Source organism: Myxococcales bacterium, assembly GCA_012517325.1.
Lineage (GTDB): Bacteria > Lernaellota > Lernaellaia > Lernaellales > Lernaellaceae > JAAYVF01.
Genome location: JAAYVF010000041.1, coordinates 1 through 57,671 on the forward strand (window position 1 = coordinate 1; position 57,671 = coordinate 57,671).

The following is a 57,671-nucleotide window of genomic DNA, read 5'->3' on the forward strand; positions in this document are numbered from 1 at the left end:
AAAGCCCGATGCAAAACGGAAAATCGAAAGGGAACAACCAACTGGACGTGGGTCTATCAGGCCTCGGCTCCGAACTCTACGTAACCAAGGGGACATTTTTGCTGCACAGTTAAGGGGACATATTGCCTAAGTATAAACAGGAAATCGCCGCCTGCTTGTTCGGTCGTCGGCCATGAAGTAAAGTGCTTGATCACCATGCTTGGAGGGAGTCTTTTGAATGAGCGATGACTGGAAAATCATCTATGCCGGCGTGGATATCGGCTCCTTGTCCACCGAAACCGTTTTACTGGACGGAGAGGGTCGGGTCTTGGCACGAACCATCCAGTTGACGGGCGCCAGCAGCGCCAAGGCGGCCAAGGCCAGTTTCGACGGCGCGATCGCGCAAATCGGCGCTTCGGCGGCGGACGTCGCGTTTTGCATTGCGACCGGTTACGGGCGTAACAAGGCGGAATTCGCCCACGCCAAGGTGACGGAAATCACCTGCCACGCCAAAGGCGCCGCCGTTCTGGTGGCCGGCGCCCGCACGGTGATCGACATCGGCGGGCAGGATTCGAAGGTCATCCGGATCAACGACGAGGGTGTCGTGTCGGATTTCGTCATGAACGACAAATGCGCCGCCGGCACCGGCCGTTTTCTGGAAGTCATGGCGCGGACCCTGGAAGTCGATCTGGAGGATCTGGGGCCGCTGGCCCTGCGATCCGACGCGGATCTGAAGGTCTCTTCCATGTGCACGGTCTTCGCGGAAAGCGAGGTCGTCAGCCTGATCGGCGAAGGCGTGGCGGCCGCGCGCATCGCCTGGGGTGTCTGCCGGTCGGTGGCCGACCGCACCGCCAGTCTGGCCGAACGGGTCGGCGCGACCGAGCCGATCGTCATGACCGGCGGCGTCGCGAAGAACGTCGGGGTGGTCAAGGCGTTGGAAACCCGGCTCAACCGCAAGCTGATCATTTCCGAGGAGCCGCAAATCGTCGGCGCGTTGGGCGCGGCCCATCTGGCGCTGGCGCGGGGGCGTCGCGGCGAGGCATGAATTCATCCTACGAACAGGCCGTGCAACGGCTGTTTGACCTGCAACGCTTCGGCATCAAGCTGGGGCTGGAAAACATCGGCCGGCTCTTATCCCGCCTCGGCGACCCGCGCCCCGGGCGGCAGACGGTCATTATCGGCGGCACGAACGGCAAGGGATCGGTCAGCGCCATGCTGGCGTCGATCGGCCGGGCAGCCGGCCTTCGCACCGGTTTATTCACCAGCCCGCACCTCACCAGCTTTACCGAACGGATCCAGATCGACGGCCGGCGCATCACCCGGCAAGAAGTGACCGCGGCGGCGGCGCGGCTGTGGGAGGCGTTGGAACCCTTCCGGCGCTCCGGCGAGCCCGAGCCGATCACATTTTTCGAAATGCTCACCGCGATGGCCGCCGACTATTTTCACCGCAATGGGGTCGAGTTGGCAGTGATGGAAGTTGGCCTGGGCGGCCGGCTGGATGCGACCAACGCCCTGCCGCGCGACCTGGTGATCCTGACCGATATTTCCATCGACCACGTGGAATACCTGGGCCATACCGTCGCACGAATCGTCGACGAGAAGGCCGCGCTATTTCGACCCGGAGTGCCGGCGATCGCCGCGGGTGGGCTGGAAAACGCGGGGGAGTTGATCGTCGCGCAGGCGGCGAAAGCCGGCTGTCCCCTGACTTTACTGGGGCGTGATTTCACCTATCGCGTCGCAGACGGCCGTTTGTCGCTTCGCTGCGGCGGAGAGGAAATCGCCGATCTGGTCGTACCGTTGAAGGGCTCGCATCAATACCGCAACGCCGCGATCGCGGTGTGCGCCGCGCGACAACTCGGCATCACCGACCCGGCGACGATCCGCGCCGGTCTGGCGGCGACGGTCTGGCCGGGCCGTCTGGAAGCTTTTCCCGGGCGGCCGTCCTGGCTGTTGGATGCCGCGCACAATCCCGGCGGCGCGGCGGTGTTGGCGAGCGCCCTGGTGGGCGAACCGCGCCCCGATGTCTGGCTGATGACCTGCCTGGGAGACAAGGACATCGCGGGAGTGGTCGAACGCATCGCGCCATTGGTCGGCAAAGTCATCTGCACGACCCTGCCGATGGATCGCGCTATCTCCCCCGAAAAACTGGCGGCGATCGTCCGGCCGTTCAATTCCGAGGTTCATCTGGCGGCGGATCCGGACGAAGGCATGGCTCTGGCGCAACGCCTGGCCGGTCCCGATGGCCGGATTCTGGTCGCCGGCAGCATTTATCTGCTCGGCCATGTGCGCGGTAAACTGACAGGCGAAACCGGCCCATGAAGCATTGTCGGTGGTTGGTCATTTTGCTGCTTTTGCTCCCTTGCGTTGCCTGGGCGCAAGCGGGGGACGATCCTCGCGGCGGCTCCGACGAAACGAAAAAACACACCGACGACGAACCGGTCGCCGACGATCCGAACGCCCGCTCGATCACACCGTTTCTGCAAAACGTGCTCAAATCGGACGAGCCGATCACCCTGGAAGCCGATCGGGTCGAATACGACGCCTTCCAGTCGATTTATCGCGCTTCCGGCAACGCGGTTCTGAAACAGGGCGACAATACGCTGCAAGCCGCGAACGTGGTGCTCGACCTGACGGCGAAGCTCCTGCATGCCGACGGCGGCATCTCGCTGTCGGCGCCCGACGGCGGCTTCCAAGCCGACGCGCTCGATCTGGCGCTGGAAAGCGAAACGGCGGTGATCGCGCGCGCGTCCTTCGTCATCATTCGCAATGACGTCAACTACTATCTGCACGGCCGGCGTATCGAAAAGGTCGGCCCCGACCGCTACCTCATTTACGAAGGCAACTACACGACGTGCGACTGCGGGCCGGACGAGGCCGATTGGCTGGTGACCGCCGATTTCATCGACGTCACCTTCGACGGCTACGCGATCGTCGAGCGGGGCCGCGTTTACCTGCAAGGGCTGCCGGTGGCGTATCTGCCGTACGGCATCTTTCCCGCCAAGGTCCGCCGCTCGACCGGCTTTCTCTGGCCGGCGACGGGTTGGGCGAGCGACGACGGCTACCGCATCGGGCTGCCGTTCTATTGGAACATCGCCGATCACGCCGACGCGACCCTCAACACCGACTGGTATGAGAATCGCGGCACCAAACTGGGACTCGATTACCGCTACCTGATGAACAAGCGCTGGTATGGCGAGGCGAACGTCGATTATATCCAGGATCACCTGGAAAACGATGAAAGCCGCTGGTCCATCGGTTACGAGCAGCGGTTCAACCCGGCCAAACAACTCTACTTGCGCAATCAGATCAGCTTGATTTCCGACAACGATTACGTCAACGATTTCCCGCACGACGTGTCGGCGCGCTACGACCGTTTCATCCGCAGCGACGTGATCGTGAACAACCTCTGGCAGAATTACGACCTCAACGTCGCGGCGCAATACTGGAAAACTCTGACCAGTGAGGACAACAGCTACACCTGGCAGCATTATCCGCAGGCGAGTTTCGACGCGGTTTCCCAGCAGATCGGGCCGATCCCACTCTATTGGCGTTCGCAAGCCATCGCCACCAACTTCTATCGCCCGAAAATTTCCCCGACCGAGAAAGACCTCGACGAGTTGACCGGCAATTCGCATTCCTACTATTTCCTGACCGACGGGCGGCGCTTCACCGTGCTGCCGGAACTGCATTCGCCACTGAATTTCAACCAGGTGCTCACGTTGACGCCCTATGCCCTGGGCGAGGGCACTTTTTACCAGTTGAACGATCGCCTTGCGGATCGCACGGTCAGCCGGGCGACCGGCGAGGTCGGGGCGCGGCTCTACACGCGGTTTGAACGGCCCTATACCGTCAGTTTGCCGGTCATGCGCGGCCTAAAACACCAGATCGAGCCGGCGGTCGAATACAAATACCGGGACGAACCGGACCAGGACAAACTGCCCGTTTTCGACGGCGAGGACCGCCTGCCGCGCCTGTCCGCAATAGCCTACGGCTTGACCAATCGCCTGTGGATGCGATTGTTTTCCGCCCGCGACAAGAGCTTTCACACGTTCAAGCTCACCGATTTCCGCGTCTTGCACGGCTACGATTTCGCCGAAGCGGAACGGGCGCTCGATCCGACCGTCGAGAACGACGAGCGCCGCCCATGGCAGCCCTGGCGCCTGGAATTGGAAACTTTGGGATCGGCCGGCAGCTATCTCAGCCAGATTCTGGTGCGCGGCGACCTGGAATACGACACCTACCAGGACGACGTGACCCGCTTCGATATCATGGGGCTGCTCGGCAACTCGCGCGACGACGCGATCGGGGCCGAATACCGCTATCACGTCGACGAAGCGGGCGAGGTGGATATCCAGTATCTCTCCGGCCTGGCGCGTTACAATCTGCTGGACGTGTTGTCCTTCGACTATCTCACCCGGTACAGTTTCATCGACAGCTACTTCATCGAGACCCGCTACGGCATCGAGGTGCACAGCCTGGAAAAATGCTGGTCGGTGCGCTTGAACATCGAACAACGGGAAATCCCGGAAAAGGAAACGGTCTTCATCGTGATGACGGATTTGACGGGATTGGTCCAGGCGGGAACGGCGTTTTAATTCACCGCAGTTATTGCGCCGCGATGTCCAGGTTCATCAGGGTCGCGGAAGCCTCGCCGAAATTGACGAACTGCAGATAGTAGCGGTTGCCCGCCGTGAGACCCTCGGCCCGCCACGTGTTCTCGGTTTTCCGGTCCCGTTTTTCGGCCTCGGCGGCGACGGCCTGATCGTAAGTCACCTGGAAGGTCCCATCGGTCTGTTCGACGTAGCGGATCGGTTCGACCCGGCGCAGATAAAGCCGCAGATCCCAATCCGTTGGGTCCGGGTACATCGGCGCATCCGGCGCGGACAGTAGCGTCGCGGTGATGACCAGGGTGGAGGCGCCGGACGGTAAATCCACGATACCCTGAACGTATGCCGGCGCGGCGGCGAGAACCGCGTCCTCGATCCGCAGGTCCATCGAAACGTTCCACGGCGCGTCATAGGTGCCGCCGACAATGAGCAGCTGATGGTCGGCCTCCCGGTAATCGGTTATCTCCTTGGCGCGGACCGTTTCATAAAGACCGCGCGCGGTGAAGATCTCGCGAATCGCGGGCGCGGCCTCGCTCAACCCTTCGCTTTCCAGTATCGCCAGAAACGTGTCGGCATATTTGGCGAAGGAATCGGGTTCCTCGCTTTGCGGCAATTCCAGCAAGGTTAGCAAAATGAGGCGGGTAAAAACTTCCGGCGACAATCCCGGTTCGGCGGCGAGTTGCTGATAAACCGCGAAATTCGCCCCGGCGATGATGCCGCCATCCGTGGGATCGAAACCCCGCAGATCGCGCGGAAAGGCCAGATCGTTGTCGACGTCGCGGGAAAAGCCGGGGCCAGCCGTTTGTTCGAGGTAGGCGAACAGTGCGGTCGGGTTTCCGGAAACCAGCCAGGAAAATGTGTCCGCCAGCCCTTCGTTCAAGGCGTTGGTCAGGTTGCACAGGCCGTATTCATCCGCGTAAATATTGTATTCCAATCCAGCGGTCGCGTAATTGATCAAATGGCCGAATTCGTGGTAGATCGTCTCGCCGTCATAGGCAAAGTCCGCGTGCGATCCTTGCCCGAACACCAGGAAATCGCCCTCGTAACCGAGCAGGCCGTTCACTTCCGCCATGCCCTGTTGCATGTATTCGTGCGGCGAGTAGAACGCCGTGGATATCGGCTCCAGGTTGCCCGTCGTCGTGGGCAGGCGGTAATTCGCCACCAGATTGATCGGCGTCGCCTCGCCATTGACCTTGTGGCGGCCGGGCAGATGCGTAAAGACGCCCACGTTTTCGCCGGTGATGAACCGGTAGATTTTTTGCGCGTGATAATAGAGTTCCACCTCGGCGTGAACGTCGTTCGGATCGTAAACCCCGGCCACGGCTGTCGGCCAATCCGGATAAACAAAATCGCCGTTTTCGTTCTTATTCGCCAATGGGCGAAGAGTGCAGATCCGTTGGGTTCCGAGGCCGGGGAGGTCGATGGTTTCCTCTTCGTCGGAACAGGTCAGGACGCGCAATTTGCGGATGCCCTCGTCATCGATCCGGCTGATCAACGCACCGCCGGCATCATCCGCGACATCCTCCAGGGTCGTCTTCATGATTTGATCGGTGAGCACCGGATTGATTTCGAAGACCTTGGCTTTGTCGGTGCCGGGGGCGTCGTCGTTGTCATCGTCGTCATCGGCCGGAGTATAACTGTCGTCGTCGGTTGAATCCTCGCCGTCCCGGCCGTTGTCGGCTTCGTCGGCGCAGCCCGGACAAAACAAAAGACAAAGCAATAGCGACAGGAAGAAAAATTTCATCGTAGTGACTCGCGTTCGGAAGCGGGAATCCGTCGGCGTTTCAAAATAGCATGATAAAGCAGGATTTCAAAGCGGCCGGCTCATTAAAGAAAGACGAGGGACGAGATTAAATGCAAACGCCCCGGTGCGCCGTGCGGACACACCTGGGGCGTCGCCGAAAATCAGCACGGCTTGGCAGTCTGGCGCGGCATCATCAAGACGGTTTGACGACTTTGCCGGCGCGGATGCACCGGGTGCAGACGTGCTTCCGTTTGGAATTGCCTTTTTCGTCCAGGGTGCGAATCAATTGCAAGTTGGGCTGCCAGACCTTGCGGGTCCGATTGTTCGCGTGGCTGACGTTGTGTCCCAGTTGGCGGCCTTTGCCGCAAATTTCACATACTCTCGACATTTATCGTATCTCCCTTGATGCCATTTCACCAAAAGTGGGCGCCAAATATGTCAAAAATGAAGAAGAAATGCAAGAGGCTATTTTCTTTTTTCGTTTCTGACCTTTTCGCTATTTGGCCAGCGCCTTGGCCAGCAGATTCGTCACCATGACCGCGCTGATTCCTTCGCCTTCCATGCCCATGCCGGGGAGGGTGGCTTTCCCGGCATAATAAACGTCCTTGTGCGGCGTGCGGTTCGGCAAACAGGCGATCCCGTATTTGTCTTCCAGGCTGATCGGCGGCGTGGCCGGAGTGCGGCGCGAGGCCTGGTAGAGCGCAAAGCTTTCTTCAAAAGCGACAAAATCGGTGAATTCATCGAGAAACGGAATGAGTTCGCGTAATTGGGCCACCATCCGGTCGGAGAGGGATCGCGTCTCGATGGCGTTCAGTTCGCCGCTTTCGGGCAAGACCAGAGTGGAAATCGCGATGAGCCGTTTTCCCGGCGGCGCGTAATCCGGCGAATCCAGCGGACTGAGGCTGGCGAAGGCCAGGTTGTCGGGCTCGGTCGCGGGCTTTTGCGTATCGGTCAGCAAAATGACGTTTTCGTTCATGCCAACCGGAATGACCTCGTCCTTTACGCCGACGTACAAAGTGAACAAGTGGCGCCGGTGCGGCGGTTCTTCGAATCGTTCTTTGTAGGAACCGCGCAACGTTTTCGGCGAATGACGGCTGAAAAACTCCTCGATGTTGTTGCAGACCAGGATTTTCTTGCAGCGGACCGGCTCCTTGATGCCCGCCAGTTTGATTTCGTTGACGCGAGCGAAATCGATCTCCTCGATTTCGCCGGCGCGCTGCAACTGGCCGCGGTAGCTGCTGATCCGTTCCTTGCAGATATCTTCGAGAATCCGGAGTCCGCCTTCGACGGAATAGATTCCTTTGTTCAGCGCCGAAAGCACGAGCGAGGCGAAGAACAGCGACGGATCGTCCGGATAGGTCGGGGCCAGGAAGTAGAACTGCGCCTCGATGAAAGCGCGCGCCTCGGCCGAAAGGCCGAAACTGTCCATGAATTCGTCGAAGGAGGTCCGGGATCGCTCCTTGAAGTCGGCCCCCATGTTGCCGCTGGTGCGGTTGAGGCGGTAGCGCTCCATGAAGGAATACGCGGGATAGACCACTTCCTTGGTCAGCAGGCTGCGGACCTGGCTGCTGTAGCGATCGGCCTCGTTGAGCAGATTGGTCAAGGCCCCGGCGTCGGCGCCGAAGGTCAGATTCAGCAGGTGGGTCCATTCCTCGCGGCCCTGTAAAATGTCGATGCGGGCCTCGGGCAGGGCGATTTGATACGCCGGTTGGGCCAGTTGAAAGCGCTTCTTTTCCAGGAAGGGGATGCCCAATTCGACGAAGATATCGTTGAATACCTGGTTCTGGCCGAAGCCGAAGAACAGGCCCGGGAACGGTTTGAGGGTATAGCCTTGCCGTTTGACCTGCTGGCGTTCGTTTTCCACGTCGATCACCGCGACCTGGAATCCGCGTTTGACCAGCAGGGCGCCCGCGACCAAACCGGCAAGTTCGGTCCCGATTACGGCAACGTCGAAAAGTTTACCCAGCATGGATTATTCGAATTCGATTTCGTGCGGGTCATCGCCCTTGCGTTCGGTGATTTCGCCGATAATCCAGGCGTTTTCACCCATGGCGTTGAGCCGGTGAACGACGGTTTCGGCGTCGGCCGCCGCGCAAACCATCGTCAGGCCGATGCCGCAGTTGAACGTTCGCAACATTTCGTGCTGATCGATTTCGCCTTCCCGCTGCAGGAAATGGAAAATGGGTGGAATCGTCCAGGAGCCGGAGCGGATCAAGGCTTTACACCGATCGGGAAGAATTCGGGGAATGTTGTCGATGAAACCGCCGCCGGTGATGTGAGCCATTCCCTTGACGGTCAGATCGCGAATGACGGCATGGACCTGCCGTACGTAGATTTTCGTGGGGGTCAGCAAGACCTCGCCGATGGTCTTGTTGTCCAGCTCGGGAACGATGTCGTTGACCTTCAAACCAAGTTGGTCGAAGACGATTTTCCGTACCAGGGAAAAACCGTTGGAATGCACGCCGGAACTGCCGACGCCGATGATCAGGTCGCCCACGGTGATCGAGGAACCGTCGATCAGCTTGTCGTTTTCCACCGCCCCGACCGTGAACCCCGCCAGATCGTATTCGCCTTCCGAGTACATGTCGGGCATCTCGGCGGTTTCGCCGCCCACCAGGCTGCATTCCGCTTCCTTGCAGCCGGCCACGATTCCCTCGATGACCTTGACGGTGGTGTCCACCGACAGTTTGCCGGTGGCGAAATAGTCGAGGAAGAAAAGGGGCCGGGCGCCCATGACGGCGATATCGTTGACGCACATGGCGACCAGATCGATGCCGATCGTGTCGTGAATGCCGGTGGCAAAAGCGATTTTCAGCTTGGTCCCCACGCCGTCCGTGGAGCTGACCAACAGCATTTCCTTGTCTTTGAAGTAGGTGGAGCTGAGCGAAAACGCCGCGCCGAACCCGCCGATCTCAGTATGAACGCCGGGACGGAACGTGGATTGGACGAGCGGCTTGATCCGCCGGACGAACTCGTTGCCGGCATCGATGTCCACACCGGCATCCCGATAGGTGCTGTATTTTTTCAAGTCGTAGACTCCAAGGGAATGTTTTCAGAAAAGCCAGATTCATTTAACGAACCCGCCAGGAAAAGTCAAAGGCCAAATTTTCCCTTTCCAATTTTCCATGGGTTTGCGATATAATGAAAATTCCATTATGGTTAGGCGTTTTGTGAAAACAGACAATATCCGGATGCGGCAAAATGTACGATTACCGAATCAGTTACCTGGGTGATATCGCGCAGTTCCATGTTCGCGAGCTGCTTCTCTCGCTCGCCGCCCAGCGCGAAACCGGAGCCTTGCTGATCCGCCAGGAACGAATTGTAAAAAAGATTTTTTTCCGGCAGGGCCGAATCGCCGGAATCGAGTCCAATCTGGCCCGCGATTCGTTCTGGCGCTTTCTCCATGACCGGAAGCTGGCCACGCTCGCGCAATTGCGGGCCGGCGTCGACCATCTGGACGACGACAAAGGGGCACGCAACCTGATCGAGCGAGCTGTGAATTGGTGCGGATTGAGCGGCGACGAAGCGGCTTCCTTTTTCCGGCAATGGATCACGACCTGCCTGACCGACTTGGTTCGTTGGCAAGTCGGCTCTTACGTTTTCCTGTTCGACGAGGAAATGCCCGGCTATCTTCACGGCTGCGGCGAACTGCCGGATATCGGCCTGATCCTGGTGGAGATTTTACGCCAGGCGATGCCGCTCTCCTACCTGCGCAATCAATACCGCACGCGCCTGGAAGAAGTGCCGCGGGTCGGCAATCAGGCCGACAGTCTGGTCGCCGATCTTTCGTTCGACGCCACGGAAAAGGAAGTCCTGCAGGCGGTTGCGCAAGGCCGAACCGTTCGCCAGATTCTGCTGGGCAGTGGTAAGACCACCGCGCGCGGGCTGAAGGCGTTGTTGGTCCTGGAAACGGTCGGGGCGATCTATTTCCCGCCGCACACCAATGCCAAACCAGGGCGCCAACCGGACCGGGCCGTCGAACTGGGCGTGGATGGCATGGCCTTGATTCAGCGACTGCGCGAGAAGGGCGCCACGGTCCTGAAACAACCGCCGTTCGAGATGCTGGGCATCAGCCGCCTGTTCGACGAGGAAGAATTGCGAAGAGGTTATTACATCATCGCTCAAAACTTCCATAACAAAGCTTACGAAAATCTGTTGCCGCCCGAATTGCGGGAGTTGTCGCGGCAGATCTTCGACAAATCCAGCCAAATCTTCGAAGCGCTCGTTGTCTGGGAAAAACGGCGCCGCGCCGACGGTTTTGCGTCGTTCCGCCAACTGGAAACGGAATTCTTCCACTACGATCACGCCGCGGACATTAAGGCAGAGATCCTCTACCTGGAAGGACGCCGGACGCTCGCCGACGAACCGTCCACGGCCGCCAAGGAATTGCTGCAGGAAGCGGTTTCGTTGGCCAAGCACCAATCCGAATACCGTTTCTGGTTTGCCTGGCTGACGCAGCGGCAGAATCCGCAGCCGGATCAAGTGCGATTTCAGATGGCTGAAATGCGCAAAATTCTCGAGGACGACCCCACCAACCTCGAAGCGAAGCGGGAATACCTGGCGGTCCTCGAGGCGCAAGGCAAAACCGACGACGCCTTCACCCTGGTGGGTCAATTGCTGGCCTGGTTGCCGGACGATGTCGAATTGCGCTCTGCCAGGCGCCGGCTCTATCCCTCGCTGACCGCCGACAAACTCGCGGCGGTCGAGACGGATAAACAGCAGGTTTTAGAGGAAGGCGACCGCCTCAAGAAAACCCTCGAGGAAATGGAGAAAAGCACCTACTTCGAGATGCTCGGCGTCTCCAAACAAGCGACTGGAGAAACGATCCGCCGGCGCTATTTTGAACTGGCCAAGCAATACCATCCGGATTTGTACAAAAACACCCACCTATTGGATACGGCCGAGAAAATCTTCGTACTGATCAACGAGGCGTACGAAACACTGTCTTCCGAGCAAAAACGCGCCAACTACGAAAACAATCTCAAGCTCCTGGAAAACCAGAAGCAGCAGATCGAGTTGGAGCGCAAGGTCGCCGAAGAGCGGATGGTGCAAAAAGCCAAGTCCTTTTTGCAGGCCGGCAACTGGAATTCCGCCGGCGAGTTGCTCGAGGAAATGATCCGCGACGGAAAGGACAACAACCCGATCATCTTGCCCTACTACGCCTGGGCGCTTTTCAACCGCGATTACCGCGATAATCCCGGCATTCTGGCCAAGGTCGAGAAGTTGTTGCAAACCGCCGTCGAGCGCGATGCCCGGTTGGCGGAAAGCTACCTCGTCTGGGGCCGGATCAATCGCCGGATGAATAAGCTGGCGCGCGCGAAGGCTTACTATGATAAGGCCCTGGAACTGGAACCGGATCACATCGAGGCATTGCGTGAAATCCGCCTGCTGACACAGCGTTACAATGAGGATAGTTCGTCCAGCGGCGTCGGCGAGACATCAACCGGCGAAGAAAAGAGCAAAAAGGGGATCCTCGGTTCGCTGTTTGGCCGGCGAAAATAGTTAAGGACACAAGGGGATAAACCTAGTCATGATGCCGAAACGTATCCTGGTGGTCGACCCGACCTCCGACACCCGCAAGTCGATCGAGGAAATTTTTGACCTACACGGCGACCAAGTCATTTTCGCCAAGGACGAACCGGAAGCGTTGTCCATCGTTCAGAACATCCAGTTCGACCTGATCCTGATCGAAGTGCTGCTGCCGCGCGGCAATGGCTACAGCCTGTGCAATCAAATCCGGCAATTGGAGAGAACCACCGGGGCCCATACGCCGATTTTGATCATGGGCGGCGTCCTCCGGAATTTCAATCTGGCCCACGAGGCGCGCATCAAACACGGCGCCGACGACGTTTTGGTCAAGCCCTTCGACGGCAAGGATCTCCTGCGCAAACTCAGCATTTTCCTGGACGGCTTCGATCCGGAAATCGTCGGCGATCTGGACCCCGATGCCGAGGCGGGGTCGGAAGATGCGCCGTTTATCCGGCTGTACGTCGATCCGTTGCGTACCGCGGGCAGCTTGAGCCGCGTGCCGTTCGCCCGCGTGCTCGGCGGTTTCTGGCAAATCGGCGAAACCGGCATTTTGCATGTCCAATCGGGCAAGGTGCGCAAGGATCTCTACTGGCAGAACGGCAATCTGGTTTTCGTCAACGGCGGCAATCGGCGGGAGTGTCTGGGCTGGATTCTGGAACGGGAAAAGCTGCTGACGCACGACGAATTGAAAAAATACTGGCAGGCGATGAACCAGACCGGGAAAAAGCTCGGCGAGGTGCTGCTCGAAGAACAACGGATCGGCCCGCACGATCTGTTTCAGATGATGCAGAAAGAGTTCGAGGAAAAGGTGTTTCATCTCTTCCGGTGGCAGGAAGGCAATTATTGGTTCGACCCGCTGCCCACCGTGGTCACCCCGGAAATCGTTCCGTTGTCGATTGACGTCCGTTCGCTTTTGCGCCGCGGCGTCGAGGACATTCATTCGATCGCGACTCTGCAGCGCGAGTTTGAATATTGGCTGACCGCGGTCGTGCAAATCGCCGCCGAAGGCCCGAAACGTTTGTCGAAATTGGCCCCGACGCACGGCGAACGGAAGCTATGGGAACTCATCGACGGTCAACTGACCCTGGCGGAAATCCTGGCGAAGACCGAACTGGAAAATACGGCGGCGATGCGGTTTATCTACCTGCTCCTCTGCGTCGACGCGATCTCCATGAATCTGGAACGGCGGACGGCGCTTTGTCCGCAAAGCCTTCTTCTGCCGTTGGGCGACGGGCAATACCGGAAGGAAATCGAAACGCGGTTCACCCGCACCTATTCGTATTCGCCCGCCGAATTGCTCGGCACTTCCCCGGCCGACCCGATCAGCGACCCGTCCCCGATTTATCGCGAGGCGTGCCATCGGCTTTTGTCGCGGCGACTGTTTTTCCAAAGCGATCTCTTGACCCAGGTCAAAGCGGAAACGATTTTTGACCGCCTGACGGACGCGTACCGGATTTTCGTGGGGGTCGGCGACGAACGACCCGCGGCCGGCCAGGACGGCCGGGAAATCAGCCCGGCCGGCAAAGCGAAAATTCTGGAAGCCGAAATGCTGTTCCAGGAAGGCATGGCCGCGCTGGCCACCGAAAACTACCTGCAGGCGATTGATCGTTTCCAAGCCGCCGTGGATCTGGACGAAAACACCGCCGACTACCATGCCTACCTGGGTTATGCCCATTACAAGCAACGGTCCGGGCACGATCAAACCGAACCGACGCAAGCGCTGCGGTACCTGAACAAAGCCCTGGAACTCGATTTTCATCTGCCCGACGCGTTTTTGTTCTTCGGTCAAATTTATTCCGATCTCGGTCAGGACAAGCGGGCCGAGACCTACTACGAAGGCGTGTTGGCCAACGATCCGAACAATCTGGAGGCGTTGAAACAACTCCGGATGATCTATGCCAACCGCAAAGCGCAAGTGCTGCAGGACGAAGAAGTGGAAGCGGGCGAGGCCGCGCCCGACGACGAACTGAAAGAGTACCAGAAACGCATCAAGACCTTCTTCCTGCAGATTCAGGGGCTCAACTATTATCAGGTATTGGGAGTGAAACCGGACATCGGCGCTAAGGAACTGCAAAAAGTGTATTTCGAGCTGGCCGCGCGTTTTCGCTCGGCACAGCATTATCAAAAGGCGAACCCGGTCGCCCGGGAGCAGGCGGACGAGATTTTCACCCGCCTGACGGTCGCCTACACGATTCTCTCCAGCGACGACAGCCGGCAATGTTACGACGAGGAGATGAAGCGCCATCAGAACGTCAATCCGCGGCAACCGGTCTCGCCCGGAATGCGCCAACAAGCCGCCGAGCATTTCCAACGCGGCATGCGCTATCTGAACAACCGTGATTTTAAAAATGCGGTGGAGCAATTCGGCGAAGCGCAACAAGCGGTGCCGTCCCAGGTCTCGTACCTGGCCTGGTTGGGTTATGCGTTGTATTTGCAGGCATCGCAATTAAGCGACGAGGAAAAAATCATGGGCGCCATTGCCCGCGAGTATTTGCGGTTGGCGCTGCTCCAGGATCCCGGCAACGCCGATGCCGCGTTTTTGCACGGCCAAATCTACCTGATGGAAGGCCGCCGGAATCTGGCCGAAGAGCAATACAACAATGCCCTGCTTTCGGATCCGGACCGGCTGGAAGCGCTCAAGGCTTATCGGCAGATTCATTACCAGGGCAAAGGCTATGCGCCCATCAAACTGAGCCAGAACATCGCCCTGGAACAGGATCATCGCTATCTGGAATTGCTGGAAACCCTGGATCTGCTCTATGCGACGGATTTCTTCGCGATTCTGGAAATCTCGCCGGACGCTTCGCCGGTCGACGTCAAAACGGCCTACGACCGCTATCTGGCCGGGTTGCTCGCCAATTTCGACCAGCACCATTCCCTGCCGGAAATTCGCTATCTGCTGGGCTTGATCCGCACCCGTCTGGATCGGGCGTATCGCATTCTGGCCGACAACCAAACGCGCGCGGCCTATCTGGCCGCCCTGGAGGATCGGGAAGAGGGCGCAACCGCGCCGGCGGCGAGCGCTTTTACGGCAGCGGCCGTCGCGGCGCCTCCTGCGGACGCGCCATCGCCCGCCGGTGACGAGCCCACGTCAGAACCTTTCTGGAAAGGCTTGAAAGGCAAGTTCCGGAAAAAATAAGGCCGGGGATTACTGTTGATGCCGATCGGCGAAACTTTTCGCCCGCCGGATGCGTACCCAGATAAATACCACCACGAAACACAAGCCGAGGGGAAACATCATCCGCAGCATCGCAACCAAAATCGGCGAAGCGATGCCGAAGTTGTCGCTGAAGAACGCGGCAGCACCGCCCAGCATGCCGATCGTCGCCAAAAAGAGAATCAGCGCCTCCAGGGACCCGAGCTTGGTTTCGATTTTTTCTTCCTTCGGCGCCAGGAATAAAATGCGCAGAATGTTCTGCTGGTATTTGCGGGCGACGCGCCGCTGTTCGATGGAGTAACGGTCCTTGGCGTCGATCACCGAGCCGTAACGCCGGGAAGCCTGAAGCAGAAGATTGTTTTTCAACGCCAGTCCGAGGTATTCCTTGTGCGGTTCTTCCTTGCCGAGGTCGGCGGTGACTTTCGCCCACAATTCCTCTTCGCGCTCCAGTAAGGCGGGGTCGGGCGCGGGCGGCGCCGGAGGCGCCAGTTTTTTTCGCAGTTGCTCCTCGTCCATCGCTCAGCGGGCTCTTTCTTTTTCCAGGGCCAGTTTTCGGGCTTGAATTGCCAAAATGCCCGGCACCTGTTTGCTTTTCGCAATCGACTGCAGATCGCGCATGTTCAGGCGCTGCAGGTACTTCATCGAAGTGATCAACGGGGTTTTCGGATTCCAACAAAGCTGATGAACGACGGTGTAACTTTTCGTCCATTCCTTGTTGAGGGTGATGACCCGGATCAAATCCTCGCGCATGGTCTTGTCCTTGGCCATCTTGATGACTTCTTCGATGGTAATGCCCGGATTGCGCAATACGCACTCCTGAACCATCTTGTTCGCGCTCTTGATCAGGATCTGCCGCGCCTCGATGTTGCCTTTCATGCCCAGTTTCATTTTTTCGAGCACGGTCATCTTGCGGATGCGGTTGGTCATCGTCTGCCGCTGTTCGGCCGACAATTCCTGCTCGGGCTCGACTAAAAAGTCCGCCGCGAAATCCTCGCTCGAGGCGAATACTTCTTTTTCCAACTGGTCGAGATCGAAATCCGGCGGCAGCTCGTCTTCGACCATGTCGCCCAGGTCGGGGCTGTCGATATCGGTCTTTTCGCCACCGGCCTCCGGCGCCGCGGGTACTTCCGACGTCGTTTCGGTCGTCTCTTCGTCGAACAAGGCCGCGGCATTCGCGGCGGCTTCTTCCGTGACCGCGCTCTCGGCGGCCGCCTCCGGTTCCGTTTCGCGCAGGAGTTCCTCGATCGGCTGGCCGGTGGTCATCTCCACGAAGCTGCGGACACGTTCGGAGATGTCGACGGGCGTGGCATCGTTATTCAAGAGGGCGCGCAGGATGTCCGGCGAGCGCAGCAAGCGCGCTTGGTTGTTCGAAATGATGTTGAGCAAGGATTCTTCGGAGCGGGTGGCCGCCAGATAGGCGATGGTTTCATCGGCGGTTTCCCGGTTCAGGGTGATCGTTTCGTACAATTTAGCGTCGGGCAGGGAACGCAGGGCGAACCAGTGCAGGATTTTCGGCGACAATTTTTCGGCCAGCACCGGCGCGAGCAGTTCGCGCGGCAAATCCACCAGGCTTTTACGCGCGGCGGCCCGGATGCGTTTGTCCTCATCGGCCGAAAGAAAATACAGCGCGCCGACCAGATCGCGCGTCACCATGGGCATCAACGACCGGGCGACCATCAGCTTGACGGTGGGCGACGCATCCTGCGGCAGGTTCCGCTTGGCGAGATCCGAAAGCTCGTCCCAGCTTAACGGCTCAAAAGGGCGCATGATTCAACCTCATTTATTTGGGAACCCGAGCAGTGTAATAAAAAGCCGGCACGGGATCAATCACCCATGCCGGCTCCGGGATCGCGGGAAATTGGGATTTATTCTTCTTCCTCGGTTTCCTTCTGCGCGCTGTCGATCACCTTCTGGGCGATGTCGCCGGGGACTTCCTCGTAATGTGAGAATTCGATGGTGAAGCTACCCTGGCCGCTGGTCATGGAGCGCAAATCCGGCTCGTAACGCAGCACTTCGGCCAATGGCACCTGCGCCTTGATGATGGTGTTTTTTCCCTTCGAACTCATGCCGGAAGGACGGCCCCGCCGGCTGGAGAGGTCGCCCATGATGTCGCCGGTGTTGGTTTCGGGCGCGATGACTTCCAGGTTCATGATCGGCTCGAGCAGGATCGGTTTGGCCGCGGCGATCGCCGCCTTCATGCACATCCGCCCCGCCATTTTGAAGGCTTGTTCCGAACTATCCACCGGGTGGAATTTGCCGTCGACCACCGCGACCTCGACGTCGACGATCGGGTTACCGGCCAGGACGCCGCGCGGCAGCCGTTCCTGGATGCCTTTGTCGACCGCCGGGATGAATTGGCGCGGAATCACGCCGCCGACGATCTTGTCGACAAACTGATAACCCGAACCGCGGGGCAGGGGTTTAACGACCAATTCGCATTCGCCGAACTGACCGCGGCCGCCGGTTTGCTTCTTGTGGCGATAACGCGCGCGGGCCTCGATTTTGATCGTTTCCTTGTAAGGAACCTTCGGCGTCGCCATGGTCACTTCCACGCCGTATTTCCGCTTCAGTTTTTCGACGGTGATTTCCAATTGCCCCTGGCCGACGCCCGCGAGGATGAATTCCTGCGTCTGCTCGTCGCGGCGGATGCGCACGGTGGGGTCTTCCTCGCAGAGGCGCGCGAAACCGTTTTGGATTTTATCCTCGTCACCCTTGTTTTTCGGCTGAATCGCAAAATTGATCGACGGCTCCGGGAAGTGCAGCAGGTCGAGCACGACGCCGACTTTTTCGTCGCAGAGCGTGTCACCCGTCGCCGTATCCTTCAGCTTGGCCACCGCGACGATGTCGCCGCAGACCGCCTGATCGATGGTGTCGCGATCCTTGCCCATGACCTTAAAGACCTGCCCCCACCGTTCCTTGCCCTTGCGGGAGGAATTGTTGGCGGTGGAGTCGGAAGCGGTCGCGCCGGAGATAACCCGGAAAATCGACAACTTGCCGGCGTGGCGGTCGATGATCGATTTGAGCACGATCGCGGCAAACGGTTCATCCTCGTGGCCTTTGCGCTCGATGATTTCATCTTTTTTGTCGGGATTGTGGCCGACCCAAGGCTTCACCCGATCCAGCGGGCTGGGGCCCGCGTCGGCGATCAGGTCCATCAACGGTTGAACGCCGATGTTTTTCGTCGCGCTGCCGCAGAGCAGAGGAACCAGGGATCCGTTTTTCAATCCGGCCCGGAGCGCGTTGGCGATGGCTTCGGGGGCGAGAGTTTCGCCTTCGAGATAAGCCATCATCAGGGTTTCGTCGTTTTCGGCGATGGCTTCGATGGCCTTGGTGCGGTATTCCTCGACTTCGGCTTTCAGGTCGGCGGGGATTTCCGCTTCTTTCATCGCGCCGGAGCCGTCGCGTTCCCAGACGAAAGCCTTGTTATTGAGCAAATCGACGACGCCCTGGAAGGATTCTTCCTGGCCGATCGGGATCTGCAGCGGGGTCAGGGTGACTTTGAACGAATCCTGAATGTCCTTGACGGTTTCCTTGAAATTGGCGCGTTCACGATCCATCCGGTTGATGAAGATCAGTTTGGATACACCGAGCTCGGTCGCCAGTTCCCAGAACTTGGTCGTCTGGACCTGCACACCGCTCGCGGCGCAGACCGTAATGACCGCCAGGTCGGAAATCGCCAGCATGTTGCGGCTTTCGGAGGTGAAATTCGCGCCACCCGGCGTATCGAGAATATTGAGGCGCACTTTATCCCAATCGACACTGGCCAGACCGGTGCTGATGGACGCGGTTTTCGCGATTTCCTCCGGCTCCCAGTCCATGATCGTGTTGCCGTCCTCGACCTTGCCCAGGCGGGTCGTGGCCTTGCCGTCGAACAACATCGCTTCGGCCAGGCTGGTTTTCCCGCTGCCGCCATGACCGAATAATCCCACATTACGGATTTTGCCGGATTCGATAACCTTCATGAACGACTCCTGATGGATCCAGAATTTGACAACATATTGATTATATGGCTTTTTTCCGCATCTCGCCCGAATTGCCGAGGGAAACGGAAGAGGAAAAGTAGTCTAGGTAAATGGAAAAATCAAGTCCCACCGCTACGCCGGACGATTCAATCGATACAACAGGCGCAAGCCTTCCAGCGTCAGGTCCGGATCGACCTTTTCGATCGTCGTGGAATAGGGGGAAATCAGTTCCGCCAGGCCGCCGGTCGCCATGGTGTAAACCTTGCCGCCCAGTTCGTCCCAAATGCGATGCACCATGCCGTCGACCAGGCCGACGTACCCGTAAACGATGCCGCTTTGCATCGATTCGATGGTGTTTTTGCCGATCACTTGCCGAGGCGCGGCCAACTCGATGCGCGGCAGTTTGCTGGCGCGGAAAAACAAGGCGTCCATGCTGATAACCATGCCCGGAGAAATCACGCCGCCCAGGTATTCTCCCTTGGCGCTGACGACGTCGAAGGTCGTCGCCGTGCCGAAATCGATGACGATCAGGGCGCCTTTCACTTGATGGTAGGCGGCCACCGCGTTGACGATGCGGTCCGCGCCGACTTCTTTCGGGTTGTCGTAGAGGATGGGCATCGCGGTTTTGATCCCGGGGCTGACGACGACCGCCTTGCAATTGAAGAGCTTTTGCATCACCAGTTCGAAACAGCGCGAGAGCGGCGGCACGACGCAGGAGATGATCGCGCCGTTGATTTGCTGAGGATTGAGCTTTTCCGCCGCCAACAGGCTGCGGATCAAAATCGCGTATTCGTCCGCGGTTTTTTGTTTCTTGGTTTCGACGCGCCAGCAAGCGCGAACCGTTTCGTCGGCGAAAATGCCGAAAACGATATTGGTGTTGCCGATATCCACCGCGAAAAGCATGGTTCAATCTCCCTGCAAAAAAACGTCCCCGCAAGTGACCAATCGCCGCTGTCCGCCGGTTTCGACGATCAGGTTGCCGAAATCGTCGAGGGCGATCGCGACGGCGGTGAAGGTTTGCTCATCATCCTTAACCGTAATCGTTTGGCCTTTCAAGTTGGCTTGCCGCTCCCAATCGGCGAATAACCGACGACGGTCCGTCCGCCATTGGGCATAGCGCTTTTCGCACGCCGGCAGGAAGTGCCGCAGAACGTCAGGGCGCGGAATCGCGGCATTCGCGAAGTCCGCCAGGGAAATCGCCAGCGATCGCAACTCGGCCGGTCGCTCGTCCGCCCGGGAATTGACGTTGATGCCGACTCCGACCACGACGAAAGGATTTTCAGCCAAACTGCTCTGGCAAAGAATGCCGCAAATTTTCCGGCCGGCCACCAGCACGTCGTTCGGCCATTTCAACCGTACCGCCGACCCGACGAATTGACGAATGGCGTCGGCCGCCGTCAGGCCGATCGCCAGACTGAGGCTCGGAATGATTTCGCGATCGACATCCGGACGAAGAAGAAAGGAAAACAGCAGATCGCGCCCCGGCAAACCGAACCAACGCCGTTCCCGGCGGCCGCGGCCGGCAGTCTGGTGATCGGCGATCAGCAAGGCGCCATGCGGCAGGTCAGCGCCGTTTTGCAACAGATCGGCATTGGTGCTGCCCGTTTCGTCGACGATCGACAGCCATTCTTTTCCCAGCCATTCGACGTTCGGCAGGCGGTGGATGGAATCGGGGGTTATCTCGATCGGTGTCATGCGCGGTTCGGCGTCAATTTCATATGGAGATCGGCGGCCGGAACGCTGTGGGTCAGCGCGCCGACGCTGATGCGGTCGATGCCGGTCGCCGCCAAGGCCGCGATCCGGTCCAACGTCACGCCGCCGGAAACCTCCAACTCGGCGCGTCCGGCGGCGATTTCCACGCAGCGGCGGATACGGTCGAGGTCCATGTTGTCCAGCAGGATGACAGGCGCCTGTTCGGCCAGGGCCTCCCGCAATTCCTCTTCGTTGCGGACCTCGATCTCCAGCGGCGCCTGAGGGAACTCCAGCCGCGCTTTGCGGATCGCGGCGGTGACGCCGCCGCAGGCGTCGACGTGGTTGTCCTTGATCAGGATTTGATCGTACAGGCCGAACCGGTGATTGTGTCCCCCGCCGGCCCGCACGGCGGCTTTTTCCAGCCGCCGCATCCCCGGATTGGTCTTGCGGGTATCCAGAATTCTCGCCCGGTGCGGGCCGACCTGTTCGACGTAAGCGGCGGTCAGCGTGGCGACGCCGCACAGATGGCAAAGCAGGTTCAGACAGATCCGTTCGCCGGCCAGCAGGGAACGGACGCGGCCGCGCACGATCGCCAACCGATCGCCGACGACAAGCCGCTGCCCGTCGGTCGCGGGCGTTTCGATTTTGACTTCCGGATCGATCAAATCCCAGAATGGCGCGAGAATTTCCAGACCGGCGGCGACCAGGGGTTGCTTGGCGCGGATTTCCGCCTCTCCGAGCCATTGCGGATCGATCGTGGCGATTCCGGTGATGTCGCCCGAGCCGAGATCCTCTTCGATCGCCAGCAGCAGCAGGCGCTGCAAACCGGTCGGGTCCAACCCGGCGTCCATTTACTCCTCCATGAGCTTGCGAATGGTGTTCTGGATGATGGTTTGGATGTGTTGCTTGAGCACGCGGGATACTTCCTGCCGCATGTTCTCGTCCACCCGCTGGCCGTAGTGGAATTCGATCCATTGTTCGATGTGGCGGGAGATTTCCGCACTGGATGCCTCGCTGACTTTTTCGGAACGTTTGATCCAAAGGTCAGACGTCACGGCATCGAGTGCCGGTTGAGTCGTCGCGTTCGACGCGGCGTCGGACCGGGCTGCGCCGGCCGGCGGCTCCTCGTCATCGAAAAAGGCGCGTAACGGATCGCTGGTTTTGGGCATCATCCGCGCGGTGGTTTTACTGCGCTCCGGAGCGGGTTTGCTCGGCGGCGGCGGTGGGGCCGGCTTGGCCGGTTCGGGCGGGGGCGTCGGAATTTCCGAAATGACTTTTTTCGCCACGGAAGTCGGCCGGCTGGCGATCGGCACCGCCTGCTCCATTTTTTCGGCCACTTCGAGGATCGCCTCCGCCAGCGGCTCTTCCTCCATTTGCATTTCAATGAATCGATCGATGCCGGAAAGAATGCCGAGGGCATGGTCGTAGGAAGCGCTGTTCTCCACGATCATGATCACCCCGACATGGGAAAGTTTATTGATTTCCTTGATCTGTCGGCACAAATCGTAGCCGTTGCCGTCGGGCAGGTTGGCATTGGTGGCCACGATCGAGGGCTCGGTCTGCCGGACCATTTCCAAGGCGTCGCGCAGGGTAGGCAAGACATGAAAGGCATTGCCACGCAAACCGAGCGCGTCGCGCACTCGTTTCCGGAAATCCTCCGGAAGGCCGACCAGGATCAGACGGCGCGAGGTGGTTTCTTTCATGGCGGTCCCTCTCTCTCAGCCGATCGGCACGAGCGCGTAGGCGCGAGTCCCGATGCCGATTTTTTCCGCATGTTCCAACTGACACAAATACGGCACCTTGGGATAAATATCCCGAATTTTGTCATCGCCCGCGGCGAAGGCATTTGTCAACCGCGTCTGCCGGTTGCCGGGCGCCTGTTGAATCGCGTCCAGACACGCCTGATCGAGCGCGACCGGGTCGGTAGAGGCGAAAATGCCCTGATCGGGCACGATCGGCGCGTCGTTCATGCCGTAACAATCGCAGGCCGGGCTGACCTGGGTGACGAAATTGACGAAAAAGCAACGGCCGTCCTTGCCGGCCATGGCGCCGGCGGCGTATTCGGCCATCAGTTCTCCGAGGCGATTGAGCCCCTGATTCCATTCGATTTCAATGGCGTCGGCCGGGCAAACGCCGAGACATTCCGCGCAGCCGGTGCATTTTTCCTCGTCGATTGCCGCTTTTTTTTCAACCAACGAAATCGCCCCGAAGGTGCAGGCGCGCACACAAATGCCGTCGCCCAGGCAAGCATCCCGATTGACGTGAGGCGATACCGAACTGTGCATTTGCAGCTTGCCGTCACGGCTGGCCGCCCCCATGCCGATGTTTTTGATCGCGCCGCCGAATCCCGTCGCTTCGTGCAGTTTAAAGTGCGAAACCGCGACCAGCGCGTCGGCGCGGGCGATCGCCTCGGCAATCGACACCGAACGGCGGTGAATCCCCTCGATCGGCACCGTTTCGCCCGCCTGGGCGCGCAAGCCGTCGGCGATGATGACCGGCGCGCCGAGCGTAATGGCGGTGAAGCCGTGCGCCGTGGCGGTCTCCAGGTGTTTGATCGCATTGGATCGCGAGCCCCGATAAAGCGTGTTGGCATCGGTGACGAAGGGGCGGGCGCCGGTTTTCAAAATCGACTGCACCACTTCGCGGACGAAAACCGGCGGCACGAACGAGGTGTTGCCGTGTTCGCCGAAATGGACCTTCACCGCGACCAGTTGTTCGGGCGAGAGGCGGGCGGCCAATTCCATTTTATCCAGCAATTGCCCGACCTTCTGCAGCAGATTGCGGCGCAGTGAAGCCCGCAGCGAGGCGAAATAAACGGGTGACGGCATTGGCGGATCCTCCCCTCGATCAAACGGTGATTCCACCCCATGCGGTGGAAAATATAATCATGGTTGTTTACCGGCGTCCGCAGCTTTGTTAAGCTGCCCCCAATTCGACACTGCGGAAACAAGTTAAGGATTATCGACATGCGCCGTCATTTTGCAATCGCCGGTATCTGCCTGCTGCTCACCCTGGGCCTGACCGTAACCGCCGCCTTCGCGGAAGGGAAAACGATGACCCGCACCGAGGACTCGGTGATCGTGCGCGGCGATCGGCTGTCGGGTGCCCAGGGGTGGCCGATCGCCCTGACCAGGCTTTACCGGCTCGACGGCGAGAAGGCGACGCCGGTCCCGTTTCAGATCGACGAGCGGTTGCCGAACAACGAATACGCCTTGCCTTTCGGTCGGAATAAAAGCGCCGACGACGGCAAGATCGACGGCAATGACGAATTGGTGTTCATGATCAAGGACGCCGGTGATCGCGGCGCGCGCGCTTTGCTGCCGGACGGCGCCGACCAGGTCGTGGAAATCACGCTGACCGATCCGGTGAACGGCGGCAAGGCCTGGCTGTATCTGCTGCGCTTTCCGAACAATCCGCCGCCGGTAAGCCCGATCGATTACGTGCAGTACGACAACACCAGGACCGTCATCGATACGGTTCGTTTCCGTATGGGGTTCCATCCGAAAGCCCCGCTCTCCATTGGCGAACTGGTCTTAAAACCGGAAGGCGGCGGCCGCGGTCAGGATTTGGTGGATCGCCTGAAAATCCGCTTTACCGCCAAGGTGATGGGCGTCGATTTGATTCGCAACGAGGAGGATTTCGTCTCCGACACCATCGGCTGGATCGACGGACCGGTGCGGATCGTCCGCCGGACGATCAACCAGGTCAAAATATGGAAATTGAAATCGCCCAAGGCCTACACCGACAACGTGTATTTTCTCAACTCCTTTGAATTCCCGACCTTTATCGAAATGCCGTTCCGCACGGATCTGCTGATTTCCGAACCTCGCTTCCGGGTATCCACCGACGGGTTGTGCGTTGCCGCCGGCCGCGTCTTCTCCAACAGCAACAACCCGGCCGGCGTCAAGGTCGACGGCGTGATGAGCGAGGCCGAGAACAAGTTGAATCCCGCCCCTTATACCTGGTCGCTGGTGACCGATCCGTCGGGCAAGGGCGCCTGGATGAATCGCCTGCTTTACGACGCCGCCAGCACGAAGGTGCGCCCAATGCTGTATTACCGCGACGACATGAAGCATCCCGACGGTCCGGAGGACGAGGCCGGCGAATGCGGCGATCTGGGTTATACGCTGGAAAACATGGGGACGATCAAGAGCGAAAAGCTCTATTTGAAGTCGATCCTCTACAACATTCCCGATTACCAGCCGGCGCGCATCCAGGAATTCATGAACATTCTGGATCGGCCGATCAAGGTTGCCGCGCAGCCGCTGTGAACAAGCGGATCAGTACGGGTAGATCTTGTTGAAAAAGGCGTCGAGAATCTGCAGGGACGGATAGCCCGTTCCCGCGGCGCCGAACAGGGTCTCGTAGACCACCATCAGGCCGAGCCAGATCGATCCGGCGAAAATGGCGATGCTCGGGGCCAGTAGCAACAACCGCGCGTTGCGCTGCCAGACGGTCAGATCGGCCCGATCGGCATAGGTGAAATAGACGAGCGAAAAAGAGAAAAAGGCGCCGAACCAGGCGGCGTAATTGCAGAAGGGCACGCCGAACCACCAGGCCGGCAGCGACTCGTGCCAGCGCCACCACATATCCGGAAAACTGGCCAAGGGATCGAGCTGGGCATCGGCGGATATCGCCAGGACGGTCGTCACCAGCGCGGTCAGGGCCGGCGAAGCCTTCAAGCGCGCCGAGCGTTCGCGGAAAAATTCGATCATCGTGATGCAGCAGGTGAACACGATGCACCAGCCCACCATCGTCGCCAGCGGGGCGGGCAGCTTATAAACGTAAACCTTGAAGTGCGGCTCGAAGAAATAGCCGAGATAGATGCCCGCATTCTCCAGGGCCATGCCGTAGACAAAAGCCACGCCGAAGAAGGTCACGAAGCGCGCCCAACCCCGGTGGTACAGGGTATGGGTCATGATCATGATCGCCCAGAACAAATTGGACAATTCGAACATCCGGCGAAACGCGGGGCCGGAAATCTCGTGGCGGAAAAACGGGAAGATCGCGTAGAACAGCCAGATGAACAGGGGCACGCCGAAAGCCAGAAGGAGAATCCGGCGGTGCACCTTTTCCTTGTCGAATTGCTGTTTGGTCTCGCGCAGCCGGATCCGGTAGTAGCCGTAGAACCAAAGCGACAACGGCAAAACGAGCAAGGCGAACCAATGACGCGAGATGCCGACATCCACGAACCATTTTTCCGGGGCGTTGGACATCAGGATGTTATGAATGCCCAATCCTTCCAGAAAAAGGAACCAGATGGGGAGTTTGTCCCAGATTTCATTCACGATCGCGCGGCGGGTTAATAAATTTTGGGTGATGTCGCGTTGTTCCACGGGCCCCTCGTGGTAAAGTGAATAGTCGGGGTAATTTATCGGCCGCCGATTTAACGGTCAAGTGGAGGCGATGCCCCTAACAGGCCGGCGGGAGGCATGGCCCGCTCTGGACGAATCGAGCCATCCGCGTATGCTATAACGTTGTTCGGGGAAAGTAGATGAGCGATTAAAAATTATCGCGATTCCCGGTGACTATTCCAAACAGGATGACCAGGTGAAACCGGAAGTATCAGCCGCTTTATTCATGCCTCTAGTCGAGCAATGCAAAGAAAGCGACGTGTCCTTGGAGCGCTGGAATTCCTCGGCCTCGAAGGAAGAAAGCCTGCCACTGGAAAAGCGCTGGTGGATCGACGAAGTCACGTTCCGCGAGTTGATCGCCGTCCTGGGCAATCTGAACATCGAAAAATTGAAAGCGGTCGGAGCGCGATTCCTCAAGGACGAGTCGAACGGCTTGGGCGATCTGTTGTTTCCGTTCGTCGATGATCCGCACCACCTGCTCGACGCCCTGGCCGAACAGATCAACTACAACGCCCGCACGTTGCGCCTGACCTTGCATCCCGGCGAAAAAAACTCCTTCACCGCCACCCTGGTTTCCACGCTCAAGCGCCCGGCGCCGCCGGTGCTGGGCTGGTGGCTGGAAGGGATTCTGCGCGCCGCGCAGGAGCTGATTCAGCCCTTCGACTTCAAACGGCAGGACGTGACCAACGGCCATGCCGACGAACTGATCGCCTCGATGAAAAAGGCGGAAGCCGAGACCAACGCCTGCGCCTATCAGATTTCGTGGAAGAAAACGTTTTTCTCTCGAACGCCGAAATCGACCGACCGTCTGGAGCACGCCCGCGAAAGCATGAATCGCGCGCGCAAGGCGATCGTCTATCACCGGCAACAACTGGCGCAGACCCAGTTGCGCCTGGCGAGCGAAGAGGCCTTGTTGCACGGCATCGTCTCGCTGTCGGAGGCGACCAAGACGGTCAAGACCTATCGCGAACTGATCCACCTCACAGCCAACCGCATCTGCACCGACCTGGGGTTTGACCGCTGCCAGATCTATCTGGCGCGCGAAGGGCAGTTGGAAATCGTCTCGGTGATCGACCCGCTGGACATGAACTGGGCGCAGACGATCTTCGCGACCGTGCAGGCCAATCCGATTCCGCTCGACGACCGCACCGAGGAAAGCCGCTCGTTCCAAAGCGGCAAGTACGTGATCGTCAACAACCCGTGGAACAACATTTTCGTGCCGCAGGTGCAGCAGGAGGCCTGGAAATCGAAGGGTTACCTGATCGTGCCCATCCGCGGCGCCGACCGGATCATCGGCCTGGTGCTGGCCGACCATTACTACAAGCGGCTGCCGATCGAACCCGACGATGTCGATAAACTCCAGGCGGTCGCCAACATCAGCGGTATGGCGATCGAAAAGCTGCGCCTGATCGACAAACTGGAAACCAAGGTCACCGAGCGCACCGGCGAATTGGAGCGGGCGAACAAGAAACTGATGGTGCTTTACGAAAAAGCGCGCGAAACCGACCGCATCAAGAGTGATTTTCTGGCCAACATGAGCCACGAACTGCGGACGCCGCTCAATTCGATCATCGGTTTTTCAAAGATCATCCTGCGCGGCATCGACGGCCCGTTGACCGACCGGCAGCAGACCGACATCTCGGCGATTCTCAACAGCGGCACGCACCTGCTGAGTCTGATCAACGACATTCTCGATCTGTCCAAGATCGAATCGGGCCGCATGGAACTGCAAATGGCCGATTTCTCCCTGCAGGGCATGCTGCACGAGGTGGAGACCAGCGCGCGCATCCTGCTCAAGGACAAGCCGATCGAGTTGGTCATCAACATCGATCCCGCGCTCGATGTCGTGTTCGGCGACCGGATGCGGTTGCATCAGGTCATGCTCAACCTGGTCAGCAATGCCTCCAAGTTCACCGAAAAAGGCCAGATCACCATCACCTCCAAACGCGGCAGCGACAGCTTCTACATCGCCGTTTCCGACACCGGGATGGGCATCCCGGCCGATAAGATCAACCTGGTTTTCGAACGCTTTCGCCAACTCGATTCGAGTTCCAGTCGCGTCAAGGGCGGCAGCGGTCTTGGATTGACGATCAGCAAGAAGTTTGTTGAGATGCACGGCGGTAGGATTTGGGTGACGAGCACCGAAGGCGTGGGATCGACGTTCCACATCTCGATTCCGTACAAGGTTCCTACGGTGTAATCCTCCCGTGGCCGCACGGCATGCCGGGAGAGGCAAGGAAGCGGATCGGTAAATGAAAAGCATCCTCTACATTGAAGACAACCTGGAAAACAAGCTGCTTATCCGCCGCCTGTTGCGCGCGGCCGGCTATCAGGTTTACGAAGCCGACGATGGTCTCGAAGGCATCGAGATGGCGACGCGCCACAAGCCCGATCTGATCATCATGGACATTAACCTGCCCGGGATGGACGGCTACGAAGCCACGACCAAAATCAAGGCGATTCCCGGTGTGTCGCAAGTGCCGATCGTGGCCCTGACCGCCTATGCGATGAAGGGCGACCGGGAAAAAAGCCTGGCGGCCGGCTGCGACGGCTACCTGCAAAAACCGATCGACCCCGACACCTTCGTCGCAACCATCGAGCAATACCTCTACGGCCATCGCGAGACGATCCTCCCCGACCAGCAACTTCATTATTTGAAGGAATACAGCCAACACCTGGTTTCGCGGCTGGAAGAGAAAATCCGCGAATTGCAAAAGAAAAACGAGGAGCTGGAATCCAAAACCCGCCAGATGGAAGAAACCTACATCGGCATCATCGCTTCCCTGACGCGGGCCATCGAACAGAAGCACCCGTCGACCGCCGGCCATTCCGAACGAGTCACTCGTTACGCGCTGGCCATCGGCGACGCGATCGGCTTGTCCAAGCGCGATTTGAAAGTGCTGCGCCGAGCGGCGATTCTGCACGACGTCGGCAAAATCGTGATCGAACTTTCCGCCATCGATAAACCCGGCGAACTGGCCGAGGAAGAATGGCTGATGGTCCGGCGCCACCCGGAAATCGGCGCCAAAATTCTGGAACCGCTAAGTTTTTTGTATCGTGAAATCGAAATCATTCGCAATCACCACGAGCGCCCGGACGGCAAGGGTTACCCGCGCGGATTGACCGGCGAGGAATTGGACGTGCTGACCGGCATTCTGACGGTTGCCGATGCGTTCGACGCCATGACCAGCACCCGCGCTTACAAAACGGCGATGAGCATCGAGGAATCCATCACCCACCTGGAAGAAAGCCGCAACACGCAGTTCATCCCGGAAGTGGTGGACACCTTCGTGAAATTGCTTCGTTCAGGCGAATTGGACGTCATCTTGCAGACCAAGCGTCAAATGTAAATAAAGTGAATTAATCAACATCTTGATCGTTCGTCCATGATTGACACCATCGGTGGCGCAATGGTAGATTTGCGCCGCTCGAAAACGGATCGCTCTTCACCAAAAACCCAGGATAGAAGCGCATGACTATCGTTCATCGACGCCGAATCATGAATGCCGAACGGGTCGACCGGACCATCCGCCGCATCGCGGCCGAGGTGATCGAGGATTGCCCCGATTTGAAACAGTTGGCCTTGATCGGTATTCGGACAGGCGGGGTCAACCTGACCTTGCGCCTGGCCGATTTTCTGAAAGCCACCGAGAACATCGACGTCCCCATCGGGATGCTGGATATCACCTTGTACCGCGACGATCTGGACGGCCGGACACCGCTCTTGAAAAAGACGGAAATCGAATTCGACATCGACGACAAATGGATCGTGCTGGTCGACGACGTGCTGTTCACCGGCCGCACGTTCCGCGCCGCGCTGGACGCCCTGATGGATTACGGGCGCCCGTCCTGCATCCGCGCGGCGGTGCTGATCGACCGGCGCGCCCACCGCGAGTTGCCGATCCAACCGGACTACTACGGGCAAATTCTAGATACGGCCCGCGAGGAAAAAGTCGAGGTGAGCATCGCCGCCGGGCGCGGCCGCACCGACAAGGTCGCCGTACTGACCGAAGTCGATTCCGAGGAGGGCCAGGAATGAAGCTCAACCGCAAGGACATCCTGGGGTTGAAGGATTTGTCGGTTGCGGAAATCAACTTGATCCTCAACACCGCCGATTCCTTCCGCGAGTTCGTCGCTCGCCGGGTGAAAAAGGCGCCGGCCCTGCAAGGGCGCACGGTCGTCAACCTGTTTTACGAAAAATCCACCCGCACCCGCACGAGCTTCGAAATCGCCGCCAAACGGCTCTCGGCCGACGTGGTGAATTTCACCGCTTCCGAAAGTTCGGTGGGCAAGGGCGAGACCTTTCTCGATACGGTCCGCAACATCGACGCGATGCATCCCGACGTGATCGTCATCCGGCACGGTTGCGCGGGCGCGCCGCACATGCTGGCCAAGATGATCGAGCCGGGGGTGATCAACGCGGGCGACGGCGCGCACGAGCATCCCAGCCAGGCGCTGTTGGACATGCTGATGATCCGCGACGAGAAAAAGGGCTTCGACGGCCTGCGCGTGGCGATCATCGGCGACATTTCCCACAGCCGGGTGGCGCGCTCCAACATTTACGGGCTGACGCGGATGGGCGCCGAGGTGCGCATCGCCGGCCCGGCCACGATGATGCCGGTCGGCATCGAGAAGCTGGGCGTGCAGGTGTTTTCCAATCCCGACGAGGCGATCCGCGGGGTCGACGTCATCATGATGCTGCGCATTCAGCTCGAACGACAGAACCGGCCGTTGTTTTCCAGCACCCGCGAATACAGCCGGTATTTCGGCCTCAACGAAAAGCGGCTCAAACTGGCCAAGAAGGACGCGATCATCATGCATCCCGGCCCAATGAACCGCGGCGTGGAAATCGACTCCGAAACCGCCGACGGCGCTCGGTCGCGCATTCTCAACCAGGTGACCAACGGGGTCGCGGTGCGCATGGCCCTCTTGTATCTCGTGACCGGAGGTGGCAATTGAAAACGCTCATCCACGGCGGACGGGTCATCGATCCGTCGCAGAACATCGATGCGCCGTTCGACGTCCTGATCCAGGCCGGTAAGATCGTCGAGCTGACGGCGCCGGGTAAATTCAAAGGCCAGGCCAAAAAGCTCGACGCGGCCGGTTGCGTGGTGGCGCCGGGGTTCGTCGACCTGCACACGCACCTGCGCGAACCGGGCTTCGAAGGCCGCGAGACCATCTTCACCGGGTCGCGGGCCGCGGTGGCCGGCGGCTTCACCAGCATCTGCTGCATGGCCAACACCGATCCGGTCAACGACAATTACACGATCACCGGCTTCATTCTCGGCCAGGCGCGGCAGGCGCTGTGCAAGGTCTACCCGGTCGGCGCGTCCACGATCGGCCTGAAGGGCGAGGCCATCGCCAGCCTGCTCCAGATGAAGGAATCCGGCGTCATCGCCTACAGCAACGACGGCGTGCCGATCCGCAACAGCGAATTGCAGCGCCGCATCTTCGAACTGGCGCGCCAGGCGGGCATGGTCGTGCTCAGCCATGCCGAGGACCCCGACATGATCGCCGACGGCCTGATGCACGAAGGCCCGACCAGCACCGAGAACGGCTTGCCGGGCATTCCCGACGCCGCCGAGGAAATCGCGGTAGCGCGCGACATCCTGCTGGCCAAATTGACCCGCTGCCGCCTGCACATCTGCCACCTGTCCACCGCCGGCGCCCTCGATCTGGTGCGCTGGGCGAAACAGAAGAAGATCCCCGTGACCTGCGAGGTGACGCCGCACCACTTCACCCTGATCGACGAGGACGTCCGCGAATACGACACCAACTGCAAGATGTCGCCGCCGCTGCGTTCGCGCGCCGACCGGGCGGCCTTGATCAAAGGCCTGGCCGACGGCGCGGTCGACGCGATCGCCACCGACCACGCGCCGCACGGCCGCATCCATAAGCAGATCGAATTCGACAAGGCGGCCAACGGCATCATCGGCCTGGAAACGGCGCTGGGCCTGACCCTGCGGCTCGTCCACCAGAAAAAACTGACGCTGCGCCGCGCGATTGAACTGTTGTCGACCTCGCCGGCCGCGATCGTCGGCCTGCCGGCCGGCTCGCTGGCGCCCGGGCGCCCCGCGGACGTCACCGTGTTCAATCCGGACGAGGAATTCGATTACACGGCGGCCCGGGTGCAGTCGAAATCGCGGAACACGCCCTTTCTCGGCTGGCGACTGCCGGGCGTCATTCGTTACACCATTGTCGATGGCAAGATCGCCTATCAGGGATAACCCATGTCCGTGGAACTGTATTTGGATGAATTGCAACGCTACGCCGACGAAAACTTCCACGTCGATCTGCTGGCCGCCCGCGTCGAATATTTCGCCGGCATGGGCAGCATCAACGAGGACGACGAGCTTTTCGAGGCGCATCTGGACCGTTTTCTCGACTGGTTTTTGTTCGAACGGGTTTTGCCGCACGGCCGGCAGACCCCGCTCGCGGCTTTCATCCAGGCGCAACAAGACCGGCTACCGGCGGAAAACCTGCGCCTGTACGAAGGATTTTTAAAGAACGTGCACAGCCTGTTCAGCGTGCAAAAAATCGACAAAACCGGCGTGCATTTGCGCGACCTGGCCGATAAAATAAAATACTTCGTCGTCGAGGAAGTGCCCAACGCCTTTACCAAGGGGCAGGTTTTCGAAGCGCGCTTGCTGCCGCTCGGCGACGAATGGTACTTCAGTAAGGGTTACATCTTTCACCCGTTGTCGGCCGCCAAGGCGATTGAAAAAAAGGTCAAGCACCTGGATCCGCGCGATCGGGACGCTTATCGCACCTTCATTCGCGAACTGGCCTTGCGCCGCCTGAAGGCCGATCGCTACAAGCACATCGAGCCCGCGCAGTTCTATCGGTTCTAATGGAAACCTTGCTGCCGGCGGCCCAACATCTGGCGGCGGTGCGGGAACTGCACCGTCTCTTGTCTCCCTGCCGGATTTGCCCGCGCCGATGCGGCGCTGACCGCCTCGCCGGCAAGCGCGGCGCCTGCGGCGCCGAATCGATCGTCGAGCTGGCCTCGGCGACGGTCCATCGCGGCGAGGAGCCGCCGATCAGCGGTGCCGACGGGTCGGGCACGCTGTTCTTCTCACATTGCGTCTTGCGCTGCCTTTATTGCCAGAACTGGCCGATCAGCCAGCAAGGCGTCGGCCGGCGGTTGAGCATCGAGGAAGTCGCTGAGCGCATGCTCGCCCTGCAAAAAAGCGGCGTGCACAACATCAACCTGGTCAATCCCACGCACTATTGGCCGCAAATCGCCGCCGCGGCGTATCTGGCGCGCCGGCGCGGCCTGACCATCCCGCTGCTCGCCAATACGAGCGGCTACGAAAACATCGAGATCCTGGCTTTGCTCGATGGAATCGTGCAAATCTGGCTGCCGGATTTCAAATATATGGACCGCCGGTTGGCCCGGCGCCTGTCCGGCCGCGACGATCTGCCCGCCACGAATTTTCGCGCGGTGCGGTATCTGTGCCGGAAATACGGACCGCTACGGATCGCCGACAACGGCCTGGCCGACGGCGGGGTGTTGATCCGCCACCTCGTCTTGCCGGGCCAGGTCGCGCAGAGCCGGCGGGTGCTGCGCGTGCTGACGCGTCGCCTCGGCCGGCGAATCCCGGTCAGCTTGATGACCCAATACTTTCCGGCGTATAAAGCGCATGATGATTCCGCGTTATGCCGGCCGTTGAACCGAACCGAAAAACGGCGCGTCTGGCGGGCCGCCCGGCGGTTCGGTATCCGGCAAGGCTGGAGGCAACAAGATGGATGAGATCAGGCAGACAGTGGAGCAGCTCCGCGCCACGGTGACCTCGCACCTGGAAAACAAGAACGGCGATGCCCGCTTTTCCGACGTCGGCGCCTTCGTGCGCGAACAGGTGGTCCGCCTGTTGAAACGCAAGGATTTGCGCATCGGCTTCGAAGTGATTTTGAACGACTTGCGCAACGTCTTCACCGGCTTTGAAACGTTCGATCACGAGTATCAACGGCAATTCCTGGAAGACGCGATGCGCCTGATCGAACAAGTGGAAGTGATGATCGCGGCCGACAAGGTGCTCAACAGCGAGCGCCTGACGCTGCCCAGCCCGCCGCCGACGACGATCGATCTGGTGAAAAACAAAATCGACAAATACGTGCAAATCGCGCGCGAACAGAAAGAACGGTTGCACAAAGACCAGCAAATGCGGCGGATTTCGCGCCGCCATCCACGTCCGGTGACCAAGCCGGTCATTTCCGACACCGACGACGTGGTCGACGAGGCCCGCATGGATCTGGTGTTCGCCGACTCCAAACTCGTCGAACCGCCGCGCCGCCAGGATCAGCGCAACCGCGGCTACCGCCGGCCGCACGAACAACAACCGCAACCAAACGCCAATCCACCCAAAGCCGCCGGCGGCAACCCCGGTAGCGGCGGTGGCAGCGGCAGCGGCAGCGGTGGCGGCGAGCCCCGACCGGCCGGCGATAAACCGCGACGCCGCAACCGTCGGCCGCGCCGGAAGTAATCATTCGCCGCCGCCAGCGACGGATGAGTCCATGACCGTGACCGTCCCTTATCATTGCCGCTATCTCGAACCGATCGGCGTCTTGCCGGGCGTCGGCCCGAAAATCGCCTCGCTTTTCGAACGCAAGGGCATCCGCACCGTCGCGGATCTGCTCTATACCCTGCCGGCCCGCTACGACGACCGGCGGCTCGTTTCGCCCATTGCGGCGCTTGAGCCCGGCCGGCCGGCCACGGTACGCGGGACGCTGATCCAGGTTCGGTCGACGGGTGGACGCGGACGGTTGCGCCGCACCGTCGCGGAACTGGCCGATGACAGCGGGACCATCGCCGTCGTCTGGTTCGGCTTCGCCGGGCAGCGTTTCGCGAAGGGCGATCGCGTTCAGCTCAGCGGCCCGGTGGACAGCTATCAGGACAAGCTGCAACTGCAAAATCCTGACGGCGATATCTATGCCGACGACTTGCCGCCGCCGGCGACCATCGTGCCGCTTTACAGCGAACTGGAGGGAATCGGCCAGCGGACCTGGCGGAAATTGCAGCGCGTGGCCGGCGAACGGTTCGCCGGCGACTGGATCGGCGGCGTGCCGGCGCCGCTGCGCGAACGGTCCGGGCTGCTGACCGTCGGCGCGGCGCTGGGCTTTCTGCATCAACCGCCGGCCGATCTGCCGGGCGACGTCGAAAAGTTGTTGACCCCGGATTCGCCGCCATTGCGCAGCCTAATCTGGGAGGAATGGTTCGTCTTTCAACTGGCGATGCAGTTGCGGCGCCGCCTGTTCGCCCGCGCGACGGGCATCGCGTTCCATTGCGAGTCGTCGCGGCTGGACGCGTTGCTCGCGTCTCTGCCGTTTTCGTTGACCGCCGATCAGGCGAATACCTGGCGGGAAATTCTGGCCGATTTGCAAAGCGACCGGCCGATGCATCGCCTGCTGCATGGTGAAGTCGGCTCGGGAAAAACGATCCTGGCGGTCCTGGCCGCGTTCGTGGCCGCGCAAAGCGGTTATCAGACCGCGATCCTGGCGCCCACCGAAATCCTCGCCGAGCAGCATTGGGAGCGGTTTTCGCGGATTCTGGAGCCGCTCGGCGTCTCCTGCGTGCTCTTGATCGGCACCGAGGCGCCGCCGAAAAAGCGCCGCCTCAAGGATCTGGTGCGGTTAGGCAGCGCGCAAGTGGTAATCGGCACGCATGCGTTGCTGAGCGGTGACGTCGAATTTCCCCGGCTCGGACTGGCGGTGATCGACGAGCAGCACAAATTCGGGGTCGAACAACGCGCCAAACTGGTGAGCAAGGGCGTCCGGCCGGATGTGCTGGTCCTCAGCGCCACGCCGATCCCGCGTTCGCTGGCGCTGACGATGTGCGGCGATCTGGATATTTCCGTCTTGCGCGAAAAGCCGGGCGGCGAGGGAAAGGTGACCACCCACCTGATGACGCGCGCGGACCGTGTGTCGATGTATCGGGAGGTCGCCGACCGGCTGCGGCAAGGTCGGCGCGGGTATATCGTCGCGCCGCGTTTGGCCGCCGCGACGGAAGGGCAGAGCGACGCGGTGCAGTTGCACGCCGAATTGAAAAACGGCCCGCTGGCCGAATTCCGATTGGAAGTGCTGCACGGCAAGGTTATGCCCGAGGCGCGCCGCCGGATCATCGCGGCCTTGGCGGCGGGCGAACTGGACGCGATCGTCGCCACGACCGTCGTCGAGGTCGGCTTGGATATCCCGAACGCCGGGTTGCTGGTGGTGGAGAACGCCGAACGGTTCGGGTTGAGTCAATTGCATCAGATGCGCGGCCGGATCGGTCGGGACGGCGCCGAAGCCCTCTGCCTGCTCTCGTACGACGAAGCAAGCGGCGAAAAATCACTGGAGCGCCTGCGCCTGCTGGCCTCCTGTCACGATGGTTTTGCGATCGCCGAAGCCGACTTGAAATTGCGCGGTCCCGGCGAAATGATGGGCGCCCGGCAGAGCGGTCTGCCGCCGCTCCGCTTCGGTAAATGGATCCAGCGTGAGCTGTCGCTGCTGGAAGATATCCACCGGGCCGCCGCCGAGGTTCTGGCCGCCGATCCGGCTCTCGCGGATCCGGCGCATCACTGGGCGAAAATGGTCGCCTTGCAGCGCTGGGGAGCCTGGCTGGGTGAAGGAGGATACGGATGAGTTCGCGCCTGCCGCCCTGGCTGCGCCGCACCAAACAGGATTTGGCCCGTCTGCACGAAATGAAACGCAAGCTGCGCGGGCAGGGGCTCCACACCGTCTGCGAGGAGGCGCGCTGCCCTAATATCGGCGAGTGCTTCGGTCGCACCACCGCGACGTTTCTGATCATGGGGCCGGTCTGTTCGCGACACTGCGGCTTCTGCAATGTCGCCGCCGGCCATCCGGCGCCCCTCGATCCCGAGGAGCCCTACCATGTCGCGCAAGCCGCCAAGGATCTCGGGTTGCGCCACGTGGTGATCACCAGCGTCACCCGTGACGATCTGCCGCTGGGCGGCGCCGGGCATTTCGTCGAAACGATCCTGGCGGTCCGGGAGACGTTGCCGGCGGCGACCATCGAAGTGCTGACCCCCGACTTCCAGGCCGACGAGACGGCGCTCGTGGCCATCGCCCAGGCGCCGATCCAGGTTTTCAACCACAACGTGGAGACGGTGGCGCGCCTGTACCCGACGGCGCGGCCGCAAGCCGATTACCGGCGCAGCCTCTTTGTTCTCAAATGCCTGGCGGCCCTGCGGCCGGACATCCTGGTGAAAAGCGGCTTCATGCTGGGCCTCGGCGAAACCGACGCGGAAGTGGTGGAACTGCTGGCCGATCTGCGGGCGCACCGCGTGAATGCGCTGACGATCGGTCAATATCTGCGGCCTCGGCTGGCGAATTTGCCGGTCGAACGCTACGTTCCGCCGGAGGAATTCGCCGCCTGGGAAGACCGTGCGAAAAACGCCGGTTTTGCGCACGTCGCCGCCGGTCCGCTGGTGCGCTCGTCCTATCAGGCGGATCGTTTTCTCGCCGACGAAACCCGACCGCTTGCTTTGCGTTCCGAATCCGATATACAAAATGATTGAAACCCAAGCGAGGAGGGGTTCTGATGGGTTTTTATAATCTCGAAGAGATCATCGCCGCCCACAAAAAAGGTCAATTGGAAGCGAAATTGGTCGATTACGACTTGAACGATCTCGCCTTTCTGATTCACGAGATGATCGGCTTCGCGAAAAAGCAGAATCGGCAAAAGGATCTGGTTTCGTTGATCAACACCCTTGAGAATATTATGGACGAACGGCAAAGAACCCAAAAAGATTAAGTGCCTTCGCTTCAGCCACCAGTTTTTTCAACCATCCGACCGCCGCGTTTGCGCCCCGGCGACCGCATCGGTGTTTTTGCGCCGGCCGGTCCGTTCGCCGACGAGCAACTGCGGCGCGGCGTTTCGTTCTGGCAAAAGCGCGGTTATCGCGTGCACGGCCTGGAAAATTTGCAGGAACCGACGGCCTATCTGGCCGCCCCGGACGCGCAGCGCGCCGGCACTTTCAATCGCTTACTCGCCGACCGTGAGATCCGCGCCCTCGTCGCCGCGCGCGGCGGTTACGGCACCTTGCGGATCCTGGACGAGCTCGATCTGGAACCGCTGGCCGCCGAACCTAGAATCATCATCGGTTTTTCCGACCTGACCATCTTGCATCTCGAGTTGTGGCGCCGCTTCCATTTGGTTTCCTTCAGCGGCCCGATGATCGCCGGTTCGCAAATCGATCGGTTGACCGCGGACGAACAGGAGCATTTCTGGCAAACCCTGGAAAGCGATGTGCCGCCGCCCCCGGTCGCGGGAGAGGCGACACGGGTTGTCTTGGCCGGCGAGGCCGAGGGACCGCTGCTCGGCGGCAATCTGACGATTCTGGCGCATGCCGCGCTGGCCGGACGATTGCCCTCGCTAGCCGGCGCCGTTCTATTGCTGGAAGACGTCAACGAGCCGCCCTATCGCATCGACCGGTATCTGACCGCGTTACGGCTGGGCGGCCATTTGAGCGGCATCCTTGGCGTCGCCGGCGGCGATTTCGGCCCGGCCGTCGATCCGACGCTGCTCGATACGATTCTGCTCGACCGGCTCGGCGATCTGGGCGTGCCGATCATCGCCGGCCTGCCGATCGGCCATGGTGAAAAGAATCGCCTGGTGCCGATCGGCGCCCGCGTTCGCCTGAACACCTCGCCGCCGGAAGTGCATTTTCTTGAAGGCGGCGTATGCTGACTCACGCCGCGGCCATGCTGGAAGAGGCGACTCGGGAACGTCGCGTTCCCGGTGCGGTGTTGCGGGTCGAATGGCAGGGTGAACTGCGGCACGAATCGGCCCATGGCGTCACCCGGTACGACCAGCCCGCTCCGGTTGTGCCGTCGACCTGGTTCGATCTGGCCAGCTTGACGAAAATTCTGGCGACGGTTCCCGCGGTCATGCTGGCCGTTCAGTCGGGATTGATCGAACTCGACGCGCCGCTCGGCGAATACCTGCCGGAAGTTCACGCCGCGTTTGCCGCGCAGCCGTTCCGGCGCTTCCTGAACCATTCGAGCGGCGCCGCCGCCTGGAAGCCGTTCTTTCGCCGGGTCCCTCCCGCGATGCTCAATTCACCGGAAGGAAAACGGCTGATTCTCCGTGAAATTCTGGTCGAACAACCGGAGTCTGTTCCCGGAACGCGACAGGTTTACAGCGATATCGGCATGGCGATGGTGGGAGAGGCGTTGGCCCGCACGCTGGCGAAGCCGCTCGATGAATGGGTCGAAAGGGAAATATTTCGTCCGCTGGGGGCGGACGAACTCGCCTATTTGCAACGCCGGCCGCGCGCGGTGCCTTCGCTGGCCGCCACGGAAGATTGCCCCTGGCGTGGTCGCGTTTTAGCCGGCGAGGTGCACGATGAAAACACCTGGGCGGCCGGCGGCGCGCTCGGGCAATCGGGTCTGTTCGGCACGGCGCGCGGCGCCGGCGTCGTGCTCCAGGAGATTCAAGCGGCTTTGGCGGGGCAGGGAAGATTGTTCAAACCGGAGGTCGTCGCCCGGTTCATGCAAAAGCCGGCGGACCGGGAGGAAGATTCGTTCCGCCTGGGATTCGACTCGCCCAGCCGGCGCGGATCGAGTACCGGCCGGCATTTCGGCCCGCGGACCTTCGGCCACCTGGGCTTCACCGGCGTCAGCGCCTGGGCCGATCCCGATCGCCGGCTGCTCGTGGTATTATTGACCAATCGCGTTCACCCGACCCGGCAAAACGAAACGATCAAACAACTGCGTCCATTGGTGCACGACGCGGTGATCGAGGAACTGGAAAATGATCCCCGTTGAAATTTCCACGGTCAGGCATATTCACCTGGTTGCCGTTTGCGGCGTCGGCATGGGCACCCTGGCCGGAATGCTGAAAGAAAAGGGCTACCGGGTGACGGGCAGCGACCAGGCGATCTATCCGCCGATGAGCGAAAAACTGGCCGCCTGGGGCATCCCGGTCTTGGAGGGTTACAAACCGGAACACCTCGAACCGCGTCCCGATCTGGTGGTGATCGGCAATGCGATCAGCAAAGGAAATCCGGAAGGCGACGCGGTGTTGGAACGTGGCATTCCTTACGTCTCGATGGCCGAGGCACTGCGGCTTTTCTTCTTCGACGGAAAAATCCTGTCGGCCGTTTGCGGGACGCACGGCAAAACGACCTCGACGGCGCTTTTATCCTGGGTGCTGGAAAACGCCGGTTTTGATCCCACTTATCTGGTTGGCGGCGTCCTGGAAAACACCGGGCGCGGCTATCGCGTCGGCGGCGGTTCGCTGGCCGTCGTGGAGGGCGACGAATACGACACGGCCTGGTTCGACAAGGTGCCCAAGTTCGTCCGCTACCGGCCCGATCTGGCGGTGCTGGGCAACATCGAATTCGATCACGCCGACATTTACGCCGATCTGGCGGCCGTCATCGACGCCTTCCGCCAATTGGTCGTCAATCTTCCTCCGGATGGTTTGCTGGTCGCCGGCATCGACAACCCGCGGGTGCGCGACTTGTTGCCGTTGGCGCCTTGCGCCGCGCGCACGTTCGGTTTGTGCGACGACGCCGATCTCACCGGGCGAATTCTTGACCTGCGACCCGCCGGCATGTCTTTCGAGGTGTTTGCGGACGGAAAAAGCCGCGGGGTTTATCGATCGACGATCGTCGGCGAGTACAACCTCCTCAATATCCTTGGCGTGATCGGACTGGCCGATCGGCTGGGCATCGGCGATGAAGCCTTGCGCGCCGGGCTGGCCTCGTTTACCGGCGTCAAACGCCGCCAACAGGTGTTGGGCGAGGCGGCCGGCGTATTGGTGATCGACGATTTCGCCCACCATCCGACCGCCGTGCGCGTCACCCTGGAAAGCTTGCGCGCGATCCGGCCGAATCGACGATTGGTGACGATTTTCGAGCCGCGCACCAATACCTCGCGGCGGGCGTTTTTCCAACAGGAATACGCCGCCTCTTTCGGCGCGGCCGACGTGGTGATTCTCTGCGAGGTCCAAGCCCTCACCAAAGGAATTCCGGGCGACAAGCTCGACGTGGAACGGTTGGTCGCCGATTTACGAATCCAAGGCAAAGAGGCCTGGCGAGCTTCCGATTACCCGGCGGTGTTGGATTTGTTGCAAAAATGCCTGTCGCCGGGCGATCAAGCGGTTTTTCTTTCCAATGGCGGTTTTGGCGATCTCCCTCGTAAAACCTTGGCGTTTTTGCAAGAAAAGGATGCGCCGGCGTGACCCAGGTCCTGGCGAATATTTACAACCCCGAACCGGTGCTGGTGGCCTCCGCCACGCTCGACGGCATCGCCGGCGCGGCGATCTGGGCCTCGCGGCTCCCGGGACTGCAATCCTGGCTCTTCGCACCGGAAGGCTTAGGGCGCCTCGTTTTTTCCTCGCCGGCGTTGATGACGAACCTGCGTTTCAACGCGCTGCACGTGTTCAATCTGCCCTTGGTGGACGAGGACTTGCCGGTGGTGGAAACCGTTCTGAAGCGCTCCGGCCTGACCGAAAAGGTCTGGCTCGACCACCATTACCAAAGCCGCGAACAGCAAGCTTTGCTGTTGCGCAACGGCGTCCGGTTGGTCAACGAACCGCGACACCATTTGTCGTCGCGGCTGCTCCTCGAATACCTGGACAAACCCGAACCCTGGATGCGGGAGCTGGTCGAGGCGGTGGAGCAGGGGCCGGCGACGGCCGGCGAACCTTGGTTGAGCTGGCTGCTGGTTTTTTTAGCCGTCGCCGGTGAACCGTTCGGCATCCGCCAGGCCATCTCGCCCTTGGCCGAGCGGCGTTTCGAGGCGTTCGATCCGGCTTTAAAAAAAATCGGCCTGGACCAATGGCGGCAAATCCGGGAAATGGCCGGCGGCGCGCTGCATGAAGTCCCGCTCACGGGTCATCGACTGGTGGTGGTCGGCCTGCCGCATTCGCGGCAACAGGATTACCAATTGCTGGTGCGGACGATTTTCCGCGAAAAGGAGGCGCAACTGGCCCTGGTCTTTTTCGATCAGGCGCCGCGCATGATTCTCGCGGTCAACCCGCCGAATCGGGACGAATTCGATTTGCTGGCGTGCGGCGAGGCTTTGGAGCAGGGGGGCTTTCACACCTGGCATTACGACCGGCTGACCTTGTTTGCGCAGCACGATGAATTGAAGACTTTGGCGGCCATCGAAAAAACCCTGACTGTTCTGCAAGCCTGGGCTTCGTTCAACAATTAATCCGGGCGTTGCTCACCAGATCGCCAGGTCCACGATCCCGCACCCGTCGCACTCGTAGGTGTCCTTCAATGCGTAGGAATCGAGGCCGTAGAGGAAGATGGTCCCTTCATCATTGGCTACCCAGACTTCGCGGCGCGAAACATTCATTTCCATGGTGGTGACAGCGGAGCCGCTCGGTAGAATCAACGGATTGCCGAGCCCGCGAATCCAATCCGATTCTTCGGTCCCGTACACGTACAAACGCGGCTGATCGGCATCGCCAAGCCAAACTGCACGGTGATTGCCGCTGGCCATGGCATTGACCGCCGTGGCCAAAGTCGCGCTTTGCAAATTCCCGCCAATCTCGTCCCAAAAATCGAGCGTGGTCGGACCGGAGGAATTATCCGAGCCGCCGAGCGTAACCAGGATCTCGTTGTTTTGATCGTCGAATGCCCGGTCGATCTTTTTGGGATTGGTTATACTCACCGGGACCATCAGTTGCAGGGCATTGGTATTGTTGTCGAAAAAGTAAAGGGCAGCCGAATCGGCCAACCGCGAACGGTCGGCGCCGTTATCTGTCAGCACCACCAGATATTGATGTTTCAACTCAATCAGCGATACGGGATGGGCATTATCGCGCAGCAGAATGACCCCGACTAGATCGCTGAAGTAGGGTGTATTGGTGTTTTGCTGGAAAAGAGTCAAATCGCTGGTTTCCGGTTCCGCGAGATAGACGATTTGATTGTAGGAATTGCAGATCGCTTGGAGGCCGCGATGATTGTCATACAACTCGAGTGAATCAATGAAATAGGGGTTCTCAATATCAAGTGATACGTACTCGATGGCTCCGGTCGGTTGATTGTCGACCGCCACTGCGGCGAAAGTATAGTTTTCGATGACCATACCCAGCGTCGAACCGGCGGTCAGGCCGATGATGTATTCTGGACGGATTTTCTTTTTGGCAATATCAATTTGAACGAGATTCCCGTTGGCTTGATCCAAAGCAAACACGTCCCCGGTCACCCATAGATCGGCGGTAGCGGTCAACTCCATGTCGTTTGAGTTGACCCATTGGGCCTTGATGGTTGCTTTGCCGTTGGCGATGGTTGTCGCCAAGCCGGATTCATCAATCGTCGCGACCGTCTCGTTCAGACTTTTCCAATTCGGATAGACGCCTTGCACTTCATCTCCATTCGGATTCCATCCGCGAGCGCCGAATTGCACACCATAGCCGGCGGGCTCGGCGCAAAATCCTGGGTTGACTTCCAGTCGCGACAAATCGCCTTCATACGGCGGATACGTGGAGTCGTCATCGTTGTCGTCGTTGTCGTCGTTATCGTCATTATCATCGTCATCATCGTCGAGAGGCGCGTTATCGTTGTCGTCATCATCTTCCGTCGTGCCGTTGGAGTCGCCGCCGCGGTTGTCTAACGTCGAGTCGCTGCCGGTGCCGCAGGACAGCAGAAGACAACCGACGCAAATGAGTAAAAGGATGAAAAAATACTTTCTCATGGTAGGAGCCTCCCTCGTTGAATTATAAACGGATGAGGAATCATTGGTAAAGCCTTGACGATTGCCCCGACTCCCCGTTTACTAGTCGGCACAATTCGTGGAAAAGGAAAGCCATGGTTCGCCGCGATCGGTGGCAAAAATTACTGCTCGTGCTCCTCGTGACGGGCGGACTATTGTCTTGTTCGCCGCCAACCGCGCCGTCAGCCACAGTCACGCCAAACGAAACCATCTCTGAACAGCGCGAACTCCTGGGAACCTACGTGCAAATCCAAGTCGCCGGCTTGCCGGAAACATCGGCCCGCGAAGCGATCGCCGCCGGTTTTCAGGCGATCGAACAGTTGCAGGCGGACGCCCATCCGGAATTGCCGAGCAGCGATATCTTTCGGCTCAACCAAAATGCCGGCCAAGCTCCGGTAAAAATCCATGAGGATATTTTCGACATCATCTCCCTCGCCAGGGAGATCTCCGAACATTCGCAGGGCGCTTTCGACGTTACCTTCGTCGGGATCGGACGTCTTTACAATCTGCGCCATCCGGAAAACTTTCGCATTCCAAATGACGAGGAACTGCGGCAGGCCTTGCAAAGAGTCGACTACCGGCAACTGCAACTCGACCCGGCGAATCACACCGCCTATTTGACGCGGACTGACATGGCGGTGGATTTGGGCGGCATTGCCAAAGGCTGGTCCACCGACAGCGCCATGGCCGCGTTGAAGGCGAGGGGCGTTAAAAACGCCATTGTGAACGCCGGCGGCGATATGATGGTCAGCGGCTCGAAAAACGGCGAACCCTGGCGGATCGGGATTCAACATCCCCGGCGCGGCCGTGACGATTATTTTGCCGTGATCAAAGCAAGCGGCGACCTGGCGATCGTGACCTCCGGGGATTACGAACGGTATGTGATGCACGACGGCGTTCGCTATCATCACATCATGGATCCGCACACGGGACGACCGGCGTCCTTATCACAGAGCGTGACGATTATTGCCCCGAACGGGGTTTTGGCCGATGGCCTGGCGACGGCGGTTTTCGTCCTCGGGCCGGAAGCCGGTTTGGCCATGTTGGCGCAATATTATCCGCAATGCGACGCGCTGATCATCGACCGCGATGGAAAACGGCACGATTCGCCGAATCTGACCAAGAGGCACACCGTAATCAATGTTGCAGAAAAACACTAAAAACGTTCTATATTTCATTGCCGCGGCAATTATTGCGCTTATTATTTTGAGCATACTGAACGTTCGGCGCCCGATGAGCTTGTCGCGCCTGCAAACCGCGGTTTCGCAAATCAACGAATTCGATCGGGCCTTGCAAGCGCAACCGCCGGATTGGACCGCGATGAAGAAAATGTATCGCGGGCCGCTCGAATCGCTGGTCAAGGAAACCAAGCGTTTCGTTCAAAAAGCGGACTTGCATGGGAAAATCGCCGATTCCATCGCGGAAGGGAAAAAAGGCTACGTGGACGATGTCCAATCGATCATTCTGCGCCGCACGTTGCTTCGGGTTTGCCTGTATCACATCGAAGCGCTGCTGACGCCGAAAGATCCACAGGAAACGGCGCTGACCATGTCGGAACGAATTGCGCATATCGAGGCACTGCTGGGGCCGGTCGAGGCGTTTGCGCGTGAACTGGGTCAGGAAACCGGTGTGGCTTACCAAACGATTCTGCAGGCGCGTTGGGCGGCCTGGAAGGCGAATCCATCGGCAACCGCGACGCAGGATTTCATCGCTGCCGTTGACGGCCTGATGGCTGACGTGGTTCTTCATCGACTGGCGCAATGGCGGACCTTGCAGACTACCGACAAGGAACAACGGCGACGGGCAGTGGTGATACAAGCGGAGATGAGACAGTTGTTCCATGTTTTTTATACGCGGCTATATGACCGGATACACCAGCAAGCCTGGGAAGCATTGACGGAACTGACCAACGAACCGAATAAAATGAATGCCGATCAGATCGAAAAGGTGATTCGTGATAATCTCGCCGAACAATTGAAAATCGCTCGCGGCGAGAAATAAAGCGCCCATCCTACTCAAATAGACAATGCGCATAAGATATATTATGTAATATTGCCATTGTAAATCCTTTTTCTATTCTTCACTCTCTTCCGCTGCGGAAATCTGGCTAGTTTTTGTCGTTAAACCGGTAGTTTGGCTTCAAACAATAAAGATTGCCGAAGTTGGTATGGATGAAGATGGAATTGCCGTGTGTGACGATTTCTGTTGTGACGCCGAAGCCGGGCCAATATTCCCATTTTTCCTGACCCACCGCTTGATCCAAGGCGTAAATATAACCGGACGAACTGGCAACCAGAATCAGACCGTTGAACGGCACCGGATTGGTCGGCGCCTTCAACCGTCGCCGTGGGCTTTTGGCGATGGATCGTTTCTGATCGTTCTCACGGAGGTCGTAACTCCAGTACAATTCTCCCGTCCGTTTATTCAGCGCATGCACGAAACCTTGATCGTCGCCCAGGAAAACCCGCTCGCCGGCGACCGCCGCGCTCTGGACGCTCCCCTGCCGGAAGGTCCACTGAATGGAAGCATTCTCCCGCGACAGGCAGTAGAAGGTTCCGCTGTAACTGGCGACGTACAGGTTGGCGCCGTCGAGGATCGGTGTGGCGTCGATATCCAGAAAACGCTCGCCTTTCTCCAGCAGCGTTTTGAAAACCTCGGTGCCGTCAGCCTTGTTATAACCAATGAAATAACCGTCGGCATAGCCGACCAGCAGGCGATCGCCGTCCAGCACCGGGCTGGCGACGCCACGGATAGTGAAATTGACCGGCACTTCGCGCGACTGCATCCATTTCCATTTGCCGTCGGCGGCGCGCAAGGCATAAACGCGCTCATGGGTGGTGCGGACGAAGACCAGATCACCGTCGGTGACAATTCGCCCCATGACCTGCCCCTGGACACGATACACCCATTTGACGAAACCGGTTTGGCGATTCAGACAATAGACGTAGCCGTCCCCGTCGCCGATCACGACCGCGTCGGCGCCCAACAGTGTCGCTCCGGATTCCACCGGTCCATTGGTGTTGAATTTCCAAAGCGTGTCGCCGGTGGACGCGTCGAAGGCGTAAAAGACGTTTTCGGTGTTGCCGAGATAAACGACATTGTCCGCGATGGTTGGCGGCGCGTATTGCATCGGGCGCCAGATGTCCTCGCGGCCCTGTTCCATCAACGTGCGCACCCAGGAGACGCGGAGCGGCAAGCCTTCATCGCCGGGATTATCGGAAAGCGGGATCACACCCCTCGCCTGGCCGGCGCAACCGGCGACCAGGAGAGTCGCGAGCAGAAGCAGAGAAATAAAAACGAAAATACCGGCGCGGCGCATTACTTATGTCGTCCCGGGGTGTTGGGCCGCGAGCAGTTGCAATTTCCCTTCGGCTTCTTGTTTGAATTGGAGAAAGCCGGGGTTCTTGGTCAGTTCGGATTGCGTGACCTTTTTCAAGGTTTCAACCGCTTTGGCCCACTGTTGTTTCTTTTCATAGATGCGGGCCAGGTCGAACAAGCTGACCATCGCGGTCGTATCGCCGGCTTCGGCCGAAAGAGCCGTGAAGACTTTTTCGGCTTCATCGAGCTTGTTCAAATTTTCATAGCAATAGCCGATATTCTGCCGGGCCAACGGCGCGAACGGCGCGTCCTTGCCCGCCTTGTCGACGTATTGCTGGTACTTGGCGGCGGCGTTTTCGTAGTCGTTCAATTCGTAATAGGCGTTTCCGGAGTACAGGAGCGCCAGGATGCCGTAATTGGACCGCGGGTAAGCGTCGCTGATGGCGTTGAACGCTTCGACCGTTTCGGTCCATTTTTTCTTGGCGTCGGTGTAGGCGCCCAGAGAGGCCAGCCGCGGATCGTTTTTCAATTGCTCGGGCGTGACGATGTCGGCCTGAAGGATCGCATCGGCCTTGGCCATCATTTTTTCCGCCGCGCCGGTCTGGACTTTCGCCACGATGGCGTAAACGGCGATCGCGACGACCAAAACGGCAACGCCGATCACGGCCCCGAGAATCGCCCGGCGATTTTTTTCATAGAAAGAGATGTCCGTCGCCGAGGTAACGACTTTCCGCGTGACTTCTTTCATCGTCGCGAGAAAACGGTCGTCCTGCTTAATCTGTTTCCGCGTAATTTTGACTTTTCTTGCCACGAACCTTCTCCCGTTGTCCGAAAAGTTCGCCGTATGCTATTGAGGTCGTCCCATCCTGTCAATCGGTATTACCCGAACAACCGGATGGCTGCCGGTTACATGCGGTATTTGCCCAGGTCGTCCGGATCGATGTTGTCGAGCAGTTCCTTCCACTTGTCTTCCATGCTTTTCTTGACGTTTTCCATGATCCGCTTGTCGATTTCCTGGGCTTTTTCGAGAACGTTATCCTCGACCAGAATCGCGGCATCGAACCGCAAGGCCATGGCGATCGAATCCGAGGGCCGCGCGTCCATTTCGAATTCGCGGCCGGTCTGGTCGGTAAAAAATATCCGCGCGAAATAAGTGTTGTTTTGCAGGTCGCTCACGACGATCCGGCTCACCTTGACGCCCAGCTCGCGCAGCACGGCGCTGAACAGATCGTGCGTCATCGGCCGCGCCAATTCAACCTTTTCCAGTTGAGTGGCGATGGAACTGGCTTCGAGGATGCCGATCCAGATCGGCAGCGTTTTTTCGCCGCTGGCGTCGCGAAGCACCACGATCGGCGAATTGCTGTTCGGATCCACGGTGATGCCGATCACGTTCATTTTAATGGTCATCGCTTCCTCCTAGCGACCGGGAGCCAGACGTCCGACGGATTCGCCGAGCAGGTGATTCGTGAACGCCTGAGTACACTTTACCCGCATCATGTCACCCGGTGCAACGCCGTCACCGCGGAAATGAATTTCCCGGTAACAGCCGGATTTCCCGCTCCATGGATAACGATGACCATCTTGCTGGCATTTTTCCACCAGCACGACAACTTCCTTCCCGACCAACTCCCGGTGCCCGGCCAGCGTGATCTCCCGCTGCAGCGCCTGCAGCTCCTCCAACCGCGCGATTTTGACCTTGTCCGGTACGTCGTCGGCCAGGCGTGACGCCGCGGTTCCGGGCCGCACCGAATAACGGAAGCTGAAAATGTTGGAATAACGGATTTGCTCCACCAGTGCCATCGTTTGCCGAAAATCGGCGTCGGTCTCGCCTGGAAAGCCGACGAGCAGATCGGAGGTGAGCGCGATATCCGGCCGTGCCTGCCGCAGAGCGGCGATACGGCGCAAGTAAGCCGCGGAATCGTAACCCCGGCGCATTGCGGCCAGGATGCGGTCGGAACCGGACTGGACCGGTAAATGCAGATGATTCGCCAGCTTGGGCAGATCAGCGAAACATTGGATCAGCCGATCGGACAGGTCTTTCGGATGGCTGGTGGTAAACCGGAGCCGCGCCAGCCCGTCGATTTCGTGGATGCGCCGCAGCAGCCCGCTGAAATCCTCGGTTTGCCCGAGGTCGAGGCCGTATGAGTTGACGTTCTGGCCGAGCAAGGTGATTTCGCGGACGCCGCGGCCGACGAGCTGTTCGATTTCCCGTCGGATCTCACCTTCCGGCCGGCTGCGTTCCCGGCCGCGCACGTAAGGCACGACGCAATAGGCGCAAAAATTGTTGCAGCCGCGCATGATCGTGACGAACGCCGCGACCGGGGAGCCCTTCCCCGGGAAAATATCGCCGAAATCCGCGACGTCCTCTTCGTAGGTCGCCGCGAACTCCACGTCGATGATCGGCCCCCGGCCCTTTTCCAGCGCGCGCAAATGCGCCGGCAGGCGACTGATGGCGTCGGTCCCCAAAACCAGATGGATGAACGGGTATTTCTCCCACAGCTTCCGCGCGGCGCGCTGGGCGAAGCAACCGGCCAGGACGAATTTGACGGCGGGATTTTCCTCGCGCAAAAACTTGTGCCGGCCGAGGCTCGATAACGCTTTTTGCTCGGCTTTGTCGCGCACCGCACAGGTGTTGAGAATGACGACGTCCGCTGCGGCTGGATCGGTCGTCGGCGCGTAGCCGTCGAGTTGCAACAGGCGCAGCATGCGCGCCGAGTCGTAGTCGTTCATCTGGCAGCCGAACGTTTCGATGAAAACGCGGCGCGGTGCGGCGGCAGTGCTCATTCGGTTTCGGAAAAGACGATCGCGGCGAAGCGTTCGATTTTGGTGTCGGGATCGCGCCAGCAACCGGCGTTCATTCCCGCCTTGCGGCAGGTCTGATCCAGGAACGTGTTTCGATCCCAGCCGTACTCGGTCGGGACTTGGGGCAGCAGCAGGCCGCGATTCCAGCCCTTGGACATGATCAAGCCGTGCACACCGACCTGGATTTCGGAAATGTCCTTGATCCGCACCGGCGGCGTCAACACGGAGATTTCGATTCGCAGGCCCTGGATTTCCCGCTCGCGCACGGCGGAAAACCGCGGGTCTTGCGTCGCGGCCGCGATGGCCATGTCGCGCACGCATTCCCACAGCGGGATCGTGGCGATGATCTGCCCGATGCAGCCGCGCAACTGATGATCAGCCTTTTTCGTCAAGGTGACGAAAGCCGCGCCGTTTTTTTTCAATGCGTCGCTGGTCGGCTGGAATTCGACCGTTTTCCCGTTTTTGACGTAGGCTTCGATCGTCCGGCGGGCGAGTTGCAACAGTTCTTTTTTATCGTCGGCCGACAGGTAGTCTTCCGCGCCGCCCGCGTCCGCCGCGGGTTTGGTTTCCTCGGTTTTCACCATGGTTTTCATTCCTTGCGCGAGCAATGCCAGCGAGCCGTAACCGACGACGCGCGATTTGTCGCCGGACGTATCGCCGGAATTGAGGTATTTCAGCAGGCGCGCTTCCTTGCCACCGCGCCGTTTGAACAGTTCGAACAGGACCGTCACCGGCCCCAGCCCGCACATGCGTTCGCGCAATTCCGGCGCCTTGTAGAGGCCTTCCAGGTCGTGCCGCGCCAGAAAATCCAGGCTTTGCGTGTCGATTTTCACGGCCTGATCGTAGGTGCGGAAATGCGAGAGATCGGTGCTGGCGACGTACAGCACGTGGCGGTCGGCGAAAGTTTTGTCCAACGCCGCGGCCAGTTGCCGCAAAGTATCCTGTCGCGCCGAGCCGATGGCGATCAGCACCACCGGCGTTTGCGGCAGGGCGCGCTGGATGAACGGCAGTTGCACCTCGAGCGAGTGCTCGTAGCGGAACATTTCATCGCTCCGGTCGATGAACGGCGCCGCCTTCGCCAGTTGTTCGGTCGCCGCGCGGTCGATCGTCACCGCGCCCAGCGGCGTCAGGTAGGAGTCGTAATGCAGCAGCGCCACTTCGCCCGGCACGCGGTGGCTGAGGCCCAGCACGACGACGAAATCGTACTTCTTCCCCTGCACCGCTCGATAGCTGTGGCCGGCGACCGGCCCGGAATACACATACCCCGCGTGCGGCGCGACGATGCCGAAAATGTCGCCTAGGTCGGCGGGCACCACGGCGTTTTGCAGATAGGAATCGACGTCCTGCCGCAATTGTTCCTGTCCGCCGGGATAGAATTGCCCGGCAACGACCGGCCGAAATTGCATTTTGGCCTCCCCGTTTTCGTAGGTTTTGCCCGGCAACGGCGTCGGCATGGGTGTATCGTTCGCCTGCGGCCGCGGATCGCACCCGACCCATAAGGTCCAGGTCAGCAGAATCGGCAGCAAACACGTCAGCAGGCGTTTCATTCGCGCCTCTAATAGGCTTCGGAAGTTGCCGGAAATGGCGATCCATCCATGATTCGCACGCCGGGTGTTTTCAACACCCGGCTAATAGTTGGGCGGCAGATTATAACGCTGATAGATCTTCCCGAGCGCCATGCGGCAGGCCGCCGCCAGGCTCTTGTCCTCGTCCTTGTCGCTTTTCTGCGCCGCGCCCAGGGTTTGAATCAGCGTGCCGATGCCGTCCTTCGCCTCGAGTTCACCGAGCGAATAAGCCGCCACCTGGCGTACGTCGACGGCTTCGCTGTTTTTCTCCAGCACCCAGATCTGCATCTGCGCCGCCCGCTGTTTGGCCTTGTCGCCCGCGGTCAGGCCGACGTTGGTCAACGCCGTCAGAATTCGCTGGCGGGCGAAGGCCGGCTTGTCGGGGTAATCGGCGATCAGCGGTTCCACGACGGGCTCGCCCAATTCGACGAGCGCCTGGGTGGAAGCCCGCGCCACCTCGGGCGACATGTCGCACAGGCCGTACTCGATCAGGTGCTTGGCGGCGCGCGGGTCGCCGACCGCTCCCAGCGAATGCGCGGCCTCCTCGCGGACCTTGGCCGACCGGTCGCGGATCAGTTCGAACAGCGGCAGCAGGGCGCGTTTGTCTTTCATGATGCCCAGCGCGGCCGCCGCCTGTTCGCGGACGAGTGCGTCTTCGTCCGTCGCCGCCTTGGCCACCGCCGCGTAGGCGTCGTCGCCGCCGATCTTGCCCAGCGCGTACGCGGCGTACTTGCGCACCGCCGCGTTTTTGCTTTGCGTGGCTTTGACCAGATCCAGAACGGCCGGCGTGCCGATCTTGATCAGCGCGTTGAGCGCGGCCGTGCTCATGTATTGGTCCTTGCTTTCCAGCTTTTTAATGAGCAATGGGATGGCCGGTTTGGACTGCAGCGCGCCCAGGCGTATGGCGGCGCGCATGGCGACGGCGTCGTCGCCCTTGAGTTTTTCGAGCCAACAGACGGCATCGTCGTCGGCACAGGGGGATTCTTGCGCCCAAACCAGAGCCGTGGCGGCGCCGATCAAACCCAGTGCGAGAATCAAGGCGATGAGGTGTTTCATTTCAGAAGCTGAACTCCTTGCCACCCAGCAGGTGAAAATGCAGATGGAAAACCCGTTGGCCGCCCCACTCGTTGACGTTGTGCATGATCTTGAAACCGTTGTCCGCGATGCCCTTTTCCCGCGCCAGTTTGGCGGCCAGCCGGAAAACCTTGCCGACCAGATCGAACCGGTCGTCCGGCAGATCCAGCAGCGTCGGCACGTGATCGTGCGGGATGATCAAAATATGCACGGGCGCGGCGGGGTGAATGTCGTTGATCGCCAACAACTCGCCGTCGTCATAAATTTTCGGCGCGGGAATCTCTCCCTTGGCGATCTTGCAGAATACGCAATCCGGATCGTGCGGCATTCTCTTCTCCTCGTCGTAGCTTTCGGTTGTTAAATCGCACCCTGCCGGGTGGAGGTCAAGGGGTCGGGGGGCGAATAAAAAAATGGGGCCGGCGCCCATCACGCCCGCCCCGCCCTAAAAGGAAAAAACTTAAGATTCCCTCACTTAGGTAACCCTATCCTGGTGCGCATCATAATCACGAAAACTTTACTTTGACAAGCAAAAAATGTCGAAAAAAGACGCAACCATCCATTTGGCCCGGTGGTTTAAATCGGACGTCAACGTCTCCATTTCCTGGAATGGCGGACTTTTCAAAACTTCCTTGATTTTAGAGATTCGGTTCGGTATTCTCGAAACATTCAAAGAAAAAAACAAGAAAAAGCCCCGCGCTGCTCACGGCGCCAGGACTGAAAGACTAAAGGCAACCAGAAGAAAGGACAAACAGATGGGTGTAGCAGTGCTCGGTATCGGCATGTGCGGCTTCACGCCCACCTCGACGGGACTATCGTACCGCGAGTTGATCGCCAAAGCCGCGAAAATGGCCTACACCGACGCCGGCGTTACCATCGACCAGATCGATGGCGCGGTCTCGGTGGAGGAGGATTTCAATTCCGGCTATTCCATTTGCGATGAGTACGTACCGGATCAGCTTGGCATGGTCCGCAAGCCGGTTTACTCGATCCCGGGCGACTTCCTGCACGGCATCGGGTCGGCCGTCATGCAGATCAAGACGGGCCGGTACGGCATTCTCGTGGTGGAATCCTACAGCAAGGCCTCCAACATCCTGACCAAGGACGAGTTGCTGCGCTTTGCCTTCGATCCGATCTTCAACCGGTTCGGCGTCTCGCCCCATTACCTGGCGGGCATCGAGATGCGGTCCTTCCTCAACGAATCGGACTACCGGATGGAGGACGTGGCCGAGGTCGTGGTGAAGAACCGCGCCAACGCCCTGTTCAACAGCAACGCGCCCTACGGCGGCCGCTACACCGTCGGCGACGTGCTGGAAGCGCGGCCGGTCGCCGCGCCGATCACCGAACTGATGTTCCCGCGCCATGCCGACGGCGCCGTCGTCGTCGTGCTGGGCACCGACGAACTGGCCCGCGAATACGCCCGCAAGCCGGTCTTCATCGCGGGCACCGGCTGGGGCTCGGGCACCTCGATCCTCGAACGGCGCGACCACGCCTATTCCGTGGGTACCGAAATCGCCGGCACCCTCGCCTACCAGGAAGCCGGCATCGAGAATCCGGCCGAGGAAATCGACGCCTTCTTCGTTTCCGACCTGTACGCGCACCGCGAATTGATGCACCTGGAAGCGCTGCAGATCGGCGGCTGCGACGCCGCGATCGTCAACCCGAACGGCGGTTCGCTGGGCAACGGCGACCTGCTCGAGCTCAACGGCGGCGCGCGCTTCTACGAAGCGGTCGCGCAACTGCGCGGCGAAGCGGCGGCCTGCCAGGTCGAGGCCGAGCGCGTGCTGGTGCACGGCTGGCGCGGCCTGCCCACCGACTCCTGCGCGGTGGCCATTTTGGAAACGGAAAGGAGGGCGTCATGAGCCAGAGAGTAGCCGTCGTCGGCGTCGGCATGACGAAATTCATGCGCCGGGCCAAGGAATCCCCCGGCGAGTTGGCGGCCAGCGCGGTCCGCATGGCCCTGGACGATGCCGGAATGGAAATCGACGAGATCGACGCCGTGTGCCTCGGTACGGCCCCGGATGCCTTCGACGGCATTCACATGAAGGGCGAACACCTGATCGCGGGCGCCGGCGCCTCCAACAAGCCGTACCTGCGGCATTACGTGGGCGGCGCGACAGGCGTGATGAGCCCGATCCACGGGTGGATGCACGTCGCTTCCGGCAAATTCAACTCGTGTCTGGTGATCTGCGAAGAAAAGATGTCGCCGTGCAGCCCGCACCCCGCCGGCGCCTTCCTCACCATCTTCGACCGCGTGACCGAGCAGCCGCTGCAACTCACGCTGATCCACATCTTCGCGCTCGAGATGGCGCGCTTCATGCACGCCTACGGGTACACCGAGGAAGACATCGCGCGGGTGTCGGTGAACAACAAGCGCAACGCGCTGGATCACCCGGCCGCGCAGATCGCCGAGAACCTGACCGTGGCCGACGTTATGAATTCGACGCTGCTGTCCTGGCCGGTGAAACGCCTCGACATCAGCCCGACTTCCGATGCGGCGGTGGCGATCATCCTCACCAACGAACGCGTGGCGCGGGCCAAGAAGCCGGCGCCGGTGTTCATCGACGGCGTCGGCTTCCGGCTCGACACCGCCTATTGGTGCACGCGCGACCTGGCCTATCCGAATTACGTCGCCATGGCCGCGCAGGACGCCTACAAAATGGCCGGCGTCGTCAACCCCGTGAAGGACATCGACATCTTCGAGCCGTACGATCCGTTCGATTACAAGGCGCTGCATCACATGAACGGCCTGCTGCTCGACAAGACCGGCAAGACCGTCAAGGACCTGCTGTTCTCCGGCGCCTTCGACCGCGCCAGCGGCACGCATCCGCTATGCCCGTCGGGCGGCGCGCTCGGCGTCGGCAACCCGATCGCCGCGACCGGCCTGATGAAAATCGCCGAGTTGTACTTCCAACTTAGCGGGCAGGCCGGCAAACGGCAGATTCAACGGCCCATCCGGCGCGGCGTCGCGCAAGCTTGGGGCGATCTGATGCAGGTCGGCACCGTCGTGGTGATGAGTTCCGAAGGCGCGCCGCCGCACGCCGTCGGCCACTGGAACAAAATGGAAAAAGCGGACCTGCCGGGCACGCCGCTGAAGAAGATCACCGACGTGCCGTACATCGCCGAGACGCCCGACCTGCGTTACGCGTGGGACAACGGCTTCGCCATGACGACCTACCTGGACGGTCTGAAGCAGGGCAAGATTCGCGGCAGCTACTGCCGGGGCACCGACCGGATGATGATTCCGCCGCGGGCCTTCAGCGAAATCGACAACCTCAACCCGGTGTTCGACTACTTCAACCTGCCCGACACCGGCACCGTGCAGACCTATACGATCAGCCACGTCAATTGGGATTCCTCGCCGTTGCCCGACGGCCAGGTCAACATCTTCGCCGTGATCGCCATCGACAACGCCGGCGAGCACATGGGCCTGGTGCACCTGCTGCGCGACGTCGATCCCAAGGACGTGCACATCGGCATGAAGGTCAAGGCGGTCTGGAAGAAAGCCGAGGAACGCGTCGGCTCGATCATGGACATCCTGTATTTCACGCCGCTGGGCAAACGCGCCAAGATCGACGGATCGATCGAAGCGATCAAACCGGTCGAACTCGACGCCACGACCGCCGGCTATTGGCCCGGTAAGATCCCGCTCAATTACTTGTACACCGCCGGTCTGGCCGGGGTGAAGTTCTACAAGGATCTGGCCGCCGGCAAAATCACCGGCACCTGGAACGAGGAACTGGAAGCGACGGTGATTCCGCCCATGGCGTTCGACGAGAATTCGATGGACCTGCTCAATCCCGAGAGCGAGGCGCGGGCCGTCGATCCGGCTTCGGGCTACATCGAATCGTTCAGCATCGTGTACGAGGACCGCAAGGGACACCTGCTCGCGGAACCGGTGGTGATCGTGCAAGTGGCCTTCGCCGACGTCGTCGGTTCGATCTTCGGCCGCCTGGACGTGAAGGAAGGCGACGAGTTCGGCATCGGCGATCCGGTCGTGTTGGTCAAGAGCAAGAAGATTAACGGTCCGGACGACGTGAAGTTCCGCCTGCGGAAATAAACGCCATTAAATTGAAACGGCCCGGGGCGCAGGCTCCGGGCCGTTCTTTTTACGGATGGATTACTCGACCTGCCGTGGCTCGACGACCGTCTTGACGAAATCGACGATCTCCTGGATCGGGGTGCCGGGGGTAAACAACGCGGCCACACCCTTCTCTTTCAGCCCCGCGATGTCGACCTCGGGAATGATCCCGCCGCCGAACACGATGATGTCGCCGGCCCCTTTTTCTTGCAGCAGGCGGATCACCTCGGGAAACAGATAATTGTGGGCGCCGGAAAGAATGGAAAGCCCGACGGCGTCGACGTCTTCCTGGATGGCGGTATTGACGATCATTTCCGGCGTCTGATGCAGGCCGGTATAAATGACTTCGTAGCCGGCATCGCGCAAAGCGCGCGCGACGATCTTGGCGCCGCGGTCGTGTCCGTCCAGGCCCGGCTTGCCGATTAATATGCGGATTTTGCGATTCATCGCACCCTCCCCTGAATCCTGTATTGCGACTGCACTACGATCGCACCACTGATCAACGAGCCGAAACGGCCGGTTGCAAATCCGGCTAGAGATAGGCCGGATCGGAATATTCGCCGAAAACTTCGCGCAGCCGGTTGATGATTTCGCCCAGGCTGGCGTAACTCCGGACGCAATCCAGAATCGCCGGCATCAGGTTGCCGCCGTTGACGGCGGTTTCTTTCAAGGCGCGCAGGTTTTTCGCCACGGCCTCGTTGTCGCGGTTTTCCCGGACGCGCTGCAGATTCTCCACCTGGCGTTTTTCGATCGCTTCGTCGATGTAAAGCGTGTCGATGTTGATCGCTTCCTCGGTGGCGAATTTATTGACCGCGACGATGGTCTTTTCGTTCTTGTCGACCTGCTGCTGATAGTGATAGGCGGCGTTGCTGATTTCCCGTTGCGGGTAACCGCGCTCGATGGCGCGGATCATGCCGCCCATTTCGTCGATCTTGCGGATGTACTCCAGGGCGTCGGCTTCCAGGCGATTGGTCAGCGACTCGACGAAGTACGAGCCGCCGAGCGGGTCGATCACGTTCGCCACGCCGCTTTCCTCCGCCAGGATTTGCTGGGTGCGCAGCGCGACGGTCACCGCCTGTTCGGTCGGCAGCGCCAGGGTTTCGTCCAGGCTGTTGGTGTGCAGGCTTTGGGTGCCGC

The 57,671-nt window shown here is 60.0% G+C and carries 49 protein-coding genes (1 of these 49 running past the window's edge); 26 read left to right on the forward strand and 23 right to left on the reverse strand.

Going from position 1 to position 57,671, the window contains the following annotated elements; all coding sequences use genetic code 11:
- The first annotated feature begins 235 nt into the window (after positions 1-235).
- The 3 genes from GX444_07545 to GX444_07555 are packed head-to-tail and all read left to right on the forward strand — an operon-like array spanning position 236 to position 4,574.
- On the forward strand, positions 236-1,024 hold the full coding sequence (locus GX444_07545; protein ID NLH48442.1) for a 2-hydroxyglutaryl-CoA dehydratase: 789 nt from the start codon (positions 236-238) through the stop codon (positions 1,022-1,024).
- Positions 1,021-2,298, forward strand: a complete 1,278-nt coding sequence (locus GX444_07550; GenBank protein NLH48443.1) for a bifunctional folylpolyglutamate synthase/dihydrofolate synthase — start codon at positions 1,021-1,023, stop codon at positions 2,296-2,298. The genes GX444_07545 and GX444_07550 overlap by 4 nt, the downstream gene beginning before the upstream one ends.
- Positions 2,295-4,574: an LPS-assembly protein LptD gene (locus tag GX444_07555; protein NLH48444.1), complete on the forward strand. Its 2,280-nt coding sequence runs from the start codon at positions 2,295-2,297 to the stop codon at positions 4,572-4,574. The genes GX444_07550 and GX444_07555 overlap by 4 nt, the downstream gene beginning before the upstream one ends.
- A gap of 10 nt (positions 4,575-4,584) precedes the next feature.
- Here the strand turns inward: GX444_07555 and GX444_07560 are convergent, their stop codons facing one another.
- The 4 genes from GX444_07560 to GX444_07575 form a co-directional block, all read right to left on the reverse strand.
- Positions 4,585-6,330: a M4 family metallopeptidase gene (locus GX444_07560; protein ID NLH48445.1), complete on the reverse strand. Its 1,746-nt coding sequence runs from the start codon at positions 6,328-6,330 to the stop codon at positions 4,585-4,587.
- A gap of 193 nt (positions 6,331-6,523) precedes the next feature.
- Positions 6,524-6,718 carry a 50S ribosomal protein L28 gene (locus GX444_07565; protein ID NLH48446.1) on the reverse strand — a complete coding sequence of 65 codons (195 nt, stop codon included), beginning with the start codon at positions 6,716-6,718 and terminating at the stop codon, positions 6,524-6,526.
- Positions 6,719-6,826: 108 nt separating this feature from the next.
- Positions 6,827-8,299, reverse strand: a complete 1,473-nt coding sequence (locus GX444_07570) for an NAD(P)/FAD-dependent oxidoreductase (protein ID NLH48447.1) — start codon at positions 8,297-8,299, stop codon at positions 6,827-6,829.
- 3 nt (positions 8,300-8,302) lie between these two features.
- Entirely contained in the window at positions 8,303-9,358 is a 1,056-nt protein-coding gene (locus GX444_07575; GenBank protein NLH48448.1) for a phosphoribosylformylglycinamidine cyclo-ligase, read from the reverse strand.
- Positions 9,359-9,531: 173 nt separating this feature from the next.
- On the opposite strand from GX444_07575, the gene GX444_07580 reads away from it, so the two are divergent.
- A complete protein-coding gene (locus GX444_07580) occupies positions 9,532-11,832 on the forward strand; it encodes a DnaJ domain-containing protein (protein ID NLH48449.1) in 2,301 nt (766 codons plus the stop codon).
- Positions 11,833-11,860: 28 nt separating this feature from the next.
- Entirely contained in the window at positions 11,861-14,998 is a 3,138-nt protein-coding gene (locus tag GX444_07585) for a response regulator (GenBank protein NLH48450.1), read from the forward strand.
- Positions 14,999-15,007: 9 nt separating this feature from the next.
- Here GX444_07585 and GX444_07590 read toward each other — a convergent pair whose 3' ends face one another.
- The 8 genes from GX444_07590 to GX444_07625 all read right to left on the reverse strand — a co-directional run bounded on the left by GX444_07590 (position 15,008) and on the right by GX444_07625 (position 23,498).
- Entirely contained in the window at positions 15,008-15,532 is a 525-nt protein-coding gene (locus tag GX444_07590; protein ID NLH48451.1) for a hypothetical protein, read from the reverse strand.
- A 3-nt stretch (positions 15,533-15,535) separates the two neighbouring features.
- Positions 15,536-16,783 carry a hypothetical protein gene (locus tag GX444_07595; protein NLH48452.1) on the reverse strand — a complete coding sequence of 416 codons (1,248 nt, stop codon included), beginning with the start codon at positions 16,781-16,783 and terminating at the stop codon, positions 15,536-15,538.
- A gap of 98 nt (positions 16,784-16,881) precedes the next feature.
- Positions 16,882-18,978, reverse strand: coding sequence for an elongation factor G (fusA, locus tag GX444_07600; protein NLH48453.1), 2,097 nt, complete (start codon positions 18,976-18,978; stop codon positions 16,882-16,884).
- A gap of 132 nt (positions 18,979-19,110) precedes the next feature.
- The gene (locus GX444_07605; protein NLH48454.1) at positions 19,111-19,881 is read right to left on the reverse strand and encodes a type III pantothenate kinase; all 771 of its coding nucleotides are present in this window, start codon (positions 19,879-19,881) and stop codon (positions 19,111-19,113) included.
- 3 nt (positions 19,882-19,884) lie between these two features.
- Positions 19,885-20,673, reverse strand: coding sequence for a biotin--[acetyl-CoA-carboxylase] ligase (locus GX444_07610; GenBank protein ID NLH48455.1), 789 nt, complete (start codon positions 20,671-20,673; stop codon positions 19,885-19,887).
- Positions 20,670-21,521: a carboxylating nicotinate-nucleotide diphosphorylase gene (gene nadC, locus GX444_07615; protein NLH48456.1), complete on the reverse strand. Its 852-nt coding sequence runs from the start codon at positions 21,519-21,521 to the stop codon at positions 20,670-20,672. Before nadC ends, GX444_07610 begins: the two co-directional genes overlap by 4 nt.
- Complete coding sequence (locus GX444_07620; protein ID NLH48457.1) at positions 21,522-22,373, reverse strand: response regulator; 852 nt, start codon at positions 22,371-22,373, stop codon at positions 21,522-21,524.
- A 15-nt stretch (positions 22,374-22,388) separates the two neighbouring features.
- On the reverse strand, positions 22,389-23,498 hold the full coding sequence (locus tag GX444_07625) for a DUF362 domain-containing protein (GenBank protein NLH48458.1): 1,110 nt from the start codon (positions 23,496-23,498) through the stop codon (positions 22,389-22,391).
- Positions 23,499-23,636: 138 nt separating this feature from the next.
- Here GX444_07625 and GX444_07630 point away from each other — a divergent pair, with 138 nt between their 5' ends.
- Positions 23,637-24,941 carry a hypothetical protein gene (locus tag GX444_07630; protein NLH48459.1) on the forward strand — a complete coding sequence of 435 codons (1,305 nt, stop codon included), beginning with the start codon at positions 23,637-23,639 and terminating at the stop codon, positions 24,939-24,941.
- A gap of 9 nt (positions 24,942-24,950) precedes the next feature.
- Here the strand turns inward: GX444_07630 and GX444_07635 are convergent, their stop codons facing one another.
- Entirely contained in the window at positions 24,951-26,006 is a 1,056-nt protein-coding gene (locus GX444_07635; GenBank protein NLH48460.1) for a carotenoid biosynthesis protein, read from the reverse strand.
- 214 nt (positions 26,007-26,220) lie between these two features.
- Between GX444_07635 and GX444_07640 the strand changes: the two genes are divergently transcribed.
- From GX444_07640 to GX444_07710, 15 genes are all read left to right on the forward strand, one after another.
- Complete coding sequence (locus GX444_07640) at positions 26,221-28,224, forward strand: GAF domain-containing protein (GenBank protein ID NLH48461.1); 2,004 nt, start codon at positions 26,221-26,223, stop codon at positions 28,222-28,224.
- A 52-nt stretch (positions 28,225-28,276) separates the two neighbouring features.
- Entirely contained in the window at positions 28,277-29,374 is a 1,098-nt protein-coding gene (locus GX444_07645; GenBank protein NLH48462.1) for a response regulator, read from the forward strand.
- Between the two features lie 128 nt (positions 29,375-29,502).
- The gene (gene pyrR, locus GX444_07650) at positions 29,503-30,063 is read left to right on the forward strand and encodes a bifunctional pyr operon transcriptional regulator/uracil phosphoribosyltransferase PyrR (protein NLH48463.1); all 561 of its coding nucleotides are present in this window, start codon (positions 29,503-29,505) and stop codon (positions 30,061-30,063) included.
- The gene (locus tag GX444_07655) at positions 30,060-30,983 is read left to right on the forward strand and encodes an aspartate carbamoyltransferase catalytic subunit (protein NLH48464.1); all 924 of its coding nucleotides are present in this window, start codon (positions 30,060-30,062) and stop codon (positions 30,981-30,983) included. Before pyrR ends, GX444_07655 begins: the two co-directional genes overlap by 4 nt.
- Entirely contained in the window at positions 30,980-32,251 is a 1,272-nt protein-coding gene (locus tag GX444_07660) for a dihydroorotase (GenBank protein ID NLH48465.1), read from the forward strand. Before GX444_07655 ends, GX444_07660 begins: the two co-directional genes overlap by 4 nt.
- 3 nt (positions 32,252-32,254) lie before the next feature.
- The gene (locus GX444_07665; protein ID NLH48466.1) at positions 32,255-32,875 is read left to right on the forward strand and encodes a hypothetical protein; all 621 of its coding nucleotides are present in this window, start codon (positions 32,255-32,257) and stop codon (positions 32,873-32,875) included.
- A complete protein-coding gene (locus GX444_07670) occupies positions 32,875-33,777 on the forward strand; it encodes a radical SAM protein (GenBank protein ID NLH48467.1) in 903 nt (300 codons plus the stop codon). Before GX444_07665 ends, GX444_07670 begins: the two co-directional genes overlap by 1 nt.
- Positions 33,770-34,507, forward strand: coding sequence for a hypothetical protein (locus GX444_07675; protein NLH48468.1), 738 nt, complete (start codon positions 33,770-33,772; stop codon positions 34,505-34,507). The genes GX444_07670 and GX444_07675 overlap by 8 nt, the downstream gene beginning before the upstream one ends.
- Before the next feature lie 31 nt (positions 34,508-34,538).
- Positions 34,539-36,644: an ATP-dependent DNA helicase RecG gene (locus GX444_07680; GenBank protein ID NLH48469.1), complete on the forward strand. Its 2,106-nt coding sequence runs from the start codon at positions 34,539-34,541 to the stop codon at positions 36,642-36,644.
- Positions 36,641-37,540: a lipoyl synthase gene (gene lipA, locus GX444_07685; GenBank protein NLH48470.1), complete on the forward strand. Its 900-nt coding sequence runs from the start codon at positions 36,641-36,643 to the stop codon at positions 37,538-37,540. Before GX444_07680 ends, lipA begins: the two co-directional genes overlap by 4 nt.
- A 23-nt stretch (positions 37,541-37,563) precedes the next feature.
- Complete coding sequence (locus GX444_07690; protein ID NLH48471.1) at positions 37,564-37,776, forward strand: hypothetical protein; 213 nt, start codon at positions 37,564-37,566, stop codon at positions 37,774-37,776.
- A 48-nt stretch (positions 37,777-37,824) separates the two neighbouring features.
- A complete protein-coding gene (locus GX444_07695; GenBank protein NLH48472.1) occupies positions 37,825-38,712 on the forward strand; it encodes an LD-carboxypeptidase in 888 nt (295 codons plus the stop codon).
- Positions 38,706-39,791 (forward strand): beta-lactamase family protein, encoded by a 1,086-nt coding sequence (locus GX444_07700; GenBank protein NLH48473.1) that lies wholly within the window; start codon positions 38,706-38,708, stop codon positions 39,789-39,791. Before GX444_07695 ends, GX444_07700 begins: the two co-directional genes overlap by 7 nt.
- Positions 39,778-41,211: a UDP-N-acetylmuramate--L-alanine ligase gene (locus tag GX444_07705; protein NLH48474.1), complete on the forward strand. Its 1,434-nt coding sequence runs from the start codon at positions 39,778-39,780 to the stop codon at positions 41,209-41,211. Before GX444_07700 ends, GX444_07705 begins: the two co-directional genes overlap by 14 nt.
- Positions 41,208-42,188: a hypothetical protein gene (locus GX444_07710; GenBank protein ID NLH48475.1), complete on the forward strand. Its 981-nt coding sequence runs from the start codon at positions 41,208-41,210 to the stop codon at positions 42,186-42,188. The genes GX444_07705 and GX444_07710 overlap by 4 nt, the downstream gene beginning before the upstream one ends.
- Positions 42,189-42,200: 12 nt before the next feature.
- Here the strand turns inward: GX444_07710 and GX444_07715 are convergent, their stop codons facing one another.
- Positions 42,201-43,349 carry a hypothetical protein gene (locus tag GX444_07715; protein NLH48476.1) on the reverse strand — a complete coding sequence of 383 codons (1,149 nt, stop codon included), beginning with the start codon at positions 43,347-43,349 and terminating at the stop codon, positions 42,201-42,203.
- On the opposite strand from GX444_07715, the gene GX444_07720 reads away from it, so the two are divergent.
- The 3 genes from GX444_07720 (at position 43,344) to GX444_07730 (ending at position 45,698) form a co-directional block, all read left to right on the forward strand.
- Positions 43,344-43,598 carry a hypothetical protein gene (locus GX444_07720; protein ID NLH48477.1) on the forward strand — a complete coding sequence of 85 codons (255 nt, stop codon included), beginning with the start codon at positions 43,344-43,346 and terminating at the stop codon, positions 43,596-43,598. The two genes, GX444_07715 and GX444_07720, sit on opposite strands and share 6 nt — an antisense overlap.
- Positions 43,599-43,792: 194 nt before the next feature.
- Positions 43,793-44,857: an FAD:protein FMN transferase gene (locus GX444_07725; protein NLH48478.1), complete on the forward strand. Its 1,065-nt coding sequence runs from the start codon at positions 43,793-43,795 to the stop codon at positions 44,855-44,857.
- The gene (locus GX444_07730; protein ID NLH48479.1) at positions 44,838-45,698 is read left to right on the forward strand and encodes a hypothetical protein; all 861 of its coding nucleotides are present in this window, start codon (positions 44,838-44,840) and stop codon (positions 45,696-45,698) included. Before GX444_07725 ends, GX444_07730 begins: the two co-directional genes overlap by 20 nt.
- A gap of 106 nt (positions 45,699-45,804) precedes the next feature.
- Here GX444_07730 and GX444_07735 read toward each other — a convergent pair whose 3' ends face one another.
- The 7 genes from GX444_07735 to GX444_07765 form a co-directional block, all read right to left on the reverse strand.
- Complete coding sequence (locus tag GX444_07735) at positions 45,805-47,016, reverse strand: PQQ-binding-like beta-propeller repeat protein (GenBank protein ID NLH48480.1); 1,212 nt, start codon at positions 47,014-47,016, stop codon at positions 45,805-45,807.
- Between the two features lie 3 nt (positions 47,017-47,019).
- Entirely contained in the window at positions 47,020-47,826 is an 807-nt protein-coding gene (locus tag GX444_07740) for a tetratricopeptide repeat protein (GenBank protein ID NLH48481.1), read from the reverse strand.
- A 95-nt stretch (positions 47,827-47,921) separates the two neighbouring features.
- Positions 47,922-48,422 (reverse strand): bifunctional nuclease family protein, encoded by a 501-nt coding sequence (locus GX444_07745; GenBank protein NLH48482.1) that lies wholly within the window; start codon positions 48,420-48,422, stop codon positions 47,922-47,924.
- Between the two features lie 9 nt (positions 48,423-48,431).
- The gene (gene miaB / locus GX444_07750) at positions 48,432-49,799 is read right to left on the reverse strand and encodes a tRNA (N6-isopentenyl adenosine(37)-C2)-methylthiotransferase MiaB (GenBank protein ID NLH48483.1); all 1,368 of its coding nucleotides are present in this window, start codon (positions 49,797-49,799) and stop codon (positions 48,432-48,434) included.
- Positions 49,796-51,364, reverse strand: coding sequence for an AmmeMemoRadiSam system protein B (gene amrB / locus GX444_07755; protein NLH48484.1), 1,569 nt, complete (start codon positions 51,362-51,364; stop codon positions 49,796-49,798). Before amrB ends, miaB begins: the two co-directional genes overlap by 4 nt.
- Positions 51,365-51,445: 81 nt before the next feature.
- A complete protein-coding gene (locus GX444_07760; protein NLH48485.1) occupies positions 51,446-52,438 on the reverse strand; it encodes a HEAT repeat domain-containing protein in 993 nt (330 codons plus the stop codon).
- Position 52,439: 1 nt separating this feature from the next.
- Positions 52,440-52,784: a histidine triad nucleotide-binding protein gene (locus GX444_07765; GenBank protein NLH48486.1), complete on the reverse strand. Its 345-nt coding sequence runs from the start codon at positions 52,782-52,784 to the stop codon at positions 52,440-52,442.
- Between the two features lie 424 nt (positions 52,785-53,208).
- On the opposite strand from GX444_07765, the gene GX444_07770 reads away from it, so the two are divergent.
- Together GX444_07770 and GX444_07775 are read left to right on the forward strand one after the other, a co-directional pair.
- Complete coding sequence (locus GX444_07770; protein NLH48487.1) at positions 53,209-54,315, forward strand: acetyl-CoA acetyltransferase; 1,107 nt, start codon at positions 53,209-53,211, stop codon at positions 54,313-54,315.
- Positions 54,312-56,513 (forward strand): thiolase domain-containing protein, encoded by a 2,202-nt coding sequence (locus GX444_07775; GenBank protein NLH48488.1) that lies wholly within the window; start codon positions 54,312-54,314, stop codon positions 56,511-56,513. The genes GX444_07770 and GX444_07775 overlap by 4 nt, the downstream gene beginning before the upstream one ends.
- Positions 56,514-56,573: 60 nt before the next feature.
- On the opposite strand, the gene GX444_07780 is transcribed toward GX444_07775, so the two are convergent.
- A complete protein-coding gene (locus tag GX444_07780) occupies positions 56,574-56,981 on the reverse strand; it encodes a cobalamin B12-binding domain-containing protein (protein ID NLH48489.1) in 408 nt (135 codons plus the stop codon).
- A gap of 85 nt (positions 56,982-57,066) precedes the next feature.
- Positions 57,067-57,671, reverse strand: partial view of a methylmalonyl-CoA mutase family protein gene (locus GX444_07785; GenBank protein NLH48490.1) — the 3' end only. 1,030 nt of this gene lie beyond the right edge of the window; only the last 605 of its 1,635 coding nucleotides appear in the window; the start codon falls outside the window, past its right edge — the gene reads right to left on this strand; the stop codon is at positions 57,067-57,069.

Bases quoted from the DNA above. Each gene is read 5' to 3' on its own strand.
- GX444_07555 (NLH48444.1), top strand. From the start codon at position 2,295: ATGAAGCATTGTCGGTGGTTGGTCATTTTGCTGCTTTTGCTCCCTTGC.
- GX444_07775 (NLH48488.1), top strand. From the start codon at position 54,312: ATGAGCCAGAGAGTAGCCGTCGTCGGCGTCGGCATGACGAAATTCATG.
- GX444_07760 (NLH48485.1), bottom strand. From the start codon at position 52,438: ATGAAACACCTCATCGCCTTGATTCTCGCACTGGGTTTGATCGGCGCC.
- GX444_07770 (NLH48487.1), top strand. From the start codon at position 53,209: ATGGGTGTAGCAGTGCTCGGTATCGGCATGTGCGGCTTCACGCCCACC.
- GX444_07670 (NLH48467.1), top strand. From the start codon at position 32,875: ATGGAAACCTTGCTGCCGGCGGCCCAACATCTGGCGGCGGTGCGGGAA.
- GX444_07595 (NLH48452.1), bottom strand. From the start codon at position 16,783: ATGCGCCCTTTTGAGCCGTTAAGCTGGGACGAGCTTTCGGATCTCGCC.
- GX444_07735 (NLH48480.1), bottom strand. From the start codon at position 47,016: ATGCGCCGCGCCGGTATTTTCGTTTTTATTTCTCTGCTTCTGCTCGCG.
- GX444_07665 (NLH48466.1), top strand. From the start codon at position 32,255: ATGTCCGTGGAACTGTATTTGGATGAATTGCAACGCTACGCCGACGAA.
- nadC (NLH48456.1), bottom strand. From the start codon at position 21,521: ATGGACGCCGGGTTGGACCCGACCGGTTTGCAGCGCCTGCTGCTGCTG.
- lipA (NLH48470.1), top strand. From the start codon at position 36,641: ATGAGTTCGCGCCTGCCGCCCTGGCTGCGCCGCACCAAACAGGATTTG.
- amrB (NLH48484.1), bottom strand. From the start codon at position 51,364: ATGAAACGCCTGCTGACGTGTTTGCTGCCGATTCTGCTGACCTGGACC.
- GX444_07745 (NLH48482.1), bottom strand. From the start codon at position 48,422: ATGACCATTAAAATGAACGTGATCGGCATCACCGTGGATCCGAACAGC.
- GX444_07570 (NLH48447.1), bottom strand. From the start codon at position 8,299: ATGCTGGGTAAACTTTTCGACGTTGCCGTAATCGGGACCGAACTTGCC.
- fusA (NLH48453.1), bottom strand. From the start codon at position 18,978: ATGAAGGTTATCGAATCCGGCAAAATCCGTAATGTGGGATTATTCGGT.
- GX444_07605 (NLH48454.1), bottom strand. From the start codon at position 19,881: ATGCTTTTCGCGGTGGATATCGGCAACACCAATATCGTTTTCGGCATT.
- GX444_07625 (NLH48458.1), bottom strand. From the start codon at position 23,498: ATGCCGTCACCCGTTTATTTCGCCTCGCTGCGGGCTTCACTGCGCCGC.
- GX444_07620 (NLH48457.1), bottom strand. From the start codon at position 22,373: ATGAAAGAAACCACCTCGCGCCGTCTGATCCTGGTCGGCCTTCCGGAG.
- GX444_07765 (NLH48486.1), bottom strand. From the start codon at position 52,784: ATGCCGCACGATCCGGATTGCGTATTCTGCAAGATCGCCAAGGGAGAG.
- GX444_07690 (NLH48471.1), top strand. From the start codon at position 37,564: ATGGGTTTTTATAATCTCGAAGAGATCATCGCCGCCCACAAAAAAGGT.
- GX444_07700 (NLH48473.1), top strand. From the start codon at position 38,706: ATGCTGACTCACGCCGCGGCCATGCTGGAAGAGGCGACTCGGGAACGT.
- GX444_07730 (NLH48479.1), top strand. From the start codon at position 44,838: ATGTTGCAGAAAAACACTAAAAACGTTCTATATTTCATTGCCGCGGCA.
- GX444_07560 (NLH48445.1), bottom strand. From the start codon at position 6,330: ATGAAATTTTTCTTCCTGTCGCTATTGCTTTGTCTTTTGTTTTGTCCG.
- GX444_07705 (NLH48474.1), top strand. From the start codon at position 39,778: ATGATCCCCGTTGAAATTTCCACGGTCAGGCATATTCACCTGGTTGCC.
- GX444_07590 (NLH48451.1), bottom strand. From the start codon at position 15,532: ATGGACGAGGAGCAACTGCGAAAAAAACTGGCGCCTCCGGCGCCGCCC.
- GX444_07645 (NLH48462.1), top strand. From the start codon at position 28,277: ATGAAAAGCATCCTCTACATTGAAGACAACCTGGAAAACAAGCTGCTT.
- GX444_07610 (NLH48455.1), bottom strand. From the start codon at position 20,673: ATGACACCGATCGAGATAACCCCCGATTCCATCCACCGCCTGCCGAAC.
- miaB (NLH48483.1), bottom strand. From the start codon at position 49,799: ATGAGCACTGCCGCCGCACCGCGCCGCGTTTTCATCGAAACGTTCGGC.
- GX444_07655 (NLH48464.1), top strand. From the start codon at position 30,060: ATGAAGCTCAACCGCAAGGACATCCTGGGGTTGAAGGATTTGTCGGTT.
- GX444_07675 (NLH48468.1), top strand. From the start codon at position 33,770: ATGGATGAGATCAGGCAGACAGTGGAGCAGCTCCGCGCCACGGTGACC.
- GX444_07565 (NLH48446.1), bottom strand. From the start codon at position 6,718: ATGTCGAGAGTATGTGAAATTTGCGGCAAAGGCCGCCAACTGGGACAC.
- GX444_07580 (NLH48449.1), top strand. From the start codon at position 9,532: ATGTACGATTACCGAATCAGTTACCTGGGTGATATCGCGCAGTTCCAT.
- GX444_07585 (NLH48450.1), top strand. From the start codon at position 11,861: ATGATGCCGAAACGTATCCTGGTGGTCGACCCGACCTCCGACACCCGC.
- GX444_07725 (NLH48478.1), top strand. From the start codon at position 43,793: ATGGTTCGCCGCGATCGGTGGCAAAAATTACTGCTCGTGCTCCTCGTG.
- GX444_07630 (NLH48459.1), top strand. From the start codon at position 23,637: ATGCGCCGTCATTTTGCAATCGCCGGTATCTGCCTGCTGCTCACCCTG.
- GX444_07550 (NLH48443.1), top strand. From the start codon at position 1,021: ATGAATTCATCCTACGAACAGGCCGTGCAACGGCTGTTTGACCTGCAA.
- GX444_07780 (NLH48489.1), bottom strand. From the start codon at position 56,981: ATGAATCGCAAAATCCGCATATTAATCGGCAAGCCGGGCCTGGACGGA.
- GX444_07680 (NLH48469.1), top strand. From the start codon at position 34,539: ATGACCGTGACCGTCCCTTATCATTGCCGCTATCTCGAACCGATCGGC.